Genomic DNA, 57094 nt, shown 5'->3' with positions numbered 1-57094 from the left:
TCGCCGTCCAGCGTTCCGCCGTCGCTGTCCGGGATCAACCGCACGTTGGGGCCGCCGTCGAGCTTGATGCCGATGATCGGCACCGAGGGCCGGGCGTCCTCGCGCAGCTGCCGGTGGCCGAAGCGGCCGTGGTTGGACTCGATGCGCCCGATGCCGGCCAGCGTGGTCCAGGAGACCCGGCAGCTCGGCTGGTGCTGGCGCATCACCAAGTCGGCGTTGACGTAGGAGACGACGGCGCGCGCCGGCAGGTCGACGACCGCGGAGACCTGGTTCGCCCACTCGCGCACCGGGTCCACCCCCGGCTGCGGCTGCGGCTGGACCTCCACCTGCGGGACTTCCACCGGCGGCGCGGCCGAGCCGGGCTCGACCTGCGCGGGCTTGGGGTCCTCGGGGCGCGGTGGCGCGGCCACTGGTGCCTTCGGCGGCGTTCCGAGGAGGTTGACCAGGGCGACGCCGACGACCATCGACGCCAGCAGGGAGACGGCCAGCGCGAGACGTCCGAGGGCCGCGAGCACCGTTGGCGAGGTCCTGATCACCCGCACAGGCTACTTGCAGGTAGCCCCGTGCTCCAGCACTTCAAGGCACCGACCACGGTGCGAGATCAGCCTTCGGCGGGCAGTGACCGGCTCGACCTGCCGTAGTGGTCGGCGTAGTCGAGGACCTCCTGGCCGTAGCTGCGGGACTGGTTGTAGTCCAGCAGCGCCGTCCAGAACCGGTCCCCGTCGCGCATGTCCTGGCCGACCGCGCACAGGTAGCGGGCCGCGGTCAGCGCTGCGTCGTCGAGGTCCTGCGGATCGGCGACACCATCACCGTCGGCGTCGGACTGGTACTCGCGCCACGTGGTCGGGATGAACTGGAGCGGCCCGACCGCCCGGTCCCACACCGGATCCCCGTCGAGCGCACCGCCGTCGGTGTCGTGGATCTGCTTGACGCCGGCGCTGCCGTCCAGCGGCAGACCGATGATCCGCGGGTGGGGTCGGGCGGTCTCGTCGAGCCGGGAACCGCCGTGCCTGCCGTGGCTGGACTCGACCGCACCGATGCCCGCCAGCACCGTCCAGCTCACCCCGCACCCAGCGGCGTCGGTGCCCACCGCCAGCTGCGCGTAGCCGTAGGCCTGCAGCGCCGCGCGCGGGATGTTGAGGCGGTCGGACATCCGCTCCGACCAGTCGGTCAGCTGCGCCTGCGGCCGCTGCGGCGCCCGGGCTCCTTCGGCGAGCAGCTGGACCGCGGGCGGATCGATGCCGGGGTCCGGCGGAGCCGACGCCGAGGGTGGTTCGAACGGCGTCGTGGGCTGCGGGGAGCAGGCGCCGAGGGCCAACAGCAGCGGCAGCGCCAGCAGCCGGCGGTCACGCATCGGACTGCGCGGGGTCGCTGAGCAGCTCGCGCCAGTCATCGGCGGTGAGCTCGGTGTTCCCGGCGTCGCGGGCGCGGCGTTCAGCGGCGCGGACGCGCGCGGCGAACTCCAGCGCCACGGTGCGCAGCGCGTCCTCCGGGTCGGTCCCGTGGAGCTTGCCCTGGGCCGCCAGCGCGAACAGCGCGGAGCCGGTGTCCGTGCCGGAAGGCATGGCCTCCAGCGGAATTCCGGCGCGAAGGGCCCGCTGCGTGAGCTTGGCCGCCAGCGCCACCGCCGGCTGCCCCAGCGCGACACCGTCCACGATGGACTCGCGCTGCTTCTCCTGCTGCTTCAGCTCTTCCCAGCGCACGTGCTGCGACTCGGTGTCGGTCACGGTGGTGTCGTCGGCGAAGACGTGCGGGTGCCTGCTGACGAGCTTGCTGACCAGACCTGCCGCGACGGTGTCGATGCCGAACGGGTCATCGGCGTCCTCGGCGGCGACCCTGGCGTGGAAGAGGACCTGCAGCAGCACGTCGCCGAGCTCCTCGCGCAGCGCTTCGCGGTCCTTCTCGGCGATCGCGTCGAGCAGTTCGTAGGTCTCCTCGACGAGGTACTGGCGCAGCGACTCGTGGTCCTGCTCGGCGTCCCAAGGGCAGCCGCCGGGAGAGCGGAGCCGGTCCATCACGGTGACCGCGTCCAGCAGCTCGACCCCGGCGGGCGCGGGCGCGGCGACCACGACGGCACCCGCGGCGCGCAGCGCTTCCACGGAGGCGTCCACCTCGCCGGCGATCAGCACGACGGGCGAGGTGGTCGCGCGCACGAGGAGGTCATCGGGGGCTTCCGGCGCCTCCAGCGCAGCCTTGGTCGCGGTCGACAACCCGGCGTGCGCGTAGACCTCGTCGGCCTTGCGGACCAGCGGCAACGCGGCGGCGGGCAGGGCCTCGCCGAGCCGGTCGTCGACCAGGACGATCGCAGTGCCTTCAGCCACCCGGAACTCGCTCATACCGCGATTGTCCCAACCGCGGCACGCCGGGGTTCAGCGACGTTCCCCACACCGCGGCGGTTCTCGTCAGGCGCCTGAGGAACCCTGCGGTTCGATGCGGAAACCGGTGGTCTCGTCCTCGTTGGGCACCGGCCGCAGTTCCAGGGGGTCCCACACGCCGTAGCGGGGGCTGAGCACGACCCCGACGCGGTCGGCGGTGGTGCCCAGCAAGAAGCTGCCGACGCCCTGCAGCGTCTGGTCGTCCACCCCACCGGCCGGGTTCGGCACGGGCGCCGCCTTCCGCTCCCGGACGAGCGCGACCAGCCACTGCCCGGAGTTCGGTTCGGGCTCGAAGGCCAGGACCGTGCCCGGCTCGGCGCTGAACAGCGGCGTCGAGGCGGCGAGCTTCGGGCTGTCAACGGCCCGCAGGTGCTGTCCCGCCGCGGCCGGCAGGCCCGCCCCGGCGTCGGCCGCGATCAGCTCGCGCACCGCCGCGTCGCCCTGCGCCATCTGGTGGGCCTTGCGCTCGGCCTCGGCGCGGGTGGTGGCCTGGGTGAAGTCGAAGGTGACCGCGAGCCCGTCGAAGTAGCGGCGGCCCAGCTCGGTCACCAGCGCCTCGGTCCGGGCCATCTCGTGCAGGTTGCCGGGCGTGAAGATCTTGCCCTCGGTGGCTTGCGGACCGCCCCACTGGTTGATCATGTCTGTGATCTGCTGCTCCGACACGGTGATCCCGTTCTCCCGCGCGGCCTGCTCGGCGAGCTCCTGGCGCACCAGCTGCCCGGCCAGCGTCCGCCCGAGCTCGTCGTACTGGCCCTGCTGCCGCAGCTGCGGCTTCAGCTCCGGCTCCTTGGCCAGCACCTCGGAGAACCAGGTCTGCACCTCGGCCACCGGGATCCGCTGGTCACCCACGATCGCGGCGGACCCCGCCTCGCCAGGCCCCGACCCACAACCCGACAACAGCACACCGGCAACGGCGAGAGAGGCGAACAAGCGGCCACGGCGCAGCGAGATCGTCACGCGGGCACCCTCTCACGAAGTCACCCTGAGATGAAGCCACAACACTGTCCGGAGTCGCCATTTCGCCACCGCGAAGGCCTGACACACCCTGCAGAACCGAGCCGTGCGCCTCGAGCTCACATCCCGCGCGACATCGCCCCGCTCGGACCCGACACGCACGAAACCGCCGCGACGCCCCGGCGAGTGCACCCTGGTCAACCGCCGAGCCGGACATGTCGTGCCCACACCCCGCGCGGACGCTCGTCACCGGGACGAACGACATTGCGCGCGACGTTGCCGCCCTTCCACCCGACACGCGCGGACCACCGCGGCACCCCGGCGAGTGGTCCCCGGTCAACGCCGAGCGTGCGCACCTCCCGCGCAGGAGGTGGTTGCCGGGAGTAACGACATTGCGCGCGAGATGTCGTTACCCGAGCGAAGGTTCGCCCGGGCCCGGCCCGCGCCCCGGCCGTGGGGGGTCAGGCGGGGGCCGGGGTGGTGGTGAGGGTTTCCAGGAAGTCGGTGCACCAGTCGAGGAGGGCGTCGTCGCGGAGCGGCGGGGCTCCCATCCGCCCACCGGCCGCGCCCTCGGTGGGGCGCGGGAGGGAGACGGTGCGCATGGCCGGCTTGTAGACCGCCTTCGGGTGCAGGCGCTTGAGCCGGACCTGCTTCGAGTCCGGGAGTTCCAGCGGGGCGAAGCGCAGCGACGAGCCCTGCAACGTCACCTCGCGGACCCCGTGCTCGCGGCAGATCTGGCGGAACCGGGCCACCTTGAGCAGCCGCTCGACCGGCTCGGGCAGCTGCCCGTAGCGGTCGGTGAGCTCGGCGCGCACCGCCTCCAGGTCGTCGGGATCCGCCGCGGCGGCCAGCTTCCGGTAGGCCTCCAGGCGCAGCCGCTCGCCGGGCACGTAGTCGTGCGGGATGTGCGCGTCGACGGGCAGGTCCACCCGCACGTCGGTCAGCTCCTCCTCGCCCTCGGCGGGCTCGGCACCGGCGTGCTTGCGGAACGCGTCGACGGCCTCCCCGACCAGCCGGACGTACAAGTCGAAGCCGACGCCGGCGATGTGCCCGGACTGCTCGGCGCCGAGGATGTTGCCCGCCCCGCGGATCTCCAGGTCCTTCATCGCCACCGCCATGCCGGCACCCAGCTCGGAGTTCTGCGCGATGGTCGCCAGTCGGTCGTGCGCGGTGTCGGTCAGCGGCTTCTCCGGCGGGTACAGGAAGTACGCGTAGCCGCGCTCCCGCGCCCGGCCGACGCGCCCGCGCAGCTGGTGCAGCTGGGCGAGACCCAGCATGTCGGAGCGGTCCACGATCAGCGTGTTGGCGTTGGAGATGTCCAGGCCGGTCTCGATGATCGTGGTGCACACCAGCACGTCGTGCTCGCGTTCCCAGAAGCCCTGGATGATCTTCTCCAGGCGGTCCTCGTTCATCTGCCCGTGGGCGGTGACGATCCGCGCCTCCGGCACGAGTTCGCGCAGCTGGCGAGCCGCCTTCTCGATGTCGCTGACGCGGTTGTGCACGAAGAAGACCTGGCCGTCGCGCAGCAGCTCGCGGCGGATCGCCGCGGCCACCTGCTTCGGGTCGTAGGCGCCGACGTAGGTCAGCACCGGGTGCCGCTCCTCCGGCGGGGTCAGGATGGTCGACATCTCGCGGATGCCCGCCATGCTCATCTCGAGCGTGCGCGGGATCGGCGTCGCCGACATGGTCAGCACGTCGACGTGGGTGCGCAGCGCCTTGATGTGCTCCTTGTGCTCGACGCCGAAGCGCTGCTCCTCGTCGACGATCACCAGACCCAGGTCCTTGTACCGGACCCCGGTCTGCAGCAGCCGGTGCGTGCCGATGACGATGTCGACCTCGCCGTCGGCCAGGCCCTTGATCGTCTGCTCGGACTCGAGCGGGTCGGTGAACCGGGACAGCCCCTTGACGTTGACCGGGAACGAGCGCATCCGGTCGGTGAAGGTGCTCAGGTGCTGCTGGGCGAGCAGCGTCGTCGGCACCAGCACGGCGACCTGCTTGCCGTCCTGCACGGCCTTGAACGCCGCGCGGACCGCGATCTCGGTCTTCCCGTAGCCGACGTCACCGCAGATCACCCGGTCCATCGGCACCGAGCGCTGCATGTCCCCCTTGACCTCGTCGATGGCGGCGAGCTGGTCGCCGGTCTCGGTGTAGGGGAACGCGTCCTCCAGCTCGCGCTGCCACGGCGAGTCCTCGCCGAAGGGGTGGCCGGGCGAGGACTGCCGGGCGGCGTAGAGCTGGACGAGCTCGGCGGCGATCTCCTTGACCGCCTTGCGCGCCTTGGCCTTGGTGTTCTTCCAGTCCGACCCGCCGAGCTTGTTCAGCGTCGGCACCTCGCCACCCACGTAGCGGGTGACCTCGTCGAGCTGGTCGGTCGGCACGAACAACCGGTCGCCGGGCTGGCCGCGCTTGCTGGAGGCGTACTCCAGCACCAGGTACTCGCGGGTCGCGCCGCCGACCGTGCGCTGCACCATCTCGACGTACTTGCCGATGCCGTGCTGCTCGTGGACCACGTAGTCGCCGGTCTTGAGCGCCAGCGGGTCCACGGCGTTGCGGCGGCGGGACGGCATCCGCCGCATGTCCTTGGTGGAGGTCCCGTGCCGACCGCCGGTCAAGTCCGCTTCGGTGAGCACGACCAGCGCGATCTCCGGCGCGACGAATCCGTCCTCGAGACCGCCGCGCACGACGGTCACCACACCGGGGGCGGGTTCCTCGGTGAGGCCGTGCTCGGCCAGCGAGGCGGGCAGCTCGGCCTCGCGCAGCTGCTGCACGGCGCGCTGCGCGGTGCCGCCACCGGCCACCACCAGCACCGCCGCGCCGCCCGAGGCGGTGTGCGCGCGCAGGTCGGTGTAGGCGCGCTCGATCTCGCCGCGGTAGGCCTCGGGCTGCTTGAGGGTCAACCGGACGACCTCGTCGTCTTCGCCCTCCTCGCTGGTCAGCTGGGTCAGCGGCCACCAGGGCAGGCCGAGGGCGCGGGTGTGCTCGGCGACCTCGGCGAGGCTGCGGTAGGCCGAGGCCCCCAGGTCGATGGGTGCCTTGCCGCCGTCGGCGGCGACCATCCAGGACGCCTCGAGGAACTCCTGCCCGGTGCGCACCAGGTCGGCCGCGCGGGCGTGGATCTTCTCCGGGTCGGCCGGGACCACGTGCGTGCCCGCCGGGACGAGGTCGCTGAGCAGCTGCATCTCGCCCTCGCACAGCGCGGGGATGAGCGCTTCCATGCCCTCGACCGGGGCGCCACCGGCGATCTTGCCCAGCATCTCCGACAGCTGCGAATCGGCCTGGTGCTGCTCGGCGAGCTTGGTGGCACGCTCGGCGACCTGCTCGGTGATCAGCAGCTCGCGGCACGCCGGGGCGGCCAGGTCGGTGTCGGTGGCCTCGGGCAGCGAGCGCTGGTCGGCGACCGAGAACGGGCGGATCTCGGTGACCTCGTCGCCCCAGAACTCCACCCGCAGCGGGTGCTCCTCGGTGGGCGGGAACACGTCGACGATGCCACCGCGCACGGCGAACTCACCGCGCTTCTCGACCATGTCGACCCGCTCGTAGGCCAGGCCCGCCAGGCGTTCGACGGTCTCCTGGAAGTCGACCTCGTCCCCCACCGACAGCCGCACCGGGCGGAGTTCGCCGAGGTCGGGCGCGATCGGCTGGATGAGGCTGCGGACCGTGGTGACCAGCACCCGGATCCGCCCGCACGGGTGTTCCTCGGGGTGGGCGAGCCGCCGCAGCACCGACAACCTGCGGCCCACGGTGTCGGCGCGCGGCGACAGGCGCTCGTGCGGCAGCGTCTCCCAGGACGGGAAGACCTCGACGCAGTCCGGTCCGAGCAGGTCGGCGGTCGCGGCCGCGGCCTCCTCGGCCTCCCGGCCGGTGGCGGTGACCAGCAGCACCGTGCGATCGGCGCCCGCGGACAGCGCGGCGGCGGTCAGCGGGCGCGCTGCGGCCGGGCCCTCCACGACGAGGCGAGGGCTGTCCGCGGCGTCGACCAGGCGCCGCAGAGCGGGATCGCGCAGCACGTTGTCGAGCAGTCCGCGCAGGGGACCGGCCTGGCTCATGGAGCAACCTCGCAGCGGAGAAGAGCGAATGCGGACACACCTCTGCCCAGGATCACGGGCCGGAGGCGGCTACCACTCAGCGGTGGGAACTCCAGACTACGACTCACCCACGACAGCGACACGCCACCCCGTTGCTGGGCAGCAGGTCACCGGGTCATCGGCTTGGGCTTGTGCTCCAGCCCGGACAAGCCGTTCCAGGCGAGGTTGACCAGGTGCGCGGCGACCTCTTCCTTCTTGGGCTTGCGCGCCTCCAGCCACCACTGCCCGGTCAGCGCGACCATGCCCACCAGGGCTTGGCTGTACAGCGGCGCGAGCTTCGCGTCGTAGCCGCGAGCGGTGAACTGCAGCCCGAGGATGTGCTCGACCTGGCTGGCGATGTCGTTGAGCAGGCTCGAGAAGGTGCCGCTGCTGCTGGCCACCGGCGAGTCCCGCACCAGCACGCGGAAGCCGTCGGTGTTCTCGTCGATGTAGTCGACCAGCGCGTGCGCGGCTTGTTCCAGCAGCACCTTGGGGTGCCCGGCGTCCAGGGCGGAGACGATCAGGTCGAGCAGGTCGCGCATCTCGCGGTCGACCACGACCGCGTACACGCCTTCCTTGCCGCCGAAGTGCTCGTAGACCACCGGCTTGGAGACCCCGGCGCGGTGGGCGATCTCCTCGATGGAGGTGCCGTCGAAGCCCTTCTCGGCGAACAGCGCGCGAGCCACGTCGAGCAGTTGCTGCCGTCGTTCCTTGCCCGTCATCCGGGCGCGCGGCGTCCGAGCCGGAGCCCGCGTCGGCGCCACCGGTTCGGGCGCGTTCCGCCCGCGTCTCCGTCCTGCCACTCGACCCACCCTAGGTGAAGGACCAGCACCGGAGGCGCAGGCCCGGAACGAACGAGGTGCCCGTGCGGTGATCACCGCACGGGCACCTGCGTGCGAAGCGGTCAGGCCTTGTAGTCGGTGACCGCGATGCGCGCCAGGCGCTTCTCGTTGGGCCAGCGGACCTTCCAGGCCCAGCCCAGCTTCTCGAAGAACCAGATCGTCCGCGCCGAGATGTCCAGCTGGCCGCGCAGCACGCCGTGCCGCGCGCAGGTCGGGTCGGCGTGGTGCGAGTTGTGCCAGGACTCACCGAAGGACAGGATCGCCAGCGGCCAGAAGTTGGCCGCCTTGTCCCGGCTCTTGAACGGGCGCTCGCCGATCATGTGGCAGATCGAGTTCACCGACCAGGTCACGTGGTGCAGCAGCGAGACGCGGACCAGACCCGCCCAGAAGAAGGCGGTCACACCGCCCCACACCGACCAGGTGATGAGGCCGCCGAGGATGCCCGGCAGCACCAGGCTCAGCGCGGTCCACAGCGGGAACAGCTTGTCGATGCGCACCAGTTCCGCGTCCTTGCGCAGGTCCGGTGCGAAGCGGTCGTGGTTGGTGAGGTCGCGCTCGAACAGCCAGCCCATGTGGGAGTACCAGAAGCCCTTGGCGAGGGCGGCGGGCGAGGATCCGAAGCGCCACGGGGAGTGCGGGTCGCCGTCGCGGTCGGAGTAGGCGTGGTGCCTGCGGTGGTCGGCGACCCAGGTGATCACCGGCCCCTGCACCGCCATCATCCCGGCGATGGCGAGCGCGATCTTGACGCCGCGGTTGGCCTTGAACGATCCGTGCGTGAAGTAGCGGTGGAACCCGACGGTCACGCCCAGTCCGGAGAAGACGTAGAAGACAGCGGCCAAGCCGATGTCGACCCAGCCCAAACCCCAGCCCCAGGCGGCGGGAACCGCCAGCAGTAGTGCCGCGAAGGGGACCAGGACGAACACGTACACCGACAGGTGCCCGATCATCGGGCGCTGCCCCTCGGTCAGCGGCTTGGGTCCGGACTCACGACTGGGTTGAGGCGGGGTCACCGACTCGGTTGCTGCAGTCATGCTCGATACCTCGAATGCTTGAGGAGGTGGGAAAACGTCGGTCCGAAGACCGATGTCACGGCCTCGCAACACCTCCACCCTACGGGACCGTAACCTACGCTAGCGTAAGTTGTTCGATGCGAAATCGTCACCCCTCACCGGAAAAAAGCGGCGTGTCGCCGCTTTCCGGGCGTGTCGTGATTTCTGCGTTCACCCGATCGTTGGCAGGTCACCGTGCAACCGGAGCCAGTTGATCTCCGTCTCCCCGGTGTGCCTGCCCAGAACCAGCCGTGCGGGATCCCGAGCCTCAGCCCCCGGCTTCCAGCGGCCCCGCGACCTCAACGGCGGCAACCCCTCGCTCCGCCCTGCCGCCCTCGTCCCGCGCAGGGACCCGGCCGCGCCGGCACGGCCGGCAGCGCGACGATCTCGGCCGGGTGCGACCGGCCGTTGTCACCGCCCGGTAAGCTCACCCTGCGGCGCCGGCGCGCAACGCCCGGTTCCGGGGGCCCGACGCGCCCGATCCGCCGTGGTGTAAAGGCAGCACCTCGGATTTTGGTTCCGATGGTCCAGGTTCGAATCCTGGCGGCGGAGCGAGCAGCCCTCCCGGGCCCGATGCGGTACGCGGCGACGCGCACCGCCCGGGCCACCCGGGGGCCAAGGTGAACAGGGGGTGTGCGCCGCTGCGCGACCACACTGCCGCCGTGCGCGAAGATCCGGTGACCACGCTGGGCGAGGTGTCCGACGCGTGGTTGGTCGGTCGTGCCCGCGAACTGAACGCGGTCGGCCAGCACAGCGACCCGGCCGGCCAGACCAACACGATCCGCGAGGCCGACAACCTGCTGGCCGAGGCCCAGCGCCGGGGTGAACCGCGCATCGTCGCCCAGCTCCTGCGCCACTGCGCCGCCATGCGGCTGACCACCTCCGAGCTGCTGGCCAGCGCCGACGAACTGCTGGACGAGCTGCTCAGCCACACCAAGCGCCACGGCCTCGAAGTGCTGCAGGCCGACGCGCACGCGCTGCGCGGCCGGCGCGCGCTGCTGGTCGGCGCCGAGGACAACGCGCTCACCGAGGTCGCCCACGGCCTGGCGATGCTCGACGAGGAGCTGGCCCCCGACCGCACGCTCGGCCGCCGCTCCTGGGAACGCCTGCTGGCCACGTCGCTGATCGACATCGGCCTGGTGCTCACCCAACTCGGCGTCTACGAGATGGCCGACGAGGTGATGGCCCGCGCCCACCAGCGGATCCGCGAGAGCGGCGGACCGCACGAGATCGCCGTGCACATGATCAACCGCTGCCGGATGCAGCTGGGCTGGGGCCTGCGGCTGGAGCGCGTCGGCCTGCAGGACGAGGCCGCCAGCCAGTTCTCCACCGCCTCCGCGCTGGCCGTGGCCGTGGAAGGGCCGTGGCGGGAGTCGCTGTTCCCGCGCGTGTCGAACCGGACCGCCGCCGAGCAGATGCCGGTGCTGGGTGCCGCGCACGCGCTGGCCTCGCCGTCGGCCGAGCACATCACGCGTCTCGAGGAGATGCGCCACCTCGACCGCTCGATGCACCCGCGCGAGCAGATCATCATGGCCATCGCGCTGTCCCGCTGCCTGGTGCGCGGGGACCACCTCGACGATGCGGTGCGGGTGCTCTCGGAGACCTTGACCAGCCTCAGCCACGACACCTCCGAGCCGACCCTGCGGATCTCGCTGGCCCGCGAGTTCGCGCTCATCACCGAACTCGCGCCGGACCGCCCCCGGGACGCGCTGCGCGACTACGCGCTGGAGCTGGAGACCGAGCTGTGGGCGATGCGCGAGGCGCGCGTGTCGACCCTCGCCACCCGCCTGGAGAACTCCCGGCTGAGCCACAAGCACGACGCCATCACCCGCCAGGCCCGCGAGGACCCGCTGACCGGGCTGTCCAACCGGCGCGCGCTCGACGACCGGCTGGAGACCCTGCTCGGCTCCCCCGAGGTGCAGCCCCTGGCGGTCGCGCTGGTCGACCTGGACGGCTTCAAGGGCGTCAACGACCGCTGTTCGCACGCCGAGGGCGACGACGTGCTGCGCACCGTGGCCCGCAACCTGCGCGACACGCTGCGCACCGACGACTTCGTGGCGCGCTACGGCGGTGACGAGTTCGTGGTGCTGCTGCCGGGCGCGACGCTGAGCGCGGCCGAGCAGGCGCTGAACCGGACGGTCGAGGCCGTCGACCACCTGCCGCCGGAGGTCTCGCGCGGGGTGACGCTGTCGATCGGCGTCGTCGCGATGCGGCCGCAGGAGTCGGCGGCGCAGGTCCTCGCCCGCGCGGACGCGGCGATGTACCAGGCGAAGCGCAACGGTGGGAACCGCGTCGCAGCACTCTCCGGAGTCGGCGACACCGCTGAGACTCCCCCGGTCGAGCAGCGCTCCGAGATCGATCAAGCTGTGTGGATCCCGCCGGACGCGCGCTGAGCGGACCTGCCCACGAACCGACGCATGATCACGTTCCCCCAGCTAGGGGCGGGTTTCCTCCGCCGCCGCCCGACCGAACGGCGGTACCATCGCAGCTGCCGCTCGAAGGGCAGGGGCACCGGAGGTAGGGGGCGGCCGGGCCGGTTACCCTTCACCCGCTTGGACGCACACAGGCACGTCGGTCGGCGCCGAGGCCACGGACCCTCGGCAGGCCGTCTTTCTAGAGATCAAGGGAGAGCGCTGATGCTCCAGGGCGACAACGCCCAGCCCTCCTCTCAGCGCGCTGCAGCGCACCCGGGACCGGTCAGCACGGTCGTGCTGGCGGCCGGGGAGGGCACCAGGATGCGATCGGCGACACCGAAGGTGCTGCACCGGCTCGCCGGGCGCCCCCTCGTGGAACACGCCGTCCGCGCCGCCGCCGGAGCCGATCCGGACCAGCTCGTCGTCGTCCTCGGACACGGCCGCGACGAGGTCGCGGAGCACCTGAGCTCGGTCTCCGAGGCGCTCGGCCGACCGATCACCACCGCGCTCCAGGAAGAGCAGCTGGGCACCGGCCACGCCGTGTCCTGCGGGCTCTCCGAGCTGCCCGACGGGCTCACCGGAACGGTGCTGGTCAGCTACGGCGACGTGCCGCTGCTCGACGCCGACACGCTGCGCGCGATGCTGGCCGAGCACACGGAGTCGGGCAACGCCGTCACCGTGCTCACCTCGGTCGTCGACGACCCGACCGGGTACGGGCGGATCACCCGCGACGCCGACGGCCGGGTCACCGGCATCGTCGAGCAGAAGGACGCCACGCCGGAGCAGGCGGCGATCACCGAGATCAACTCGGGTGTCTACGCCTTCGACGCCGAGGTCCTCACCGGCGCGCTCAAGCGCCTGTCCACCGACAACGCCCAGGGCGAGCTCTACCTGACCGACGTGCTGTCCATCGCCCGCGGCGACGGGCGTGACGTCGGCACGCTGATCTGCTCCGACCCGTGGTTGGTCGAGGGCGTCAACGACCGGGTGCAGCTGTCCCGGCTCGGCGCCGAGCTCAACCGCCGGCTGGTCACGCACTGGATGCGCGAGGGCGTCACCGTCCTCGACCCGTCCTCGGTCTGGCTGGACTGCGACGTGACCCTGGCCCGCGACGTGACGCTGGAGCCGGGCGTGCAGCTGCGCGCCGGCACCACCGTCGGCGAGGGCGCGACGGTCGGGCCGGACACCACCCTGACGGGCTGCACGGTCCACCCCGGCGCCTCGGTGGTGCGCACGCACGGCGAGGGCGCGGAGGTCGGCCCGAACGCCAGCGTCGGTCCCTTCGCCTTCCTGCGGCCCGGCACCTCGCTGGGCACGAAGGGCAAGATCGGCACCTTCGTCGAGACCAAGAACGCCACCATCGGCAACGGCACCAAGGTGCCGCACCTGAGCTACGTGGGTGACGCGACGATCGGGGAGCAGTCGAACATCGGCGCCGCGACCGTCTTCGTCAACTACGACGGTGTGAACAAGCACCACACCAAGATCGGATCACACTCCCGGACCGGTGCCGACAACATGTTCGTCGCACCGGTGGAGATCGGCGACGGTGCCTACACCGCCGCCGGTTCGGTGATCACCCAGGATGTCCCCCCGGGCGCGATGGCAGTCGCCCGCGGGAGGCAACGCAACATCGACGGCTGGGTGGCCAAGCGCCGCCCGGGCACCGCCGCCGACCAGGCCGCACAGCGGGCCAAGGGCAATGAACCGACCGATGACGCAGAGACGTCGAACGGGGAGGGACGATGACCGTGAGTGCCATGTCTGCGACCCCGAAGAAGAGCCTCAAGCTCTTCTCCGGCCGCAGCCACCCGGAACTTGCCGAGGAGGTGGCCAAGCAGCTCGACGTGACGGTCACGCCCCAGGCCGCGTACCAGTTCGCCAACGGCGAGATCTTCGTGCGCTACGACGAGTCCGTGCGTGGCTGCGACGCGTTCGTGATCCAGTCGCACTGCACTCCGCTCAATGACGCGATCATGGAGCAGCTGATCATGGTGGACGCGCTCAAGCGCGCCAGCGCCAAGCGCATCACCGTGGTCATCCCGTTCTACGGCTACGCCCGTCAGGACAAGAAGCACAAGGGTCGCGAGCCGATCTCGGCCCGCCTGATGGCGGACCTGTTCAAGACCGCCGGCGCGGACCGGATCATGGTCGTGGACCTGCACACCGACCAGATCCAGGGCTTCTTCGACGGCCCGGTCGACCACCTGATGGCGCAGAAGCTGCTCGCCAGCTACATCAGCGAGACCTACTCCGACCAGAACATCACCGTCGTCTCCCCGGACTCCGGTCGCGTTCGCGTCGCCGAGAAGTGGGCCGACGACCTGGGTGGCACGCCGCTGGCGTTCATCCACAAGACCCGCGACCCCAGCAAGCCGAACCAGGTCGTCGCCAACCGCGTGGTCGGTGACGTCGAGGGCCGGCTGTGCGTGCTGGTCGACGACATGATCGACACCGGCGGCACCATCACCAAGGCCACCGAGCAGCTGCTCGCGGCCGGTGCCAGCGACGTCATCATCGCCTCCACCCACGCCGTGCTCTCCGGCCCGGCCGTGGAACGGCTGTCGAGCTGCGGCGCCAAGGAGGTCGTGCTGACCAACACGCTCCCGATCCCGGAGGAGCGCCGGTTCGAGAACCTCACGGTCCTGTCGATCGCCCCGCTCGTCGCGGAAGCGATCCACCAGGTCTTCGAGGACGGCTCGGTCACCAGCCTCTTCGACGGCCGCGCCTGATCTCATCGCTCCCGGACTCGCGCTGCTCAGCGGAGCGGGTGGGCATCGGCCAGTGCCGATCGCAGATCAGAAGACGAAGGCCCCGGTCCAGCGGACCGGGGCCTTCGTCGTGTCCCAGCACGCCCTCGTCGCTTCATCCGTTCGGGGGTGGGGGGCAACATGTCGCCCCCCTCCCCCGTCCGAGTGGTCGTGTGGGGGCGCGGGGTCCAGGCGGCGTGTCAGGTTCCGTCATCGCCACGGTGGACGAGCACGTCAGAGCGTCGTCACCACTTCGTCGAAGTCGAGCCGGGGGAGGCGCTCCGACCAGGCGTTCTCGCCCGGCTTGCCGATGTTGGCGACGACCAGGGTCTGGTGCGTGCCGTCGGGGAAGAACTCGGCGTTGATCCCCGCGGCGTCGAGGCCGGTCATCGGGCCGACCGCGAGACCGGCCGCGCGGACGCCGAGGAAGAAGTAGCCGGCCTGCAGCGTCGCGTTCAGCTTCGCGTTCTGCTCCCGGAAGCCGAGGTCGGCGAAGATGTCCTTCGCTTCGGGCTTGTGCGGGAAGACCCGCGGCAGGTTCTCGTGGAACTCGGTGTCGGCCGCCAAGACCGCGACCAGCGGCGCCTGCTCGGTCTTGGCCCGGTTGCCCTCCATCAGGTGCGGCAGCAGGCGCGCCTTGGCCTCGGGCGAACGCAGCAGCAGGACCCGCAACGGCTGCTGGTTCATCGAGGTCGGCGCCCACTTGACCAGGTCGTAGATCGCCTGCACCTGTTCGTCGGTGACCGGCTCGTCGCTGAAGGTGTTGGCGGTGCGGGCCTCGCGGAACAGCAAGTCCTGGGCGTCGGCGGAGAGCGCGAGCTCGGACTGGGTCGCGGTCATGGAGTCACTCCTGGGCGATCGGGGCTGTTGCGTCACCCAGCTGAACATCCGGGAACGTTCATGGATTTCCCGTCCCTCGCGCTCGTGAGCGGGGTCACCGGCCGAGGTGGGTCCACCCGCGCGAAAACCGCCATCCGCGCACCGTTTAGACTGTTCGGGTTGCCTCGGCGAGGTCGGGACGTTCGCCCGGCGTGATCGGCGCGGTGGCACGGTGAAGGTCGGTCGACATGCTCCTCCGGCGCACTGATGTCGCGCACTCCCTGGTGCCGCTCTCCCACCGGCTCCCGTCGATCTCTCCAGTAGCGCGCCCCACCGCCGCAGGCCACCGAACAACTCACGTTCCGCCCGACGTCATCAAGGAGTGCACCACCGTGTCCGAGGTACGAATCGCAGTCGAGCAGCGCAACGAGTTCGGCAAGGGAGCGGCCCGCCGCACCCGCCGCGCCGGCAAGATCCCCGCGGTCCTCTACGGCCACGGCTCCGACCCGCAGCACCTGTCGCTGCCCAGCGTCGAGTTCGCCCGCGCCGTCCGTGAGAACGGGCACAACGCGGTGCTGACGCTGGACGTCGAGGGTTCCGGCCAGGAGCTCGCGCTGACCAAGACCATCACCTCCCACCCGATCAAGGGCTACATCGAGCACGTCGACCTGCTGCTGGTCAAGCGCGGCGAGAAGGTCACCGTCAACGTCCCCGTCGTGGTCACCGGTGACGCCGCTTCCGGCGCCCTGGTCAGCCAGGAGCTGACCGAGGTCGAGGTCGAGGCCGAGGCCCTGCACATCCCGGAGCAGATCGAGTTGTCGGTCGAGGGCGCCGAGATCGGCACCCAGCTGCACGTCTCCGACCTGAAGCTGCCGAAGGGCACCAGCCTGGTGTCCGACCCGGAGACCATGGTCGTCAACATCTCCGAGGCCGCGGCCGAGATGGAGGAAGAGCCCGCTGCCGAGGAAGAAGAGGGTGGCGAGGAAGAGGCCTCCGAAGAGGCCTGAGCCTGACGACGTCGGGCGCACCCGCGCCGCCCCCGTTGCGGGGCGGCGCGGGGCGTGCCTCCGCTTGAGGGAGACTTACTTCCGTGACCACTGCGGACGCGGTTTCGGTGATCGCCGGGCTCGGCAACCCCGGCCCGCGATACGAGGGGAACCGGCACAACATCGGTTTCCTCGTCGCCGACGAGCTCGCTGCGCGCATCGGCGGCAAGTTCAAGTCGCACAAGTCCGGTGCCGACGCCGTCGAAGGACGGTTGGGCGGCGCCCGTGCCGTGCTGATCAAGCCGCGTTCGTTCATGAACCTCTCCGGCGGCCCGGTCGCCGGGGCGGTCAAGTTCTTCAAGACCGCGCCCGAGTCGCTCATCGTCATCCACGACGAGCTGGACCTGCCCTACGGCACGATCCGGCTCAAGCGGGGTGGTGGCGAGAACGGCCACAACGGGCTGCGGTCGATCTCCAAGTCCCTGGGCACCCGCGACTACCTGCGCGTCCGCTTCGGCGTGGGACGCCCACCCGGCCGGATGGACCCCGCCGACTACGTGCTCAAGGACTTCTCCAGCACCGAGCGCAAGGAGCTCGCGTACTTCATCGACCAGTGCGCCGACGCGGTCGAAACGCTGGTCACCAAGGGCCTCGAAGCAGCCCAGAACGAGTTCCACTAACACCGCCCGCAGGGCGCTCCGCACCACGGGCGCAGGTGAGCACACCGACGCGACGGCAGGGGTACTGGCGACGAAGCCGTTGGCCTGCAGCAGCCCGGGCCGAGGCCCCGATCGAACTTCGCGCGAAGTTCGACGTGGAATTCGGGCGCCGAACTCGCGCGAACTTCGAGGGGCGGCCCTGCGACGCCGTGCCCTGGAAGCAAGGCCTGGAGCCAAGCGGCTGGAGCAGGCGGGTGCGCCACGTTCGCGACCAGGGGCCACCCGGCCCCGGCCGCCGTCCGACCGCCCCGGCGGGCCGCTGCGGCCGCTGCTCTAGCGGGGTGGGACGAGGTCGGCCGTGGCAGCTCGCCGGAGCTTGCCCGACGGGGTCTTCGGGAGAGTGCCCGGCGGGAGGACGACGACTTCGGCAGGGCGGACTCCCACGGCGTCGACGATGCGAGAGACGACGGCCTTGCGCAGCGCCTTCTCCTCGTCCTCCGAACCGGCCAGCTTCGACTCCAGCACGACCGCGAAGCGCTCACGGCGACTGCCCGCTTCCAGCCTCACCGCGGCCGCGTTGCCCGGCCGCACGCCCTGCACCTCGCAGGCCGCCCGCTCGATGTCGACCGGGTAGATGTTGCGGCCGCCCATGATGATCACGTCCTTGCGGCGTCCGCAGATCACCACCTGCCCGTCGGTCAGGTACCCCTCGTCACCCGTGTCGAGCCAGCCGTCGGCGTCCTGCACCTCCAGCGGACCGTCGACCGTGAGGTAGCCGGGGGTGACGGCTTCGCCCCGGATGCGCAGCCGACCGACCTGCCGGTCCGCGAGCACCGTGCCCTCGTCGTCGACGACGTCGACCTCCAGGCCCGGCAGCGGGTGTCCCAGCAGCGCGAACCGACGCGCCTGCGCCGTGTCGGGATCGACCGGTTCCGCGACGTGCCGGCGTTCGAGACCCTCGGCGTCGACCGAGTCGGTCTCCACTCCCCTGCCCAGCGGCGCGAACGACACCGCGAGCGTCGCCTCGGCCATGCCGAAGGCGCACACCATGCAGTTCGGGTCCATGCCGAAGCGCGCCCCGGCGTCGGTGAACGCCTGCGCCGCCGCCGGGTCGATCGGCTCGGCACCGTTGAGCGTGAACCGCAGGCTCGACAGGTCGAAGTCCTCGTCGGCGCGCGCCAGACGGCGGCCCACCACGGCGTAGGCGAAGTTCGGCGCCGCGGTGACCGTGGCGCGGTACTTGCTGATCAGCTTCGGCCACAGCAGCGGCGAGGCCAGGAAGTCCGACGGCGTGACCTTGACCGTGGACATCCCGATGGCCATCGGCACGGTCAGGCAGCCGACCATCCCCATGTCGTGGAACAGCGGCAGCCAGGACATCGCCAGGTCGCGCTCGGGGTCGAGCTCGGCCGCGGTGACCATGGCCTGCAGGTTCGCGTTCAGGTTCCGGTGGGTGATCCGCACCGCCTTCGGCTCCGCGGTGGACCCGCTGGTCAGCTGCAGCAGTGCGGTCTCGTCCTCGCCGACCTCGACCGGGCCGGGCAGCGGTTCGGCGTCGCTGACGGCGAGTCCCGCGAGGTCCCGGTAGGCGATGCCGTTCTCCTCGAGCACCCCGCCCAACTGCTCGAACGGCGGGCCGAGCAGCACCAGCCGCGCGCCGATCATCTTGAGCACCTTGAGGGTGTCCTCGGCCCAGTGGTCCAGGTCCGTGCGCGGTGTCGGCTGGTGCAGCATCGTCACGCTGCCACCGCCGAGCCAGACCGCCTGCACGGCGGGGCCGATCAGGCCCGGGTCGGCCGCGAGGACCGCGACGGCGGCACCGGGCCGCAGCTGATCGCCGAGCCCGCCGGCCATCTGCAGCGCGTCCTCGTGCACCTGCGCCCACGTCCGGAACCGCGGCTCCTCCGGTTCTCCGGTGGTGAGGCCGCGAGCGCCCTCCCCGGAATTCCGCCGAGCCGACGCCACCAAGGTCTCCACGAACCGACTCATGGAGCGCAGCTTACGAGCCGGGATGCGCCGAGGCACGCCTCGCCGCTCGTCCGGGCCTACCCGAGCTGGTCGGCCAGCTCCATCCACCGGGTTTCGAGGTCGTCCTTCTCCTGGTGCAAGGACTGCAGTTCGGCGTTGAGCTCGGCCAGCCGTTCCGGTTCCGTGGCGGCTTCGGCGAGCTTCTCGTGCAGGTCCGTCTCGCGCTTGGCGAGCTTGTCGAGCTGCCGCTCGTAGCGCGCGAGCTCCTTGCGGGCCGCGTGCTCCTCGGCACCGGACATGCCGCGCGACGCCGAGGCGTCGGTGGCCTGCTTGCCGACGCTGCTCTCCGCGGCCAGCAGCGAGTGCCGCCGCGACAGGTACTCGTCGATCCCGCCGGGCAGGTGGGTGATCCCGCCATCGCCGAACAGGGCGTGGACGCTGTCGCAGACGCGCTCGACCAGGTACCGGTCGTGCGAGACCACGATCATCGTGCCCGGCCAGGTGTCGAGCAGGTCTTCCAGCTGCTGCAGGGTGTCGATGTCCAGGTCGTTCGTCGGCTCGTCGAGGATCAGCACGTTCGGCTCGGCCATCAGCAGCCGCGCCAGCTGCAGCCGGCGCCGCTCGCCGCCGGAGAGGTCACCGACCGGTGTCCACTGCCTGCCCTTGCCGAAGCCGAACCGCTCCCCCAACTGCGAGGCCGACAGCTCGTACTTGCCGAGGGTGACGGTCTTGGCGACGTCTTCGATCGCCTCCAGCACCCGCCACTGACCCGGCAGGTCGTGCAGCTCCTGGGTCAGGTGCGCCATCCGCACCGTCTTGCCCTCGACGCGCTTGCCCGCGTCCGGCTCGCGCTCACCCGCCAGCAGCTTGAGCAGCGTCGTCTTCCCGGAGCCGTTGACGCCGACCAGACCGATCCGGTCGCCGGGACCGATCCGCCAGGTCACGTTCTCGAGCAGCTTGCGGTCGCCGATCTCCAGGTCGACGTCCTCCAGCTCCAGCACGGTCTTGCCCAGTCGGCGCTTGGCGAAGGCCAGCAGCTCGACGGAGTCGCGCGGCTCGGGAACGTCGGAGATCAGCGCCTCGGCGGCCTCCACCCGGTAGCGCGGCTTGGACGTGCGGGCCTTGGCGCCGCGCTGCAGCCAGGCGAGCTCCTTGCGCGCCAGGTTCTGCCGCTTCTCCTCGGTGGCCTGGGCGATGCGAGCGCGCTCGGCGCGGGCGTAGACCCAGTCCGCGTAGCCACCCTCGTACTGCTCGACCTTGCCGTCGACGACCTCCCAGGTGCGGTTGCAGACGGTGTCGAGGAACCAGCGGTCGTGCGTGACGATCACCAGGGCGCACTTGCGCTCCAGCAGGTGGTCGGCGAGCCAGCGCACGCCTTCGACGTCGAGGTGGTTGGTGGGCTCGTCGAGCACCAGCAGGTCGAGGTCGCGCACCAGCGCGGCGGCCAGCGCCACGCGGCGGCGCTCCCCGCCGGAGAAGTCTTCGACCGGGGTGTCGAGGCCGAGCCGGGTCATGCCCAGACCGCCGAGGACGGACCGCACCCGCGGGTCGGCGGCCCACTCGTGCTCGGCGGTGTAGCCGTGCGGGTCGAGGACGGCGTTGCGCACGGTGGCCTTCTCGGGCAGCTCGGTGCGCTGGGTGACCACGGCCATCCGCAGATCGCGGGAGTGCGAGACGCGGCCGGCGCCGGGTTCGGCGTTCCCGGCGAGGACCTCCAGCAGCGTGGTCTTGCCGCCGCCGTTGAGGCCGACGACGCCGATCCGCTCGCCTTCCGACACGCCCAGCGACACACCGTCGAGCAGGGGGCGCACGCCGTAGGACTTGCTGACCGTTTCCAGGTTGACCAGGTTGACCATCGAGGGTTCGACTACTCCGTCAGGCGTGGACTTGGGGCGGGGTCGGACGGTCGGCCGGCTCCTCGGAGACGACCTTCGCCCCCGGTACAGGACCGTGCGCGACGCGGACGGTGCGGCAGACGCCCGCACCGGAGAGCTCCGCAGCGACCCGGACGGCTTCGTCGGCGTCGGTGCAGAGGAAGGCGCAGGTCGGACCGGAGCCCGAGACGATGCCGGCCAGCGCGCCTGCCTGGACGCCCGCGCGCAGCGTGCGGCGCAGGCCCGGGCGCAGCGACACCGCCGCCGATTGCAGGTCGTTGCCCAGCAGCAGCGCGAGCTGCCGGGGATCACCGGAGGCCAGGGCCTCCAGCAGGGGTTCCACCTCACCGATCCGGCCGTTGCCGTTCTCCGCGCGGAGCCGGTCCAGCTCGCCGTAGACGCCGGGGGTGCTCAGCCCCTCCTTGTCCAGCGCGATGACCCAGTGGAAGGTGTGCCGGGCCAGCACCGGGACGAGCCGCTCCCCGCGTCCGGTGCCCAGCGCGGTGCCGCCCTGCAGCGAGAACGGGACGTCGCTGCCGAGCTTGCCTGCCAGGTCGCCGAGCTCGTCGCGGCCCAGCTCCAGCCGCCACAGCTGGTTGACGGCCTGCAGCGTGGCGGCCGCGTCAGCACTGCCGCCGGCCATGCCACCGGCGACCGGGATGCCCTTGTTGATCGAGATCCGCAGGCCCGGGTCCTCAGGGTCGCGGCCGGAGTGCTCGGCCAGCAGCCGCACGGCCTTCCAGGCGAGGTTCTCCGGGCCGGTGGGGACGGAGTCCGCACCCTCGCCCTTGACCTCGAGGCCCGGCTCGTCGGACGCCAGCACGGTGACGTCGTCGGTCAGCGACAGGGCCTGGAAGACGGTGACCAGCTCGTGGTAGCCGTCCGGACGAGCGTCACCCACCGAGAGGTGGAGGTTCACCTTCGCCGGGACTCGGACGGTGATCGGTGTAGGAACCACGGAGAGCACACCAAGAGCCTACGTGGCCGACGAACCTGGTGGCCCACTTCCCTGCGCACAGCCGTCCGCGGGGTGCGCCCCGTCCCGGCGACGCGGGCGAGAACCGCAGATCCGGGGTGGTGGAACCGCGGTCCTCGCCCTGTGGGGAGCCGGTCAGGAAGCGGGGACGACCGCGACCCCGCCCCACTTCTGGTTGATGAAGTCGGTGACCTGCGGGCTGCGCAGCAGCTCGGCCAGCTTGAGCACCCGCGGGTCCTTCGCCAGGGACGGGCTGGTAACCAGGCCGTTGGCGTAGGGGTTGCTCTGCGGGCTCTCCACCAGCAGCGGGTCCGACAGCTTCGCCTTGATCGCGTAGTTGCCGTTGACCACCGCGGCGGCCGCGTCGTCGATCGAGCGCGGCAACTGGTCCGGGGACAGGTCCTTCAGCTGGAGGTTCTTCGGGTTCTCGGCGATGGCCGCGTCCAGCCGCGTGCCCACGGCCGCCTCCGGCTTGAGCTTGACCAGCCCGCCCTGCTCCAGCAGCTTCAGGCCGCGGAACTGGTTCGCCGGGTCGTTGGACAGGGTCACGGTGGCTCCGGCCGGCAGCTCCTCCAGCGACTTCGCCTGCTTGGAGTAGACGGCGAGCGGCTCCAGGTGCACCGGCTCGACCCAGGCGAACTCGCCGCCGCGCTCCTTCCGGTACTCCTCCAGGTACGGCACGTGCTGGAAGTAGTTCGCGTCCAGCTCGCCGTTGGCGACGGCCTCGTTGGGCCGGTTGTAGTCGTCGAACTTCTCGATCTCGATGTCGATGCCGGCCTGCTCGGCCAGGTTCTCGTCGACGAACTCGAGGATCTCACCGTGCGGGGTCGGGCTGACCCCGATCGTCAACGGCGCGTTGGGGTCTTCGGCGGCGGAACCACCACCGCAGGCGGCCAGCAGCACTCCGGCCGAGGCGACCAGAGCGGCGAAGCGCAGGCGCATGTCGTGCGTCCTTTCGTAGCAAGCCCGGGTTCCGGGCAGGCAGCGGTCGCGCACCGTCCTCGTGGGACGTGCGCGTGGGGGGAGGTCCTCCGGAACGGAGGGGAGGTCAGCCGACGGCGGTGCGCCGGCGATCGACGAGCTTCGCGGTGCGATCGGTGATCAACTGGATCAGGAAGGCAAGCAGGCCCAGCACCACGACCGATCCGTAGAGGATCCGGTCGTCGTAGCCCTGGTAGCCGTCCTGGATCGCGGTCGTGCCCAGGCCGCCACCGCCGATGGCGCCGGCCATCGCGGCGTAGCCGATCAGCGCCACGGCGGTGACGCCGACAGCGCCGACGAGCGCTGCCCGGGCCTCCCCGAGCAGCACCGTCCACACGATCCGCAGCCTGCTCGACCCGGTCGTGATCGCGGCTTCGACGACGGTGAACCCGACTTCGCGCAACGCGTTCTGCGTCAGCCGCGCGAAGAAGGGGACCGCGCCGATGGTGAGCGGCACGATCACCGCGCTGCTGCCGATCGAGGTGCCGATCAGCAGCCTGGTGAACGACGCCAGCACCACCAGCAGCACCACGAAGGGCACCGAGCGCACCACGTCCACAACCACGCCGAGCACCTTGTTCAGCACCGGCTTGGGGTTCAGCCCGACCGGTGAGGTCAGGTGCAGCAGCACACCCAGCGGCAACCCGCCGACCACGGCCAGCACGGTCGCCACCAGCACCATGTAAAGCGTTTCGAGCGTTGCCTCGCCCAGCAGTTCGCCGACCTCCGACCAGGGGGTCACATCAGTCACGCAGCAGCAACTCCGTCAACGCTCACCGGGGCGCGCCGGACGTGCGCGTCCCGCTCGATCATCCACTTCAGCGCCGCCTCGGAACGCTCACCGGTGAGGCCGATCTTGAACTTGGCGACCGGGGTGTCGCCGAGGCGGGTCAGGCCACCGCCCAGGATCGCCAGGTCGACGGCGAACCGGTTGGAGGCCTCGGGGAGCAGCGCTCCCACGGCGGCGAAGCCGACCAGGACGACCTCGGCGACCACGTCGTGGCGTCCCGAGGTCGGCCGGAGCTGGTCGGCCTGGTCCGTTTCGGGCAGCAAGGTGCCGCTGATCTTGCTGCCGGGTTCGGCGACGAGGTCCAGGACCTTGCCGTGCTCGACGACCTGGCCGTCCTCGAGCACCGCGACGTCGTCGGCGATCTTGCGCACCACCGCCATGTCGTGGGTGACCACGAGGACGGTGACGCCGAGTTCGGCCCGCGCGCGGTCCAGGACCGTCAGCACCGAGTCGGTGGTGGCCGGGTCCAGCGCGGAGGTCGGCTCGTCGGCCAGCAGCACCGAGGGCTTGGCCGCCAGGGCGCGGGCGACCGCGATCCGCTGGCGCTGACCACCGGAGAGCTGGTCCGGGTAGGCCGACGCCTTGTCGGTCAGCCCCACCAGGTCGAGCAGCTCACCCACGCGGTTGCGGCGCTGCGGGCCACCGATGCCGGCGGCCTCGAGCGGCAGCGCCACGTTGCCCGCGGCGGTGCGCTGCCGCAACAGCGAATCGCCCTGCGGGACCACGCCGATCTGCCGGCGCGCGGCGCGCAACGCCTTGCCGTCCAGCGACACCAGGTCGGTGCCGTCCACCCGGATCGCACCGGCGTCGGGCTTCTCCAGCAGCGCGATGCACCGGGCCAGCGTCGACTTCCCCGCTCCGCTCGGGCCGACCACACCGCACACCGAACCGGCGTGGACCTCCATCGACACGCCGTCGAGGGCGCGGACGGCACTCCCGTTGTGCTGGAAGGACTTGGTCAGGTTCTCTACAGAGATCACGATCTGCTCCACATCAGCTCGCGACGGCCGGCCCGCGCGCGGGCAGCAGCCATGGGGAACTTCTAGGCGAAAGGAAGAAGGGGAATGCCGGGTCACATCTCGCGACGACAGGCGCAGGTGGTGCGCCGTCCGTGGTCGATGACCCGCCGCTGCGTGAGCAGCTCCCTGATGTGGAGCACCTCGTACCGGGCGTCGCCGGTGGCAGGCAGGTTCGCTAACCGCGCGTTGGAATCCACAGCTACTCCATCGGTCCTGGCGTTAGCACCTGCCCGCGACGGGTGGTTGCTGCGGCGTCAACAAGCCAGGTCTCTCGGCCGCTCGGGATGGATTTCCCGAATAGTAGACCCCATCGACGCGTCTTGGCGCAAGCTGATAGCGGTCACCGACCGAAATCGTTTGACAGATCACATACCCGGTGGAGCGGGAATCTTTCCTCAGGCCGTGGCGTTTCGCTCACTCACAGTGATGTCGCGGTGCGTGTTCGCAAGCTCCGGACGGGTGGTTCAGCTGGTCGACCCGGATGACGCGGCCTCCGCGATCCGGGCGAAGTCGGTGATGCGCAACTGCTCCCCGCGCGTCGTCGGGTCCACTCCGGCCACGCGCAGCAACTCCTCCGCCCGCGCCGCGGATCCGGCCCAACCGGACAACGCGCCCCGCAGCGTCTTCCGCCGCTGCGCGAAGGCCGCGTCCACGACCCGGAAGACGTCCTCCCGGGGTGCGTCCGACGGCGGGGCGACGCGCTCGAAGGCGACCAGCCCGGAGTCCACGTTGGGCACCGGCCAGAACACCTTGCGCGGCACCGGACCCGCGCGGCGCACGTCGGCGAACCACGCCGCCTTCGCGCTCGGCACGCCGTAGACCCGGCTTCCCGGTTCGGCGGCCATCCGGTCGGCGACCTCGGACTGCACCATGACCAGGCCGTGCCGCAGGCTCGGCAACTCCGCGAGCAGGTGCAGCACGACGGGCACGGCGACGTTGTAGGGCAGGTTGGCCACCAAGGCGGTCGGCGGCTTCGCGAAGTCCTCGGCCCGCACCCGCAGCGCATCGGCGGACAGCACGCTCAACCGGTCGGCCAGCTGCGGCGCGAACTCCTGCGCGGTCCGCGGCAGCCGCTCCGCCAGCACCGGGTCGATCTCCACCGCGGTGACGGCCCCGGCGACGGGCAGCAGCGCGAGCGTCAGCGACCCCAGGCCCGGACCGACCTCGAGCACGACGTCATCGGCCTCGAGGTTCGCGGCCGACACGATCCGGCGGACCGTGTTCGGGTCGTGCACGAAGTTCTGCCCGAGCTTCTTGGTCGGTTTGATGCCCAGCTCGTCGGCCAGCCGACGCACGTCGGCCGGTCCCAGCAGCGCAGCCCCCTGCTCATCCACGCGGACGAACCTACCCGCGCTCGAGGACGACGAACTCACCAGGTCAACCGGCGAGGAACCGGCGCGCACTCGTCAGCCGAGCGCCGAAGGACGCTCGGCGCACGAAGACTCAGCGGCTCTCCGGTCGTGCCGGAGAGCCGCTGAGGGTGTCCTACCCGCACCGCCCCGCGAGGAGCGGTGCGGTGGGGGATCAGTCGAGGCCGAGCTTGGACGAGCAGGACGGCCAAGCGCCGTAGCTGCCGCCGCGGGCGTCGCGCACCTTCTCGGCGACCGCGATCTGCTGCTCGCGGGTGGCCTGGTGCGGGTACGGGGCGTACTGGTCGCCGCCGTAGGCGTCCCACGTGGACTTGTCGAACTGCAGCCCGCCGTAGTAGCCGTTGCCGCTGTTCATGGCCCAGTTGCCGGTCGCCTCGCACTGGACGAGCTTGTCCCAGACGGCGCTGTTCGGCGCCGGCTTGCCACCGACGCGGACGACCTTCTCGACCGGCGCCTTGGTGACCTTCTCGTCGACGACCTCGCGGCCGGACTCGTCGCCGTTGACCTTGGTGATCCGGGTGAACTGGATCTTCTCGCCGGAGCGGCCGGGCGACTCGACCTTCTCCTCGCCCTTGAACATCGTGTTGTCGACGATCTCGCGGACCGGCGGCGGCACCGGCACGGTCACGCTGACCACCGAGCTCTGCGTGCGGTCGATGCGCACCTCGGCGCCGGTGACCAGCTTCGCAGCGTTGCCGGGGGTGACCTTGTCGTCCGGGCCGAGCTGGAGCTTCTGCTCCTTGACCAGCTCGTCGATGTTCGCGGCGGTGGTGGTCAGCTGCTTGGCCCCGCTGCCCCCGTCGATGAGGGTGATGTCCTTCTTGGTGCGGACCGACAGCTCCATGCCCTGCTCGGGCACCGGCATGGTGCGGTCGGCGTTGAGGACGGCGCCGTCGGCGTTGACGCCGAGCTGGCGCAGGGCCTGCTCGACGGTCACCGAGCGGACCCACTCCTCGCGGACCTCACCGTCGACGTTGAGCTTGAGCAGCCGACCGCGGTCGAGCGTGATGGTCTCGCCATGGCCCACCTCGGCCTGCGGGGACGGGCTCAACGCGTCGTGCGGACCGACGCGGATGCCCTGCTCCTCGAGGACCTCGCCGACGGTGTCGTCGTAGGTGTTGACGGTCCGCTCCTGGCCGTCCACCTCGACGGTGACCGACTTGTCCATCGCGGCGGCGGCGCCACCGCTGCCGGTCAGGGTCAGCAGCACGCCGGCCACGGCGCCCTTGAGGAAGCGGCGCTTCCAGGCGGTCATGGCCTCGGTGACCTGCTGCGGCGGGAGAGCGCCCGCCTCGCCCTCGGGCGCAGCCTCGAGGAAGTCCATCGGCGGCAGGACGGTCGTCTCGGCGTTGATCAGCCGGATGACCTCGTCGACGTCGATCTCGGCGGTCGCGAGGACGTCCTCGGCGTCCGGGCCGAGCACGTCGTAGACGTCCTGCGGGGTGATCTCGAAGCCCGTCGGCGGGAAGCTCGGGTGCTCGTCGGACCACTGCTGGTCCGGGCGGTCGAGCAGTCCTACCGCGGTGTGCTGCTCGGTCGGCTGGACCGGGGTGAACCAGTCAGTCGCCGCGTTGAAGGAATCGGCCCAGTAGCCGTCGTTCCGCGGGTTCGCGGAACCGGCATGGCTGGGCTCGCCACGTCCGTTCACAGGGTCGTTACCTCCCGAAGGCGCAAAGTCGCACCCGCGAGGAAAGGACGCGAAAAACGTTGGGCGAGTTCATGTTCCTCGCACAACCCCTCTCACTTCCCCGCGTGCGCACAACCTTCGTGCTTCGTGTCTGTATCCGACTCCCGCAAGCCAATTGCCGCCTAGCCGACAGCGAGCTCGTCGCTCACCGCCAACTTCCCCGACGTACACCGGCGAGACTAACGGGCGTTCCCCATGACTGGTTGTCATCGGTTACGGGGCCGAGACTCTACCGTGATCACCATGGGCCGCCAAGGACCCGATTCGGACATGTGAGTCCACTTACGCCGGAATGCCATGCAACCAAACACGAACGGTAATCATGAACGGCGAAGATTAGGCCATTCGGGGGGCACTCCCAGGATTCGTTAGCCGCTTCCCGAATCGCATCCGTGACATATCACACGGCGGACGAACCGCCTCCACGACCGCTTCCCGCGGGGTGCGGGCCAGCGGAAACACCCCCGGCGCAGTGGTCCGGCCCGGGCGCTGCGCGCACCCGGGCCGGACCTCCCCTCCCCTCGCGCGAGGGAACTGCGTTCCCTCGCGACGATCATTCGCGGAAACGCGGCGAGTTCACGTCAGCGCGACAGACCGAGCTTCCGGGAACACGCCGGCCAAGCGCCGTACCCACCTCGGTCGGCGCGCACCTGCTCGGCGATCTCGATCTGCTGCTCCCGCGACGCGCGGTGCGGGTAGCGGCCGAACCGCTCGCCTCCGTAGGCGGCCCAGGTGCTGCGGTTGAACTGAAGGCCGCCGTAGTAACCGTTGCCCGTGTTGGCGGACCAGTCACCACCGGATTCACACCGCGCGAGCCGGTCCCACACGGCGGCTCGATCGTCGGTCGGGGTTGCCGCGGCGTTCGGGGCCACCGCGACCATGGTGCTACCGCTCACGGCGATAGCAGCCGCCACAGTCCACTTCGTGAATCTATGGAACTCCACTGTGCATCCTCACAACCGATGGTTCCGGTCTGGAGGACCTCCGACGGGATTCCCGGCGGAGTTCGGGGTGCCCCCCGTCCCGGCTTCCACATTGGACGGTAGAAGTCGGCGGGCGGACCGCAAGCGGGCAGCGTGGGGCGAGACCTAGCAGAACTCGCAGCGTGAGGAACTACAGGGGTGTGACTACCCCTGTTCGAGGCCGAAAACTCGCTCAGCGGTGGCGGCGGTGGCTACAGCGAGTTCATCCACGTTCATGCCACGGAGTTCGGCCAGGTCACGAAGGGTGTAATTGACGCAGTAGGGCTGGTTGGGGCGTCCCCGGAACGGGTGCGGCGTCAGGAACGGCGCGTCCGTCTCGACCAGCATCTGCTCCAGCGGGACGGTTTCCGCCGCCGCACGAAGGCTCTTCGCGTTGCGGAAGGTGGCCGTACCGGCGAACGAGAGCACGTGTCCCTTGGCGGTGCAGGCTTTCGCGAATTCGGCGTCACCGGAGAAGCAGTGGAAGACCACCGTCTCCGGAGCGCCTTCCTCGTCGAGGATGCGCAGGATGTCGTCGTGCGCCTCGCGGTCGTGGATCATCAGCGGCTTGCCGGTCCGCTTGGCGAGGTCGATGTGCCAGCGGAACGCCTCCTGCTGCGGCTCCGGCGGCGAGTAGTCCCAGTAGTAGTCCAGACCGGTCTCGCCGACGGCCACCACGCGCGGGTGCGTGACCAGCTCCTCCAGCGCCGCCTTGTCGTCCGGGCCGAAGTCCTTGGTGCGGGTCGGGTGCAGCGCCACCGCGGCGAAGACCCGCTCGTCCCAGGTCGCGGCCTGCACGGCCCAGCGCGCGGAGTCCAGGTCGTCGGCCACGGTGACCACGCGGCCGACCCCGGCGCTCTGCGCCCGGTCGAGGAGCTCCCGGACGTCCTCGGCGGTCTTGGCGCCGCAGGCGTCGAGGTGGGTGTGGGCGTCGACGGCCGAGGCCGCCAGTGCCTCGGGCACCGGCGGCAGCTCGCGCCTGGAATCCTTCTTGCTCATCAGTCCGACTGGATCGGGGCCCACTCCGGCCCGGTCTCGCCGAGTTCGGCGTCGAGCTTCGCGAACAACGGCTTCGGCTTGTTCAGCGGACGACCCACCTCGATGTCGACGGACTCCCACCTGGCCTGCTCGGCGTCGTAGTCGCCCATCAGCACGGGGTAGGACAGCGACGGCTCGTCGAGGTCGTCGACCTCGCGGACAGACGGCTGCGCCGCCCACACGCCGGTGCCGCCCAGCAGCTCGTGCACCTTCTGCGCGGAGTGCGGCAGGAACGGCGTGAGCAGCGTGTTGGCGTCGGAGACGACCTGCAGCGCGGTGTGCAGCACCGCGTCGCGGCGGTCCGGGTCCTCCTTGAGCTTCCACGGCTCCTGGTCGGACAGGTACTTGTTGGCCGCCGAGACCACCCGCATCGCCTCCTGCGACGCGGCCTTGAACCGGGAGCGCTTCAGGTGGTCCCCGACCGTGCCGAACGCGGCCCGGGCCTGCGCCTTGAGCTCCTCGTCGGCGGGTGCCGGGGAGGTCGGCGCCGGGACGCCACCGTTGTTCTTCGCCGCCATCGAGATGGAGCGGTTGACCAGGTTGCCCCACTCGTTGGCCAGCTCGAAGTTCGTGCGGCGGACGAACTCGTCCCAGGTGAAGTCGGTGTCCTGGTTCTCGGGGCCCGCCACCGAGATGAAGTAGCGCAGGGTGTCCGGGCCGAACTCGCGCAGGAAGTCGCGGACGTAGATCACGGTGCCGCGCGAGGTGGAGAACTTCGAGCCGCTCATGGTGAGGAACTCGCTGGAGACGACCTCGTCCGGCAGGTTCAGCTCGCCGAACGGACCCGGATCGCCACCCTTGTCGCCCTGACCGTTGTGGCCCATCAGCAAGGTCGGCCAGATCTGGGCGTGGAAGGTGATGTTGTCCTTGCCCATGAAGTAGTAGCCCTGGGCCGACGGGTCGGTCCACCACTTCTTCCAGGCGTCGGGGTCGCCGGTGCGGCGCGCCCACTCGACGCTGGCCGACAGGTAGCCGATGACCGCGTCGAACCAGACGTAGAACCGCTTCATGGGCTGGTCGCGCCAGCCGTCGAGCGGGATCGGCACGCCCCAGTCCAGGTCGCGGCTGATCGCGCGCGGCCGCATGTCCTCGACGAGGTTCTGGGCGAAGCGGAGCACGTTGGGCCGCCAGCCGTCCCGGGTGGACAGCCACTTGCCCAGCGACTCGGTGAACGACGGCAGGTCCAGGAACAGGTGCTCGGTCTCGACGAACTCCGGCTTCTCCCCGTTGATCCGGGAGACCGGGTTCTTCAGCTCAGCCGGGTCGAGCTGGTTGCCGCAGTTGTCGCACTGGTCACCGCGCGCGCCGTCGTAGCCGCAGATCGGGCAGGTGCCCTCGATGTAGCGGTCGGGCAGCGTCCGGCCGGTGGACGGGCTGATCGCTCCGGTCGTGGTCTTGGGCACCACGTAGCCGTTGCGGTGCAGCGCGAGGAAGAGGTCCTGCACCACCTTGTAGTGGTTGCCGGTGGTGGTGCGGGTGAACAGGTCGTAGGACAGGCCGAGGCCCTGCAGGTCCTCGGTGATCACCCGGTTGTACTTGTCGGCGAGCTGCCTGGTGGTCAGCCCCTCCTTCTCGGCCTGGACCGAGATCGGCGTCCCGTGCTCGTCCGTCCCGGAGACCATGAGCACCTGGTTGCCGGCCATTCGCTGGTAGCGGGAGAAGACGTCCGAGGGCACACCGAAGCCGGAGACATGACCGATGTGCCGCGGACCGTTGGCATAAGGCCAGGCCACAGCGGTCAACACAGAGGCGCTCATGCCCGCTAGCGTAATCGCCCGCTCGTCCTGCTCGGCGGTGCGGGTGGGGCGGCGCGGCGCGCTCGACGCGGCACCGCTCGCCCAGGTCGGGCGCAGCGGCGCTCACCCGGTGGTCAGGCCTGCTTCCGCGCGGTGAGCACCGCGTCGTAGAGCTCCTTCTTCCGGACGCCCGCCAGCTCGGCGACCTCGGCCACCGCGTCCTTGAGCCGAACTCCCTCCGCGGCGCGTTGCTCGACCCGGCCGACCAGCTCGGCGGGGTCGGCCGGGGCCTCCTGCTCGGCTCCGGCGAGCACCACCGTGATCTCCCCCCGCACTCCCTCGTCGGCCCATTCGACCAGCTCAGCGAGGGTGCCGCGCTTGATCTCCTCGTAGGTCTTGGTCAGCTCCCGGCACACGGCGGCGCGCCGCTCCCCGCCCAGCACCGCGACCGCGTCGGCCAGGGTGTCGGCGAGCCGGTGCGGGGCCTCGAAGAACACGCTGGTGCGCTCCTCGGCGACCAGCCGGCCGAAGAACCTGCGCCGGTCGCCGCTCTTGCGCGGCGGGAAGCCCTCGAAGCAGAAGCGGTCCGAGGGCAGGCCCGACACCGCGAGCGCCGTGGTCACCGCCGACGGCCCGGGCAGGCAGGTCACCGGCAGGCCCTCGGCCACGCAGGCCGAGACCAGCCGGTAACCGGGGTCGGAGACGCTGGGCATCCCCGCGTCGGTCACCAGCAGCACGTCCTTGCCCTCGCGCAGCGCGTCGAGCAGCGCGGGAGCGCGCGCGGCCTCCACGGCCTCGTAGTAGCTGACGACCTTGCCCGCCGGGGTCACCTCCAGCGCGGAGGCGAGGTTGCGGACCCGGCGGGTGTCCTCGGCGGCCACCACCTCGGCCGAGCGGAGCGCTTCGACCAGGCGGGCGGACGCGTCGCGGGCGTCGCCCAGCGGCGTGGCGGCGAGCAGCAAGGTGCCGGAGTCCATGACCGCACAGGGTAAGCCGAGCGACGAGGTCGTCCCCCGGCGGTGCGGCGTGGACCGACGCGCCTGACCCTTACGATCGACGGTGTGAGCGTCCCAGTCCGCAGGTTCGGCGGTGCCGACGAACTCGTCCAGGTAGGCCGCGCACCGGCGGCTCGCCGACCGGGGGAGTCCGACCCGCTGCCCCTGCTGGACACCTCGATGCCCGACGACCGCAGGCGCAGCTGGGTCGTGACGCTGGTGATCACGCTGGTCGCCGGGCTGGTCCGGTTCTGGGACCTGGGCCGGGCGACCGATGAGGGCACGCCGGTCTTCGACGAGAAGCACTACGTCCCGCAGGCGTGGCAGATGCTGCGCAACGGCGGTTACGAGGACAACCCCGGCTACGAGCTGGTGGCGCACCCGCCCGTGGGCAAGCAGGTCATCGCGATCGGCGAGTGGCTGCTGGGCTACACGCCGTGGGGCTGGCGGATCATGGCGGCCCTGTTCGGCACCCTCATGGTGCTGCTGATCATCCGCATCGCCCGCCGGATGACCCGCTCGACGCTCCTCGGCGCGCTGGCCGGGGTCCTGCTGATCTGCGACGGCCTCAGCCACGTGCAGGCCCGCGTCGGGATGCTCGACATCTTCCAGGCGCTGTTCCTGCTCGCCGCGTTCGCCTGTCTGCTGGTCGACCGCGACCAGGTGCGCGAGCGGCTCTGGCAGGTCTGCTCGGACGGCAGGCTCGACCCGGCGGCCTGGGGACCGCGCCTGGGCTTCCGCTGGTGGCGCCTCGGCGCGGGCCTGATGCTCGGCCTGGCCTGCGGGGTCAAGTGGAACGGCATCTACTACATCATGGCGTTCGGCCTGCTCAGCGTGATCTGGGACGCGCTGGCCCGGCGCGCCGCCGGGGTGCGGCGGCCGTGGCGGGCGGCACTGGTGCGCGACACCGCCCCGGCGCTGTGGGCCCTGGTCGGCATCCCGCTGCTGGTGTACTTCGCGACCTGGGCGGGCTGGTTCGCCAGCGAGACGGCCACCGATCGGCACGCGGTGCTGCTCAACGACGACGTGGGCATGAACGGCCTGCCCGACGTGCTGCGATCGCTGCTGTACTACCAGCTCAACGTGCTGGACTTCCACACCCACCTGACCACGCCGGCGACCCCGCACCCGTGGGAGTCGAAGCCGTGGGCGTGGCCGATGGGCATGCGCCCGATGCTCTACTACTACGAGTCCGGGATGCCCGGTTGCGGCCGGAACAGCTGCGTGCAGGCCACGATGCTGATCGGCACCCCGGCGCTGTGGTGGCTGGCGCTGCCGGTCGCCGCGTGGTCGGTGTGGCGGGCGGTGTTCCGGCTGGACTGGCGCTACGCGGCGGTGCTGGTCGGCTACGGCGCCGGGTACCTGCCCTGGTTCACGAACCTGTCGCGGCAGATGTACTACTTCTACGCCACTCCGCTGGTCCCGTTCCTCGTGCTGGGGATCGTGCTGGTGCTCGGCCACGTGCTCGGGTCGGTGGAGGACCACTACGAGCGCCGCAAGACCGGGCTGATGGCCGTCTCGCTCTACATCGGACTGGTCGTGGCCAACTTCGCGTGGCTGTGGCCGATCCTCAACGGCGACCCGATCACCCACGAGCACTGGCAGGCCGAGCTGTGGCTGCCGTCCTGGCGCTGACTCACCGCGGTTCCCACCGGAACCAGGCCTTGGCCAGCAGGGCGAACAGCACGGTCCAGGCCAGCAGCGATCCCGCGGCCGGCAGCACGTCACCCTCGCCGGTCACCGCGTGGTGGACCAGGCCGCCGATCCCTCCGCCGGGCAGCAGCAGCCACCGCGGACCGGCGATGACGGCCATGACACCGCCCAGCAGGGCGAGGAACATCGGCAACGTCGTGATCTGGGCCTGCTCGGAGGACGAGGTGCGCGCGCTCGTCGCGACACCGGCCCCGACGCAGAGCCCGGTGCCCAGCACCAGGGCGAGCAGGACTGGCAGCGGACTCGGCACCGGCGCGCCCATGCCGATCGAGATGGCCAGCAGCAGCACCGCTTGCAGCACGCCGAGCAGCACCCCCGGGGTCAGCAGCCCGGCGAGGACCACCGCGTCGGAGGCCTCACCGCTGCGGAGCCGCTTGAGGTAGCGGTCCTCGCGGCGCGCGGCCAGCCCGGCTGTGACCGCGAAGTACACGGTGAAGCCGAGGACCACCAGCAGCTGCACGGACAGCGTGATCGCCCAGGTCGCGGGCGGCGCGCCGTCGGGCAGGTTGTAGCCGGCCCAGAGGCCGACCAGGACCGGCATCAGCAGCGAGCTGACGGCCACGGTCTTGTTGCGCAGCAGGAGCTTCAGCTCGGCTCGGGCGAGAGCCAGGACCACCTTCACGCGGGCACCTCCTCGCGAACGGACTGGAAGACCTCCTCGAGGGAGGCCGGGTGCGCCCGCAGACCGGAGAGGTCCACGTGCCCGTCGGCCCAGGCCAGCACGGCCAGCAGGTCCTGCTGCAGGTGCGGGGTGCGGATCTCGACGCGCGGACCGCGCCGGGTCGCGGTGCCGGCCAACGGCGGCAGCGGAACCTCCGGTGCGGTGAAGGTGATGCGCGCGGGGTGGTCGGCGAGGACGTCGACGAGCCGCCCTTCGACGGCGATCCGGCCCTGGTGCATGATCGCCAGTCGGTGCGCGAGGCGTTCGGCCTCCTCGAGGTAGTGCGTGGTGAGCAGCACCGTGGTGCCCCGCGCGAGCAGACCGCGGACGATCTCCCACGTGGTGCGGCGGGATTCCGGGTCCATGCCGACCGTCGGTTCGTCGAGGAACAGCAGTTCCGGCTCGCCCAGCAGCGCGAGGGCAAGGTCCAGGCGCCGCTTCTCGCCGCCGGAGAGCTGCCGCACCCGGACGTCGCGCCGCGGGTCGAGGCCGAGCGCCGCCAAGGCTCCGTCCACATCGGAGGGTTCGGTGCGCATCCGGCGGGCCAGTTCCGCGGTTTCGCGCACCGTGAGGTCACCGGCGAAACCGCTGTCCTGCAGCATGATCCCGGTCCGCCGGCGGATGCGGCGGTCGCGCGACGGGTCGACGCCGAACACGCGGACACGCCCTCCGGCGGGCTCGCGGTGGCCTTCGACCGTCTCCAGCACGGTCGTCTTGCCCGCGCCGTTGGTGCCGAGCAGCGCGAAGAGCTCACCGCGGCGGACCGCGAAGCCGACCCCCTGCACGGCTTCGAAGTCCCCGTAGCGGCATCGCAGGCCGTCGACCTCGATCACTGTCGTCATGCGTCCAGCCTGCTCGTCGCCGTTCTCCGCGGGTAGAGCGCTTCGTCAGCGACGCAGGGGCGCGGTGTCAGCGGATCCGATGACGGATGTCATCACCTCGGTCCGGCGGTGCCTGCGGAGCAGGACGATGCACGATGCTGGGGACGTGAGCGACGACCCGACCGAATTCGACCCTCGGCGGCTGGCCCGGCTGCGCCGCTACACGTGGTGGTCGATCGTCCCGATGATGCCGGTCTACGGGCTGCTGCCGGCGATCAACCTCGGCACGGTCGACTACAGCGCCGCCGAGGTCGTGGTGCTGGCGTTGGTGGTGCTGCTGGTCGTGGTGGACGGCACGCTGCTGTCGACGCAGCTGATGCTCGGCTTCGGCCACTGGCCGCGGCACCCGGTCGTCCGGGCCTCGGTGTGCGCCGCCGCGCTGGCAGCGACCGGGTACGCCTTGGCGGCCGACCCCCGCGGGATCCTCTGGGTGGTGCTGGTCGGCGGGCTCGCCGGTGTCCACGTGGCACTGGCACCGACGCGGCTGCGCTGGCCGCTCGAGATCGGGTCGTTGGTCGTGGTCGCCGGTGTGGCGTGGCTGGGCAGCGCGCTCGGCGGACCGCACCCGATGATCGGGATGTTCGTGGCCACCTACGCCGCGATCATCGTCGCGATGATCTCCGCGCTGACGGTGGGCGTCGTGTGGTTCTGGGACGTGGTGCTGCAGCTGGACCGCGCCCGCTCGGTCTCCGGCGAACTGGCCATCGCCCGCGAACGGCTGCGCTTCGCCGCCGACCTGCACGACGTCCAGGGCCACCACCTGCAGGCGATCGCGCTCAAGGCCGAGCTCGCGGAGCGGCTCGTCGGGCACGACGACGACGCGGCCCGCGCCCAGGCCTCCGAGGTCGCCGAGCTGGCCCGCACCGCGCTGCGCGACACGCGCGCGGTCGTGCAGGGGTACCGTCACAGCACCCTGACCGGCGAACTCGCCAACGCTCGGGAGATCTTGGAGGCCGCAGGCGTGAAGACCGAGGTGCGCGGTGACGCGGACCGGGTGCCCCCTCCGCTGCAGCCGCTCTTCGGCGCCCTGGTGCGCGAGGGCACGACGAACGTCCTGCGGCACTCGCGAGCTCGCACCTGCACGCTGGACATCACCGTCTACGGGCCGCGCACCCGCGTCGTCCTGCACAACGACGGCGCGAACCCGCCTGGTGCGGTGGGAGGTTCGGGCATCGAGGGGCTCCGGCAGCGGTTCGCCACGCTGGCTGGGCAGGTCGACGTCCGCCACGACGGCGATCGCTTCGAACTCACCGGCACGGCGGAGGAACCGGGGGCGGTGTCGTGATCCGGGTGGTGCTGGCCGATGACGAGGACCTGATCCGGGGTGCGCTGGCGGCGCTGCTCGCGCTGGAACCGGACCTGGACGTCGTGGCCCAGTGCAGCCACGGCGCCGAGGCGCTGGAGGCGGTGCGCCTGCACCGGCCGGACATCGCGGTGTTCGACCTGGAGATGCCCGAGCTCGACGGGGTCGAGGCGGCGCGGGCCCTCGCCGGAGAACCGCCGATCGTGCTGGTCACCCGGCACGCGCGGCCCGGGGTGCTGAAACGCGCGCTGGCGGCGGGGATCCGCGGGTTCGTGCCGAAGACGACGCCGGCGACCAAGCTCGCGGAGATCCTCCGCGACGTCCACTCCGGCGGCCGCTACATCGACCCGGAGATCGCAGCGGCCGCGTTGACGGGCGACACCTGCCCGCTGACGGACCGCGAGCTCGAACTGCTCCGCCACGCCTTCCGGGGCGGCACGATCGCCGACATCGCCGCCGAGGTCCACCTCGCCCAGGGCACGGTCCGCAACTACCTCTCCGCCGCCATGACCAAGCTCGGCGTCACCACACGCCACGAGGCGGCCCGGAAGGCCTGGCAGGAGGGCTGGATCTGAGGCGTAGCCCGAGATGCCCTCGGCGGAGGGCATCTCGCGCGGGAGGCTGGGTCAGGCGAGCGAGGCGAGGGTCTTCCGCAGTGCGGCGACGGCGTCGAGGACCTCCTCCGGCCGCGCGGAGAGCGGAGGACGCGCCCGCAGCGAGTCCGGGCCCGACGGGAGGAAGAGGGTCCGGTGCTGCGACCGGGCGACCTCCCAGGCGCGGCCGCGCAACTGCGGGTCGCGGAAGCTGATGGCGCACATCAGCCCTCGACCGCGCGGCGAGTGGACCACGCCCGGGAACTCCGCTGCGAGGTCACGCAGCTCACCCACCAGGAGTTCACCCATCGCGCGGCTGTGCGCGAAGAGGTCCTCGGACTCGATGATCTCCAGGATCCGGGTCGCGCGGACCATGTCGGTCAGCGAGCCACCCCAGGTGGAGCTGATCCGGCTGGGCTCGCGGAAGGCGTTGTCGGCCACCTCGAGCACCCGGCGCCCACCCATCACGCCGCAGACCTGCATCCGCTTGCCGAACGCGACGAGGTCGGGCTCGAGGCCCAACGCCTGGTGGGCCCAGGCCTGGCCGGTCAGCGCGCCCGTCTGCACCTCGTCGGCCACGGTGAGCACGTCGTGCTCGACGCACAACCGCTGCACGGCCTGCAGGAACTGCGGACGCAAGTGCCGGTCGCCGCCCTCGCCCTGGACCGGTTCGTAGACGAAGCAGGCGATCTCCGCGCCGTACCGGCGCAGCGCGGCCTCGGCGACCTCCAGCGCGTGAACCTCCTCGGGCAGCAGCTCAGCACTCGCCCAGCGCTCGCCGGGTTCCACAGCCGGACTGGGGATCCGGGGCCAGTCGAACATCGGGTAGTCGCGGATCTTGGCCGGATCGGTGTTGGTCAGCGACAGCGTGTACCCGCTGCGCCCGTGGAAGGCCTTCTCGAGGTGCATCACCCGGCTGCCGCGCACCGCGATCCCGCGCCGCCCGTTGACCTTGGTCTTCCAGTCGAAGGCGACCTTGAGCGCGTTCTCCACGGCGAGCGCGCCGCCGTCGATGAAGAACAGCAGCGGCAGTTCGGCGATGCCGACCACGCGCTGGAAGGTCTCCGCGAACCGGGCCTGCTCCTCGGTGGCGAAGTCGGGGTTGGACGGTTTGACGCGGGAGGCGCGCAGCAGCGCGGCCTCGAACTCCGGCGTGCGCAGGCCGGGATGCCCGTGCCCGAGCGGTGCGGAGCTGAAGAACATCGTCATGTCGAGGTACTCGGTGCCGTCGCGCGCGTCGCGCAGCCGGCAGCCCTCGCCGGCGTCGAGGTCCACGACGATGTCCATCAGGTCACCGGTGACCTGCGCCTTGAGGGCGGCTACCGGGTCGGTGCCCTCGCGTGGGGCAGGGACTGCGGTCGAAGCGGTCTCGTGCTGAACGGTCATGGTCCGGCCTCCCTGCTGCGTGTGCGCGGATCTCGCGCTCACAACAAGAATTGCACAGACGGCCACCATCTGAGCAAGATACTCCCGCACATCATCGCTGTTGGCGAAAGATGTTCTTCTGCTCGAGGCGCACTCCTCCTCCGATCGGAAGCAGCTCCCGCGTCAGCCGATGCGGCCGACGCCGCCGAAGAGGTAGACGGGCTCCGGTGTCTCGCCGGTGACGTCCGGTCGCCACTGCGAGCAGCTGACCACGCCCGGCTCCAGCAGCGTCGCCCCGGCGAACAAGCCTTCGATCTCGACCGCGGTGCGCGCCCGGATCGGGGTGCCGCCGCGCTCGGTGGTCTCGCGCATCGCGCGCAGCATCCGCTCGCCGTGCACCTCGGCGGTCGAGTGGGTCAGCACCAGGAAGCTGCCGGGCGGCATCGCGTCGACCAGCTCGCGCACCACCGGGTAAGCCTCGTCGTCGTCCATCACGTGGTTGACCACGCCCAGCAGCATCAGCCCGATGGGCTTGCTGAAGTCCAGCGAGCGCTGGGCGGCCTCCAGGATCTCTTGCGGCTGCCGCAGGTCCGCGTGGAGGTAGTCGGTCCTGCCCTCCGCGGTGCTGGTCAGCAGCGCGCGGGCGTGCGCGAGCACGATCGGGTCGTTGTCGACGTACACGATGCGGCTCTCCGGGGCCAGCCGCTGCGCCACCTCGTGCGTGTTGTTGGCGGTCGGCAGCCCGGTGCCGATGTCGAGGAACTGCCGGGCCCCCTCCACCTCGACCAGGTGGCGCACCACCCGCACCAGGAACGCGCGCTCGGCGCGGGCACCCTCCGGGATGTCCGGGATGTGCGCGAGCACGGCGTCCCCGGCTTCGCGGTCGACCGCGTAGTTGTCCTTGCCACCGAGCCAGTAGTTCCAGATCCGCGCCGACTGCGGCGTGTTGACGTCGATCTCCACCGCTCCCCCTGTCCTCGGAGGTCCCCGTGCGTCGATGCTACGGGGACGGAGGCCGTTCGCGGATATCCTTCAGCGCATGGCCAGGAGGTCCGGTTCCCAGACGCGCGAGGCGATCCGCGGCGCCGCGACCCGGCTGTTCACCGAGCGCGGCTACGCCCACACCTCGGTGCGCGACATCGCTTCCCTGGCCGAGACCGACCCGGCGCTGGTGATCCGGCACTTCGGCAGCAAGGAACTGCTGTTCCTGGACACCATGCACCTGAGCATCGACGACGAGCCGCTGCTGGACGTGCCGCTGGCGGAGCTGGGCACGCGGTTCGTCGAGGTGCTGCTCGACTCCGACTCCCGCAGTCGCGCGATCTACCTGGCGATGGTGCAGGGCAGCGGCAACCCGCAGATCGCCGCGCGCCTGCGCGACACCCACGAGAACTCGTTCGTGCGACCGCTGCGGGCGCGGATGAGCGGCGCCGACGCCGAGGAGCGGGCCCGCTCGGCCGCCGCGCTGGTCGGCGGCCTGCTCTACGCGCTGTGGGTCGTCGGGGACCAGAGCTTGGCCGAGGACCGGTCGGGGCTGGTCGAGCGCTACGGCGCGCTGCTGCAGCAGCTGCTCACACCGTGATCACTGCACCGACCAGCCGCCGTCGGAGGGCAGGACGGCGCCGTTGAGGTTCACGCCGTCGCCGCTGAGCAGGAAGGTGATCGAGGCCGCCAGCTGCGGGGCGGTCGCCACCGGCGGCATGAGCCCGAGGAACCCGCCGGTCCGCTCGCGGCCGAACTCCGACATCGAGTCGACCGACGAGCTGATGCCGGTGGCCACCCCGCCCGGGGCGACCGCGTTGACCCGGATCCCCGACGGCCCGTACATGAAGGCGGTGTTGCGGGTGAGGCCGATGACCGCGTGCTTGGAGGCGGTGTAGGCGACGCCGGCGGCGTTGCCGCGCAGCGCGGCTTCCGAGGCCACGTTGACGATGGAGCCGCTGCCCGCCGCCAACATCGACGGCAGCGCGGCGCGGGTCAACCGCATCAGCCCGTCGACGTTGACCCGGAAGGTGCGTTCCCACGTCGCGTCGTCGAGCTCGTGCAGCGGGCTGAAGTCGTCCATCACACCAGCGACGTTGGCTAGCCCGTCGATGTGCTGCCCGGCCGCGGCGATGATCCGCTCGACGTCGGCCGCCTGCGCGATGTCACCGGCCACGGTGAGCACGTCGGGCAGTTCGGAGGCGAGCTCCTCGAGCGGGCCGGCGTTGACGTCGGCGGCGACGACGAAGCCGCCTTCCCGCGCGACCCGCGAGGCGGTCGCGCGCCCGATGCCGGACGCGGCACCGGTGACGATCACGGTCTTGCCCTCGAACCGGCCGGGCACCACGCGCTCCTCCCAGCCGGGCGCGGCGGGGTCGACCTCGGGCAGGACACCGCCGTTGACCTGCCGAACCAGGTCGTCGACGGCCTTCTGGCTCAGCGCGCCCCGGCTGAGCTCGACCAGCTGAGCCAGCGGCATGCCGCTCACCGGTGCCAACTCCTCGGGGGTGTGCCCGGAGGAGGCCAGCAGCTCCTCGATCAACGGACGGCCCTCGGGGTGGCGCAGCCACTCGCCGATCGTGCTCCTGCCGGTCAGCACCTCCGCCACCACGCACCTCCAGGCCGATGTCAACGCTGTTGACTTCCACCCTACCCGCGGCCGCTGCCCGCCCGAGGCTCAGATGATGCCGCCGTTGGCGCGCAGCACCTGGCCGTTGACCCAGCGGCCGTCGGGACCTGCCAGGAACGCGGTCGCCGCAGCGATGTCGGACGGGGTGCCGAGGCGTTCCAGCGGCGGTTGGGCGGCGAGCCGGTCGACCGTCGCCTGGTCCTTGCCCTCGAAGAACAGGTCGGTGGCCGTGGGCCCGGGGGCGACGGTGTTGACGGTGATGTCGCGGCCGCGCAGCTCGCGGGCGAGCACCATCGTCAACGCTTCGACGGCTCCCTTGCTCGCCGTGTAGGGCGCGTAGGTCGGGAACGCCAGCCCCACGACCGAGCTGGAGAAGGTGATGAGTGCTCCGCCGTCGCGCATCCGGCGCGCCGCCTGCTGGGCCACCGCGAAGGTGCCCCGGACGTTGGTGCGGTAGACCGCGTCGAGCACCGAGAGGTCCAGGTCGGCGACGGTGGACAGCGCCATCTTCCCGGCCGCGTGCGCGACCACGTCGACCCCGCCGAACGCGGACTCCGCGGCGTCGAACATCGCCGCAACGGCCTGCTCCTCGGCGACGTCGGCCTGCACGGCGATCGCCCGCCCGCCGGATTCCTCGGCCTCCCGGACGGCTGCCGCGGCGAGCTCCTCGTTGCCCGCGTAGCCCACGACGACGGCGAACCCGTCGGCGGCGAGGCGGGTGACGATCTCGCGGCCGATGCCGCGCGAACCGCCGGTGACGATGGCTGTGCGTGTCATGGGGCTCCTCTCCTCGGTGGCGTGCACCCAGCCTGCGGCGGACCACCGGTCGCGACCAGTCGCCGCTGCCAGGGCTGCTCCACCCGGGCCGTCGGCACGGACCTCCGGGCCGCCTGGCGACCCGGCCTTTTGGCCAGGAGCAGCGGTTGGTCAAAACCGTGACCTGCGGCGATGCCGTCGAATGGCTCGGAGCGGGAAGCCGTCCATTGATCCGTGGACCTCGGGCACCCGGCGGCTTAGCGTGGGTGCCGACCCGAGCGGGAACTCCTCGGCCGACAGGGGGTGCCGGGGAGTCCCGCGGGTCAGGGGAGGACCTGGATGTCGAAGAAGACGGGCCGCAGGTCTTCGGGGAAGTACTGCCGACCGTCCTCGTCGACCATCTTCCACCCGATCTTGCACCGACCGGTCTCCTCGCCGGTGAACACCGGGACGGCGAGCACGACGGTGCTGCCGGGCTCGACGTCGCCGACGGAGACCCGCTGCGGAGCGGCGCAGGCCGCGTCGCCCTCGCGGAACACCTGGGCGAGGTAGCGACCCTCCCACGGCTCCCGGCCGACGTTGCGGACCTCCCAGGTCTTGACGAAGTTCTGCCGCGTCGCGAACTCGGTGCCGTCCGGGACGGTTTCGCTGAGCATCAACGACGCGTCCCCGGGGATCGGCCGCTCCTCCGGCCACGCCCACCAGACCGCGCCGGCCACGACGAGCACCACGACGACCGCGGCGACCAACCACTTCGGCCGGCGCGCCTGCGGTGCCGCCGGTGACGGCTCCTGCGGCGGGTCCGGTTCGGGGTCCTTCGCGGTGCGCGCGGCCTCCCAGCGCAGCGACCACTCCCGGCGCACGGCGTCCTCGTCCTGACCGAGCACGCCGACGGCGAGGCAGCGCGCGAACTCCCACGCCGTCTCCCAGGACGGCAGGTCCTTGCCGCGCGCTGCGGCCGACAGCGCCGACTTCGACGCCATCGCGCCGAACTCGGTGCGCATCCGGTCGTAGGACGGATCGCCCGCGGCTTCCTTCAACTCGCACAGGCGCCAGGCGAACTCCGCGACCGGACTCTCCTGCGGGTCCGGGCGCTGCTGCTTGCGGCCGCGCTTGCGAGCCACGTCATCCCCGATCACAGAACCGTCCACGCCGGTCATTCTTGCGCAACGCCACCAGGGCCTCGGACCTGAGCCGACGAAAACGGCGGCCGACCCACACCGTGGATCGGCCGCCGTCGCGGCAGGAAGGCGTCCGCGGTCCGGTCAGCGGAGGGCGTTCAGCGTCAGCGTGAACACCTCGGGGTCGCCTGCGTTGACCTTGCCGCTGTGGTCCTCGCCGGCGTTGGAGCTCACGTCGTCGTAGGCGAACGCGTACCCCTTGCCGTCGGGCAGGTTCTCGTGCACCACGCGCGCGTAGTGGTTGGTGATGTCGTTCTGGTAGAAGGTCGCGGGGTCTTCCTCGTGCGGCTGGTTCGGGTTGATCAGCAGCGTCGTGCGGTTGAACGCCGCCGCCAGCCGCGGCACGATCGCCAGCCGCTCCTGCGAGTCGCTCTCCGGGTTGTTGGCGAACGGACCGCTGTTGCAGCCCCAGATGTCCACCGAGGACGGCTTGGCGAAGCGCTCGGCGCCGAACACGAGCTCGTCGCCTTCGACCTTGCCCTCGAGGATGCCGATGTCCTCGCGCTGGGTGTCGATGAACAGCGACTCGCCGGCGTACTTGGCGTAGACCTCGTCGACGTAGGGCTCCAGGTAGCCCTCGAAGTCGCCGGCGCGGTGGTTCGGGTTGAGCACCCGCACGACCCGGCCGTCGGCCTCCTGCACGAGCGAGCTCCAGTTGCCGCCCATGTCCTTGAGGCTCTGGGCGACCTTGTCCATGCCGCCGGTGGGCATGCCGGGGACGCTCTGCTCACCGCTGCCGGTGGTGGTCAGGTGCAGGCCGATCGGGGCGGCGACGAAGTCGACGTAGCTGATGTTGGCGTAGAGCTGCTCGGCGTTGAGGGTGAACTCCGCGAACGTCCAGTCCTTGCCGAAGTTCGGGTCGGCGTCGGAGACGAAGTTGGGGTGCACGACCGAGGTGGTGCCGTCAGCGCCCTGCACGACCTGGAACTCCAGGGTGTCGTTGAGCGAGTAGTAGACCCTCGCGCCGTACATGCGCGGCACGGTCACCTCGACGGTGCCGTCGACCGGGATGGCGACGTCCTCACCGATCGGCGTCGGCTCGGGGCCGCCCGCCTCGGGGAAGTACGGCGTCCCGTCCGCCTTGATGAACACGGCCTTCTTCTCGGCGTCCGAGAACCCGGCGATGTAGGCGTTGGCCGGCCCACCGGAGTTGTTCTGCAGCACGAATTTCAAGCTCTCCGGCGCCGCCGAAGCGAACGGAGCGCTGATCGCCTGGGCCCAGAACGGCGCCGTCAGGGCCGCAGCGGAATAACCGAGAAACCGCCGACGAGAAACCATGCGAATACCTCCAGGATCTACCCGACCACCGCGATGGGCAGCCGATCCTCCAACGTGATCGATCCCGAAGTGTGCCGGTCCACACCAATCCGCCATACCCCCAAAAGGAGCGAATCAATCACAGATGCTCACCATTCCGCGAAATGGCACACAAGATGCCGAAAACGCAACGAAGAGGCCACAACCCGACAGATGACCGGGAACGCCCTCGCACCCGGAAGCAGAAATCGGTGAATTTCTCGAGTGAACCGAACCCTACTGATTTGCGTAACGGAACAACAGACCCGAACCACTCCCGCGGAGCGGACCAAGCCACCACGACCAGACCCCACAACGATCAGGAAACCCACGCCCCCAGCAGCACCCGCACCAGCCACCGCACCGCATTCCCTGGCTCCGGCTCCCACCGACGAGAAGACGCACACCCGAGGCCAAGACCGGGAAACGATCCCCCACAGCGAGCAGCCGCCCCGAAGCTCCCCCAGTCCAGGCAGCGAACTCGGCGCCCACAGGGCCTACGAGCACGGAACGACGAAGCGAGGAGAGAAACCGCCCTGACCCGAGCGCAACGAGCAACCACCGCACCGCGGGAAGCCGCGTCGGAGCGGTCTTGCGGTTGCTCATCGCGAACGCGCTGCTCAGCGCTGGGCGGTTTCCCGTCCTCGCTCCGTGGTGACCTCGAGAAGGCAGCATCACTGGTCAACACCCAGACCGGGAACACACCCATGCCGACAAGCCATGCCCAGGACAACCACCGAACCGCAGGGGCTTCGGGGAGTCGCGCCCATCACGGCGAAGCGATGAAGCGCCCTGCGCTGAGCTGGGCCTCCGCGCAGAAGAGGCAGCGCAGCCCCGTGACAAGGCGGAACCGCTGGTCAACCACGCAGAACGGAAACGCGCGGCAAGACGAGAAACCCTCCCAGAGCAACCACCGCACCGCAGGGGGCCTGGGGGAGTCGCTCCCCCACCATGATGACGGAGCGAAAAAAGCGAAAACGCCCTGCGTAGAGCAGGGCGTTCCCAATGCGACGTGGAGCTGAGGGGAATCGAACCCCTGACCTTCTCGATGCGAACGAGACGCGCTACCAACTGCGCTACAGCCCCTCACCGGAGAGCCGACCCTCCGGCTTTGTTGTGAGGGAAGCTTAGCAAGACCCTTCTGCGGGCTGTGCAGCACCCCCCTCGTCGGGGAGGCTACTCCCCCGCTGCCCTGCGGTAGGGCTCCCAGGTGCGCTCGTCGAGCTCGTCGAAGACGGGGTCCTCGTCGTCGATCTCCACGGGGACGCCGGGGACGGCGGGTCGGATGTCGGCGGCGCGGTCCTCGGCGGAGACGGGCTGCGGCCTGAGGTCGGCCTCGACCTCGTCCTCGTAGTCCTCGACGAACTCGTCGAGCTCGTCGAACTCCGGGTCGCCGACGTAGTCGTAGTCGTCGACCGGGTCGTCGCGGTAGTCCTCGGGGTAGTCGTCGCGCTCGTCGTCATCGACCTCGTCCTCGTCGTACTGGAGGTCGTCGTCGCGCTCCCCGTTGATGCGGGCGAGGCGGCGGGCGCGGATGTCCTCCTCGATGCGCACCTGGCGACGCAGGTACGTGAGGTAACCCACCAGCGACAGGTCGACAGCACCGTGCGCCCACCACACGACCGGCCACAGCAGGCCGGCCAGGAGACCGGTGGTCAGGGCGAGCAGCAGCATGGTGAGGACGATGCGCTGCCTGCGGGCGTACTTGGCGCGGGCAACCAGGGCGGCGGCCTCGGGGTCGTACCCGCCCCGGCCTGGCCGGTAGCGGCGCCCGGCACGGACGTCCTCGCTGTCGACGGACCGCCAGTCCTCGTCGTGCTCTTCCTCGACCGTCTCGTCCACGTCCAGCCCGGGTTCAGGCATCCCGACCTCCACCCTGTCGGTTGTCGCGGCGCCCGATCTCACCGGTCGCCGATCACTACCGCGCCGCACCACTCGAGCGGCGAGCGCGGAATCGGTGGTCTTGGACACTTCTTGGCGGCGGCGGGCGAACATCGGCACCAGGACGACCAACCAGGCCGCCGCCAGTGCAGCGAAGATCAATGAGCTCGGCATTGCTCGCCACCTCCCCCTGGCCACCGGCAGTGCACAGTTCTGCGATCGCCACGCTAGTCACATCCGTCACTCGTGTCCCGCAGCCACGCCGCGCGGCCGTTGTGCGCCTGGCTACAGAACCGCACGAACAGAGCATTCGTCGGGCACATCGACACCGGCGTGTCGCCCTCCGCACCGCCGATTGCCCTCGTCCGGGCGAACGAACGGAGCAACTTCGGCTGCGACTACCCCGATCAGCGGTCACCGCGCGCGGTCGAGGGCCGGGATCAGCAGCGCTCGGCGCCGCCGGAACGGATGAGGCGGGTGACCGCGCCGCTGGGGACCTCCTCGGCGGTCAGCGCGTAGACGTAGTGATCGCGCCAGGCTCCGGCGACGTCGAGGTAGCGCTGGAAGAGACCTTCCCGGCGGAAGCCGCACTTCTCCAGCACGCGGATGCTGCGCTCGTTCTCCGGGCGGACGGTGGCCTCCAACCGGTGCAGCCCGACGGGGCCGAAGCAGTGGTCGACGGCCAGCGAAACCGCGGCCGGGGCCACTCCGCCGCCGGCGAGGCGGCTGGCCACCCAGTAGCCGACCCAGGCCGAGCGCAGCGCGCCGCGCACGACGTTGCCGATGGTCAGCTGCCCGGCGAGCTCGCCGTCCACGAGGATCGCGAACGGCAGAGCTTGGCCCTTGCGGGCCATGCTGCGCAGCGTCGCCCACTGGGCGGGCCAGGCTGAGGGAGAGTTGCGCTCCCGCCAGCCACCGAGCGAGGTCGGTTCCCACTTCTGCAGGTATTCGCGGTCCTGCAGGCGCGTCCGGCTCCAGAGCCCGGCGTCGCGCAAGCGCGGCGGGCGCAGCGCGACCGTGCCGCGAGCGGTCCTCAGCGGACCGAGCCGCGCCGGCCACCCGGGATGGCGGCCGATCGGGAACCCATCAGCGTCGGTGGGCTGCATCCGGGATCACGAACGCTGCGAGAGGAACCGGACCTGCACGTCCTCCCCCGCCGCGACCTCCGTGACGTCCTCCTCCACGACGATCAGGCAGTTCGCCTCGGCCAGCGACGCCAGCAGGTGCGAGCCCGAGGTGCCCAGCGGCTGCACCAGGTAAGAACCGTTCTTCGGGTCGCGCAGCAGCTGTCCGCGCAGGAACCCGCGCCGGCCCTTGGTCGCGGTGATCGGCGAGAGCAGTTCGGCGGAGACGCTGCGGCGGTGCGGGTTCTCCTTGCCCAGCGCCGACCGGATCAGCGGCCGGACCAGGACCTCGAAGACCACGAGCGCGCTGACCGGGTTGCCGGGCAGCACGAAGGTCGGGATCTCGTCCGGGCCGAGACGCCCGAAGCTCTGCACCGAGCCGGGCTGCATCGCGACCCGGTCGTCGTCGAGCGAGCCGAGGTCGGCCAGTGCCGAGCGGACGTCGCCGCCGGCGGCGCCGCCGACTCCGCCGGCGATGACCACGACCTCCGACAGCAGCAGCCGTCCCTCGACGACTTCGCGCAGCCTGCGCGGGTCGTTGCTGGCGATGCCGACGCGGGTGACCTCGGCGCCGGCGTCGCGGGCGGCCGCGGCCAGCGCGTAGGAGTTGACGTCGTAGACCTGGCCCTGACCGGGCGTGCGGTCGACGTCGACGAGCTCGTCGCCCAGGGAGATGATCGAGATGCGCGGGCGCGGGTGGACCAGCACCTTGTCGCGGCCGACCGCGGCCAGGAGTCCCACCTGCGCGGAGCCGATGGGCGCGCCGCGGCGGACCGCGACGTCGCCGGTCTGCACGTCCTCACCGGTGCGGCGGACGAACGCCGCCGAGGGGACGGGCTGCTGCACGGTGATCTTGGCCGGGTGCTCGTCGGTGTAGCCCAGGGGCACGACGGCGTCGGCCAGGGTCGGCAGCGGAGCACCGGTGGCGACCCGCACCGCCTGGCCGGGCTGCAGCCTGCGCGGCTGCCGCGAACCGGCCGGGATCTCCCCGACCACCGGCAGCACGACGGTCTCCTCGGCTGCCGACTGCACGTCGACGCTGCGCACGGCGTAACCGTCGACCGCGGCCTGGTCGAATCCGGGCAGCGCCCGTTCGGCCACGACCTCCTCGGCGCACAGCAGTCCCTGCGCCTCGGAGATCGCCACCCGAACCGGGGCGGGCCGGACGGCGGCTGTGAGCACGCGCGCCAGCTGCTCGTCCACTGACCTCATGGCGTCGCCTCTTCCCCGCTCCTCACCGGCGCCGGCGTCGGCCTGACCGGCGCTCGGCGTCAGCTCCTGTTGACCCGGTCGGCGAGCCAGTCCCGCAGGTCCGGCCCGTACTCGGGATCCGCTAGCGCGAAGTCCACCGCAGCTTTGAGGAATCCGCCAGGATTTCCCAAGTCGTGTCGCCCACCGTGGTGGACCACGACGTGAACCGGGTGCCCCTCGGAGATCAGCAACGCTACGGCATCGGTCAGCTGGAGTTCGCCACCGGCACCGGGCTCGATGCGGCGCAGCGCGTCGAAGACGGCCCGGTCCAGCAGGTACCGGCCAGCCGCGGCCAGCGTCGACGGCGCGTCGCGCGGAGCGGGTTTCTCCACCATGCCGTTGACGACCTTGACGTCGTCCGCGTCGGTGTCGGACACGTCGAACACGCCGTAGGCGGAGATGTGCTCGCGGGGAACGTCGAAGGCGCACAGCACGCTGCCGCCGTAGCGGGCGCGGACCTCGGCCATCCGGCGCAGCACGCCGGTCGGCAGCACGAGGTCGTCCGGCAACAGGACGGCGACGGCGTCATCGTCGTCGGTGAGGGAGTCCTCGGCGCAGCCCACCGCGTGCCCGAGGCCGAGGGCCTTCTCCTGCAACGCGGTCTCGGCCTCGATGAGCTCGGAGGCCCGTTTCACCTTGGCCAGCAGGTCGTCCTTGCCGCGGGCCTTGAGGGTCTGCTCCAGCTCCGGGCTCGGTTTGAAGTAGTCGGCGACCGCGCCCTTGTCGGGCGAAGTCACGATGATCATCCGCTGCGCTCCGGCCTCTGCCGCCTCGGCCGCGACCAGCTCGATCCCGGGGGTGGAGACGACCGGGAGCAACTCCTTCGGCACCGCCTTCGTCGTGGGCAGGAACCTCGTTCCCAGTCCTGCTGCCGGCACGATGGCGGTCCGGAACGCGGTGGGCGTGCTCGTCGGGCTGCTCATGACGCCGCAGCTTATCGGTCATACCTACAGTGGACCCGTGAGCTCACCGGATGAATTTCGTACGTCGAAGGCGGACTGGCGGGACCGACTGCTGCGCGGGCGCGAAGACCTGGACGAACCGACCCGCAAGGCCGACGACCAGGCACTCATGACGAGCTTGCTGGGCTGGTTGGCGCAGCGGGAGCTGGGCGTGGTGGCGGCGTACGTGCCCGTCGGCCCGGAGCCCGGCGCGGACCTGCCGGCGGTGCTGCACGAGGCGGGTCTGCGGGTGCTGCTGCCGATCGTGGCCGGCAAGGGGCCGCTCGACTGGGCCGAGTACACCGGCCCCGGTTCGCTGGAACCGGCGACGTTCGGTCTGCTGGAACCCGCGGGCGACCGGTTGGGGGCGGAGGCGATCTCCCAGGCAGAGGTGGTCCTGGTCCCGGCGCTGGGCATCGACCACCAGGGTGTGCGGCTGGGTCGCGGCGCCGGCTACTACGACCGGTCGCTGACGTTGCGCGGTCCGGAGGCCGAGCTGCTGGGCATCGTGCGCGATGCGGAGTTCGTCCCGTCGCTGCCCGGCGAGGACCACGACGTGCGGATGACCAGCGTCGTCACGCCCGCCCGTGGTGTCGTGCGGCTACCCGTGTGACGTAGAGCTGTTTGCGCTGGACACCAGTCGTCTAGCATCATCGGGTTAGCACTCCTGTAGTTCGAGTGCCAAGCCCAGACTTCGGAGGTTCGCGGCCGTGCCCACATACCAGTACGCCTGCACCGAATGTGACCATCGATTCGAGCAGGTGCAGTCGTTCAGCGAGGATTCGCTCACGGAGTGCCCGCAGTGCACCGGCCGACTCCGCAAGCTGTTCAACGCCGTCGGCATCGTGTTCAAGGGCAGCGGCTTCTACCGCACTGACAACCGGTCCTCGTCCTCCTCCTCGTCGTCGAGCTCGTCCTCGTCGAGCTCCTCGGACTCCGGTTCGTCGTCGAGTCCCTCGGACTCCAGCTCGTCGTCGAGCTCCTCGTCCTCGTCGTCGAGCAGCAGCACCACCGCCGCGGCTTCCTGATCCCGCACCCTTCGCCGCCGACCACCCGAAGGTGGTCGGCGGCTTCGTCGTTCGCGGGGGGGACCGACGCTGCGTGATCGGCGAGCGCACGGGCCGGACCCGGTGGTGTGAGCCGGTGTTGTCCACAGCGAACGGGTTGCTCCACAGATCCGCGCTGCGCCCTTCCACCGCGCCCGGCGCCTCCTTAGCTTCGATCGCGTCCGAACGCCGAACGCTGAGGGAGCACGCCATGCCCGCGAACTCCGGTCTCGACCCCACGCCGCTGGACCGGCTGCGCGACCTGCTGCTGAGCAGGCGAAGCGCGCTGTGGCTACGCCGGGCAGCGGCCGCGCTCCTCCTCCTGCTGGCACTGCTCCTCGCCGTCAGCCAGGGGACCCCGGCTGTGGAGATCACCACAGCCCTGGGCCGAACGGGTTAACGCCTCGCGTTGCGGACTGCTGCGCGGTGTGCATGGGCCGTTACCCTGCCCTCCGCGCCCGGACCGCGCCGCTCGGCGAGGGAACCCGTGGCGCGATCACCGCTCCGGACGGTTCCGGACACACCAGCCTCTGAAAGGGGAATCTCAGCGTGCTCAAGGGTTTCAAGGACTTCCTGATGCGCGGCAACATCATCGACCTCGCCGTCGCGGTGGTCGTCGGTAGCGCGTTCACGGCCCTGGTCACGGCCTTCACCACCAACATCATCAAGCCGCTCATCGCGGCCACCGGTGGTGGCAACGTCTCCGGCCTGAGCATCCAGGTCGTCCCGGGCAACCAGGCCTCGACCATCGACTTCGCCGCGGTGATCAACGCGGTGATCACGTTCCTCATCACCGCCGCGGTCGTCTACTTCCTGTTCGTCGTGCCGATGCAGAAGATCTCCGAGCGGCGCAAGAAGGGCGAGGAAGAGGGTCAGGCCGAAACCACCGACGTGGAGCTGCTGCAGGAGATCCGCGACCTGCTGCGCGCCGAGCAGGGCCTGCCGCACATCGAGGGCCTCGCCGCTACCGAGGACGACGGGGAGAAGACCACCACGACCACGACCACGAGCAACGGCAACGGGGCTTCGCGCAACTGACGCCCAAGCCCCTGCCCACACGTGCGGCGGTAGCCGTCGTTCCCGGTGTGGGACTCAGCCGGCCCAGGTTCTGAGCGGCTTCGTGGCGAGCACGCCGTGACGCCGCGTTCGCAAGCTCGAGTACTCGGAGCCGCTAACCGCACCCGGAACGCAGAACGATCCGAGAGACAGCCTCAGGAGGCGTCGTGGTGAGGTGGCCGGTTCTCGCGGTACCAGCTCTCGGGGGTGCTCGCCGAGGACGGTTCGGGGCGGTCGTCGGAGGTGGTCTCCGGCAGCACGTCGCCGAAGATCTCGGCGATCCTGCGGCGCTTGTCGCGCTCGGCCTTCGTCTCGGGCGGTTCACTGGTCACCCGTCCATCCTGCCTCCGTCGCGGCGCTCCACGCACGGACCGGCCTCACGGAGTGTGAGTTCCGTTACAGTGAGTGCACCTCCCGCGACCACGGGAGGCAGCTACGCAGGGAGGCCGCGATGAGTTTCCTGGACAAGGCCAAGCACGTGGCCGACCAGGCCAAGGTCAAGGCGGAGGAGCTCGCCGAGAAGGCAGGTCCGAGCGCGGCCAAGGGTCTCGACGCCGCCAAGTCGAGCCTGGACAAGGCCACCGGCGGCAAGTACCACGACAAGATCGAGTCGGTGAGCGGCAAGGTCGAAGGCGTGCTCAAGCGAGGTTCCGCAGGTCCCGCCGAGGGCGGTCCGCGGAGCACGGGCCCGGACGACACGAGCGGCCCGAAGCCCGGCTGATCCGCCACGAGCGGAGGTGGCGGCCCCGATCGAGGCCGCCACCTCCGTCGTCATCAGGCCGTTTCGAGTCCGGAGAGCTGCTCGATCACGTGCGCCACCAGCGGCGTGAGCGTCGCCATGCCGTCGCGGACCGCGGCCCGGGAGCCGGACAGGTTGACCACCAGCGTGCTGCCGGAGACCCCGACGAGTCCGCGCGAAACCCCGGCGTCGATCGCGCCCGCGGCCAGACCGGACGCCCGCAGCGCCTCGGCGATGCCCGGGATCGGCCGGTCCAGGACACCCGCGGTGGCGTCCGGGGTGACGTCCCGGGGCGACACACCGGTGCCGCCGACGGTGATCACGACGTCGACGCCCCCGATCACCGCCGTGTTCAGCGCGTTGCGGATGTCCACCGTCTCACCGGCCACCGCGACGGTCCCATCGACGATGAACCCGGCCTCTTCCAGCAACTCGGTCACCAACGGACCGATGTTGTCCTCCTGCTCGCCCTGGGCCACACGGTCGTCCACCACGACCACCAGGGCTCGCCCCAACCGCTGCGCGCTGCGTTCCATGCCGGTCACCGTAGTCCCAAGGTCGGGTTCGGTCAGTGCAAAGGTGTCGCTGAGACCCACCAACCTCGGCGTGCTCCCGGACAAAGTGCCCGTCTTGTCGGACATGGTCCTCCCCAGTTCTCGTTGTGAGCGCGACGTGACGTGGACACGTCGGCCGGTCCCGCGACGCGGCAGGTCGCGGAACTCCGGCCGACGCGATCAGGGGTTCAGCCCTTCTGGCCGGTGAGCGTCACGTCGACCGTGCGCTCGCCACCGGGGCCACCGATCGTGATCTTGACCCGATCACCGGGGTTGTGCGATCGCACCGCCGCGACCAAGGCGTCCGCGTCGAGGATGGCCCGGTCGTCCACCTTGGTGATCACCTCGCCCGGCTTCAGACCGGCCTGCTCCGCCGGCCCGCCTGGCGTCACCTCGCGGACCAGCGCGCCGACCTGCGGACCATTGGTGATCATCACCCCGAGCGTGGTCTGGTTCGCCGAGCCGGTCTCCTTGAGCTCGTCAGCGATGCGGCGCGCCTGGTCGATCGGGATCGCGAAGCCCAGGCCCACCGAGCCGGCCTGCTGCTGACCGGAACCGGGGCTGTAGATCGCGGAGTTGATGCCGACCACGCGGCCGTCCATGTCCACCAGCGGGCCACCGGAGTTGCCGGGGTTGATCGCAGCGTCGGTCTGCAGGGCGTTGAGCACGGTGTCCTGGCTGCCGGACTCCCCGCCCGCACGCACCGGGCGGTCCTTGGCGCTGATGATGCCGCTGGTCACCGTGCCGGACAGGCCGAAGGGCGAGCCGATGGCCACCACCGGCGTACCCACGTTCAGGTCGTCGCTGCGGCCGAGCTCGGCCGGCGTCAGGCCGGTGATGTCGGCCTTGACCACCGCGAGGTCCGAATTGGGGTCGGTGCCCACCACGCGCAGCGGTGCGGTCCGGTTGTCGTGGAACAGCGCCGTCAGCCGACCGCTCCGGGCGCCCTCGGCGACGTGGCTGTTGGTGAGGATGAGGCCGTCCCCGCTGAGCACGATGCCCGAGCCCTCGCCGGAGCCCTGCGAGCTGGCGATCTGGATCTGCACCACGCTCGGCAAGACCTTCTCGGCGACCTTCTGCACGGACCCCTGCGGCGCCGTGCTGGCGCTGCGTGCGGGCTTGGACTCGTCGAGCGCGCTCACGCCGCTGCCGCTGTCACCGCCGAGCTGGTACCCGACGAAACCGCCGACACCGCCGCCGACCAGGCCGCACACCAGCGCGAGGACGGCCGCGCCGGTGGCCAGGCTCCGGCCGGGCTTGTGCTGCGCAGGCTGGCCCGAGGGGTAGCCGGCCCAGGGTTGCTGCGCGAACTGCGGCTGCTGGTGCACGCCGTACGGCTGCTGCCCGTACGCACCCTGGGCGCCGGCCTGCGGCTGGCCGGGCTGGGTCGGCTGGCTGGACGGGCCTGGCTGCTGCGGCGGCACCCCGGATCGAGGGGTGTCGCCCGCTCCGACGCCTTCGCCGCTGGGCTTCGGCTCTTCCGGCTTGTCACCGAATTCCGGGGTGTGTTCGGTCATGGCTCCACTGTGCTCCGGGGTTCTGAGAAGTGCCTGAGATCTGGCTGTGGCCACGCATGATAAGTCCCAAGATCGTTCCCACCCACCCCGCTGAACGGGAAAACCCCCACGCAGCAGAGGGCGGGGAGAACGTGCACGAGGTGCACGCGCTCTAGCGGAGTCGTTCCGCGATCTGTTCGGGGGTGGCGTCGTTGATCCAGACCGCCATGCCGGACTCGGAACCGGCGAGGTACTTGAGCTTGTCGGCGCTGCGCAGCACCGAGAACAGCTCCAGGTGCAGCCAGGACAGGTCGCGCCCGGTGCGGACCGGCGCCTGGTGCCAGGCGGCGATGTAGGGCAGCGGCTTGTCGTAGAGGCGGTCGAGGCGGCCGAGCACGTCCAGGTAGGTGGGGGCGAAGTCGTCCCGCTCGTCGTCGGTGAGCGCGGCGATGTCGGGCACCTGGCGGTGCGGCACGATCTGGACCTCCACCGGCCAGCGCGCGGCGGCCGGCACGAACGCCGTCCAGTGCTCGGAGTCGACCAGCACCCGCGAGCCGCTGGCGCGCTCGGCGGCCAGCACGTCGCCCATGACGTGCCGCCCGTGCTCGGCGCGGTAGGCCTCGGCCACGCGCAGCATGGTCTGGGTCTTGGGCGTGACGAACGGGTAGCCGTAGATCTGCCCGTGCGGGTGGTGCAGCGTCACGCCGATCTCCTCGCCGCGGTTCTCGAAGCAGAAGACCTGCTCGACCCCGGGGATCGCGCTGAGCGCGGTGGTGCGATCGGCCCAGACGTCGACGACGCCGCGGACCCGCTCGGGGCCCAGCGCCGCGAACGACGAGTCGTGGTCGGAGGTGAAGCAGACGACCTCGCAGCGGCCCCGGGCGGGCGCGGCGGGCACCATCGGCATCCCGTCCACAGTGGACGATTCGCCCGGAATCCCTTCGGCGAACGACGGGAACTGGTTCTCGAAGACCACGATGTCGTAGTCGGGTTCCGGGATCTCGGTGGGCCGCCCCGGCGAAGTCGGGCACAGCGGGCACATCTCGGCCGGGGGCTTGTAGGTGCGGGACTGCCGGTGCGCGGCGATGGCGACCCACTCGTCGGTCAGCGGATCGAGCCGCATCTCCGACGCCGGAGCCTGAGGCGGCAGCTCGCGGGTGTCCTCCGCGGCGCGCTCCCGGCCCGGTTCGTCGTCGAAGTAGATGATCTCCCGGCCGTCGGCCAGGCGACGCGCGGTGCGCTTCACTCGTCCTCCTCCGTAGGCCGCCGATCGGCCAGCAGCAGCTCGACGTGCTCGCCCAGCAGCTCGCGCGCGTCCGGCGGCAGACCCTGGTCGCTGATGAGCAGGTCGACCTCGTCGAAGTCGACGATCGTGGAGATCCCCACGGTCGACCACTTGGAGCTGTCGGCGACCACCACCAACCGGCCCGCGGCCTCGGCGAAGGCCCGGTTGGTCTCGCACTCGTTGAGGTTCGGCGTGGTGAAACCCGCGCGCGGCGCCATGCCGTGCACGCCGAGGAACACCAGGTCCAGGTGCAGCGAGCGCAGCGACTGCACCGCGACGGGTCCGACGAGCGCGTCGGAGGGCGTGCGGACGCCGCCGGTGAGCACCACGGTCCGGTCGACCCGGCCGCGCTGCTGCAGCGCGTCGGCGACGCGGACCGAGTTGGTGACGATGGTGAGGTCGGGGACCTCGTCGAGCTCGCGTGCCAGCGTCCAGGTCGTGGTCCCCGCGGACAGGCCGATCGCGGAGCCGGGCTGGACCTGCTCGACCGCGAGCTTCGCGATGGCCTCCTTCTCGGCGAGCTGCCGCACGGACTTGGCCTCGAAGCCCGGCTCGTCGGTGCTCGCGCCGATCGTGGAGGTCGCGCCGCCGTAGACCTTCTCGACCAGGCCGCGGCGCGCGAGCGCGTCGAGGTCGCGGCGGATCGTCATGTCCGACACGCCGAGCCGTTGCACCAGCTCACCGACCTGCACGGCGCCGGTGCGCCGCACCTCGTCGAGGATCACTTCCTGGCGTTGTCGCGCGAGCACGTCCACCCCCTGGCCGGGCGCTGGCTTTCGGTCGTCAAGTCAACAAGAACCAACAATACCTGACGGAATACCCGGCGGACATCGGGGCATCTGGCGACGAGATCGCTATTCGGTGTTCATTGCTGTTCGGTTTGCTGCGGGTTGCCGGGCAGCGCCATGCGCAGCAGCGCGCCGCCCTCCGGCGCCTGCGCGGCGAGCACCGACCCGCCGTGGCGCTCAGCGACCTGCTTGACGATCGACAACCCGAGCCCCGAGCCGGGCAGCGTGCGCGCGTCCGAGGAGCGGTAGAAGCGCTCGAAGACGT

General features: G+C 71.0%; 52 protein-coding genes, 2 tRNA genes, 1 pseudogene and 1 riboswitch (2 of these 56 running past the window's edge). Of the genes and pseudogenes, 15 read left to right on the top strand and 40 right to left on the bottom strand.

Annotated elements, in window-relative coordinates; all coding sequences use genetic code 11:
• The 7 genes from EIL87_RS15685 to EIL87_RS15655 form a co-directional block, all read right to left on the bottom strand.
• Positions 1-536: the 5' portion of a lytic transglycosylase domain-containing protein gene (locus EIL87_RS15685; protein WP_233576281.1), read on the bottom strand. The gene continues 277 nt to the left of window position 1, outside the view; the window shows 536 of its 813 coding nt (coding positions 1-536); its start codon is at positions 534-536; the stop codon falls past the left edge of the window.
• A 65-nt stretch (positions 537-601) separates the two neighbouring features.
• Positions 602-1354, bottom strand: a complete 753-nt coding sequence (locus tag EIL87_RS15680; RefSeq protein ID WP_125091289.1) for a lytic transglycosylase domain-containing protein — start codon at positions 1352-1354, stop codon at positions 602-604.
• Positions 1347-2336 (bottom strand): MazG family protein, encoded by a 990-nt coding sequence (locus EIL87_RS15675; protein ID WP_125091288.1) that lies wholly within the window; start codon positions 2334-2336, stop codon positions 1347-1349. Before EIL87_RS15675 ends, EIL87_RS15680 begins: the two co-directional genes overlap by 8 nt.
• Before the next feature lie 66 nt (positions 2337-2402).
• Entirely contained in the window at positions 2403-3332 is a 930-nt protein-coding gene (locus EIL87_RS15670; protein WP_233576280.1) for a SurA N-terminal domain-containing protein, read from the bottom strand.
• Between the two features lie 458 nt (positions 3333-3790).
• Positions 3791-7375 (bottom strand): transcription-repair coupling factor, encoded by a 3585-nt coding sequence (mfd, locus tag EIL87_RS15665; RefSeq protein WP_125091287.1) that lies wholly within the window; start codon positions 7373-7375, stop codon positions 3791-3793.
• Positions 7376-7521: 146 nt separating this feature from the next.
• Positions 7522-8115, bottom strand: coding sequence for a TetR/AcrR family transcriptional regulator (locus EIL87_RS15660; protein ID WP_125091575.1), 594 nt, complete (start codon positions 8113-8115; stop codon positions 7522-7524).
• Between the two features lie 182 nt (positions 8116-8297).
• The gene (locus tag EIL87_RS15655; protein WP_125091286.1) at positions 8298-9266 is read right to left on the bottom strand and encodes an acyl-CoA desaturase; all 969 of its coding nucleotides are present in this window, start codon (positions 9264-9266) and stop codon (positions 8298-8300) included.
• 499 nt (positions 9267-9765) lie between these two features.
• On the opposite strand from EIL87_RS15655, the gene EIL87_RS15650 reads away from it, so the two are divergent.
• The 4 genes from EIL87_RS15650 (at position 9766) to EIL87_RS15635 (ending at position 14430) form a co-directional block, all read left to right on the top strand.
• Positions 9766-9836, top strand: a tRNA-Gln gene (locus EIL87_RS15650).
• Between the two features lie 110 nt (positions 9837-9946).
• Positions 9947-11677 (top strand): GGDEF domain-containing protein, encoded by a 1731-nt coding sequence (locus tag EIL87_RS15645; protein ID WP_125091285.1) that lies wholly within the window; start codon positions 9947-9949, stop codon positions 11675-11677.
• A gap of 243 nt (positions 11678-11920) precedes the next feature.
• Positions 11921-13447, top strand: coding sequence for a bifunctional UDP-N-acetylglucosamine diphosphorylase/glucosamine-1-phosphate N-acetyltransferase GlmU (gene glmU, locus EIL87_RS15640; RefSeq protein WP_125091284.1), 1527 nt, complete (start codon positions 11921-11923; stop codon positions 13445-13447).
• Between the two features lie 11 nt (positions 13448-13458).
• Positions 13459-14430: a ribose-phosphate diphosphokinase gene (locus tag EIL87_RS15635; protein WP_233576279.1), complete on the top strand. Its 972-nt coding sequence runs from the start codon at positions 13459-13461 to the stop codon at positions 14428-14430.
• A 252-nt stretch (positions 14431-14682) separates the two neighbouring features.
• Here EIL87_RS15635 and EIL87_RS15630 read toward each other — a convergent pair whose 3' ends face one another.
• Positions 14683-15288 (bottom strand): malonic semialdehyde reductase, encoded by a 606-nt coding sequence (locus EIL87_RS15630; protein WP_125091282.1) that lies wholly within the window; start codon positions 15286-15288, stop codon positions 14683-14685.
• A 371-nt stretch (positions 15289-15659) separates the two neighbouring features.
• On the opposite strand from EIL87_RS15630, the gene EIL87_RS15625 reads away from it, so the two are divergent.
• Together EIL87_RS15625 and pth are read left to right on the top strand one after the other, a co-directional pair.
• Positions 15660-16274 carry a 50S ribosomal protein L25/general stress protein Ctc gene (locus EIL87_RS15625; RefSeq protein WP_125091281.1) on the top strand — a complete coding sequence of 205 codons (615 nt, stop codon included), beginning with the start codon at positions 15660-15662 and terminating at the stop codon, positions 16272-16274.
• Positions 16275-16357: 83 nt separating this feature from the next.
• Positions 16358-16933, top strand: a complete 576-nt coding sequence (pth, locus tag EIL87_RS15620) for an aminoacyl-tRNA hydrolase (RefSeq protein ID WP_125091280.1) — start codon at positions 16358-16360, stop codon at positions 16931-16933.
• A 312-nt stretch (positions 16934-17245) separates the two neighbouring features.
• Here the strand turns inward: pth and EIL87_RS15615 are convergent, their stop codons facing one another.
• The 13 genes and pseudogenes from EIL87_RS15615 to rsmI form a co-directional block, all read right to left on the bottom strand.
• Positions 17246-18901: a fatty acyl-AMP ligase gene (locus tag EIL87_RS15615; protein WP_125091279.1), complete on the bottom strand. Its 1656-nt coding sequence runs from the start codon at positions 18899-18901 to the stop codon at positions 17246-17248.
• A 56-nt stretch (positions 18902-18957) separates the two neighbouring features.
• A complete protein-coding gene (locus EIL87_RS15610) occupies positions 18958-20736 on the bottom strand; it encodes an ABC-F family ATP-binding cassette domain-containing protein (protein ID WP_125091278.1) in 1779 nt (592 codons plus the stop codon).
• Positions 20737-20755: 19 nt separating this feature from the next.
• The gene (locus tag EIL87_RS15605; protein ID WP_199740456.1) at positions 20756-21712 is read right to left on the bottom strand and encodes a 4-(cytidine 5'-diphospho)-2-C-methyl-D-erythritol kinase; all 957 of its coding nucleotides are present in this window, start codon (positions 21710-21712) and stop codon (positions 20756-20758) included.
• 153 nt (positions 21713-21865) lie between these two features.
• Positions 21866-22672: a MetQ/NlpA family ABC transporter substrate-binding protein gene (locus tag EIL87_RS15600; protein ID WP_125091276.1), complete on the bottom strand. Its 807-nt coding sequence runs from the start codon at positions 22670-22672 to the stop codon at positions 21866-21868.
• Positions 22673-22778: 106 nt separating this feature from the next.
• Positions 22779-23462 (bottom strand): methionine ABC transporter permease, encoded by a 684-nt coding sequence (locus tag EIL87_RS15595; protein WP_233576278.1) that lies wholly within the window; start codon positions 23460-23462, stop codon positions 22779-22781.
• Entirely contained in the window at positions 23459-24481 is a 1023-nt protein-coding gene (locus EIL87_RS15590; protein ID WP_125091275.1) for a methionine ABC transporter ATP-binding protein, read from the bottom strand. The genes EIL87_RS15595 and EIL87_RS15590 overlap by 4 nt, the downstream gene beginning before the upstream one ends.
• Before the next feature lie 92 nt (positions 24482-24573).
• A complete protein-coding gene (locus EIL87_RS26850) occupies positions 24574-24717 on the bottom strand; it encodes a hypothetical protein (RefSeq protein WP_158628651.1) in 144 nt (47 codons plus the stop codon).
• A gap of 4 nt (positions 24718-24721) precedes the next feature.
• Positions 24722-24811: riboswitch (SAM riboswitch) on the bottom strand.
• A gap of 173 nt (positions 24812-24984) precedes the next feature.
• Positions 24985-25854 (bottom strand): 16S rRNA (adenine(1518)-N(6)/adenine(1519)-N(6))-dimethyltransferase RsmA, encoded by an 870-nt coding sequence (rsmA, locus tag EIL87_RS15585; RefSeq protein ID WP_233576277.1) that lies wholly within the window; start codon positions 25852-25854, stop codon positions 24985-24987.
• A gap of 190 nt (positions 25855-26044) precedes the next feature.
• Entirely contained in the window at positions 26045-27538 is a 1494-nt protein-coding gene (locus tag EIL87_RS15580) for a resuscitation-promoting factor (protein ID WP_125091274.1), read from the bottom strand.
• 620 nt (positions 27539-28158) lie between these two features.
• A pseudogene (locus EIL87_RS15575) lies at positions 28159-28410 on the bottom strand (transglycosylase family protein); the annotation flags it as partial.
• A gap of 294 nt (positions 28411-28704) precedes the next feature.
• Complete coding sequence (locus EIL87_RS15570) at positions 28705-29538, bottom strand: TatD family hydrolase (protein WP_125091273.1); 834 nt, start codon at positions 29536-29538, stop codon at positions 28705-28707.
• The gene (gene metG / locus EIL87_RS15565) at positions 29538-31334 is read right to left on the bottom strand and encodes a methionine--tRNA ligase (RefSeq protein WP_125091272.1); all 1797 of its coding nucleotides are present in this window, start codon (positions 31332-31334) and stop codon (positions 29538-29540) included. The genes EIL87_RS15570 and metG overlap by 1 nt, the downstream gene beginning before the upstream one ends.
• A gap of 113 nt (positions 31335-31447) precedes the next feature.
• Positions 31448-32290: a 16S rRNA (cytidine(1402)-2'-O)-methyltransferase gene (gene rsmI / locus EIL87_RS15560; protein ID WP_125091271.1), complete on the bottom strand. Its 843-nt coding sequence runs from the start codon at positions 32288-32290 to the stop codon at positions 31448-31450.
• Positions 32291-32488: 198 nt separating this feature from the next.
• On the opposite strand from rsmI, the gene EIL87_RS15555 reads away from it, so the two are divergent.
• Positions 32489-33943 (top strand): dolichyl-phosphate-mannose--protein mannosyltransferase, encoded by a 1455-nt coding sequence (locus tag EIL87_RS15555; RefSeq protein ID WP_125091571.1) that lies wholly within the window; start codon positions 32489-32491, stop codon positions 33941-33943.
• A gap of 1 nt (position 33944) precedes the next feature.
• On the opposite strand, the gene EIL87_RS26845 is transcribed toward EIL87_RS15555, so the two are convergent.
• The gene (locus tag EIL87_RS26845; protein ID WP_158628650.1) at positions 33945-34643 is read right to left on the bottom strand and encodes an ABC transporter permease; all 699 of its coding nucleotides are present in this window, start codon (positions 34641-34643) and stop codon (positions 33945-33947) included.
• Positions 34640-35524, bottom strand: coding sequence for an ABC transporter ATP-binding protein (locus EIL87_RS15545; protein WP_125091269.1), 885 nt, complete (start codon positions 35522-35524; stop codon positions 34640-34642). Before EIL87_RS15545 ends, EIL87_RS26845 begins: the two co-directional genes overlap by 4 nt.
• A gap of 145 nt (positions 35525-35669) precedes the next feature.
• Here EIL87_RS15545 and EIL87_RS15540 point away from each other — a divergent pair, with 145 nt between their 5' ends.
• Both EIL87_RS15540 and EIL87_RS15535 read left to right on the top strand, forming a co-directional pair.
• On the top strand, positions 35670-36848 hold the full coding sequence (locus EIL87_RS15540) for a sensor histidine kinase (RefSeq protein WP_158628649.1): 1179 nt from the start codon (positions 35670-35672) through the stop codon (positions 36846-36848).
• Entirely contained in the window at positions 36845-37441 is a 597-nt protein-coding gene (locus tag EIL87_RS15535; protein ID WP_125091267.1) for a response regulator transcription factor, read from the top strand. The genes EIL87_RS15540 and EIL87_RS15535 overlap by 4 nt, the downstream gene beginning before the upstream one ends.
• A 51-nt stretch (positions 37442-37492) precedes the next feature.
• Here EIL87_RS15535 and lat read toward each other — a convergent pair whose 3' ends face one another.
• Positions 37493-38845 carry an L-lysine 6-transaminase gene (gene lat / locus EIL87_RS15530; RefSeq protein ID WP_125091266.1) on the bottom strand — a complete coding sequence of 451 codons (1353 nt, stop codon included), beginning with the start codon at positions 38843-38845 and terminating at the stop codon, positions 37493-37495.
• 162 nt (positions 38846-39007) lie between these two features.
• Positions 39008-39787: an SAM-dependent methyltransferase gene (locus EIL87_RS15525; RefSeq protein ID WP_125091265.1), complete on the bottom strand. Its 780-nt coding sequence runs from the start codon at positions 39785-39787 to the stop codon at positions 39008-39010.
• A 76-nt stretch (positions 39788-39863) separates the two neighbouring features.
• Here EIL87_RS15525 and EIL87_RS15520 point away from each other — a divergent pair, with 76 nt between their 5' ends.
• Positions 39864-40406 (top strand): TetR/AcrR family transcriptional regulator, encoded by a 543-nt coding sequence (locus EIL87_RS15520; RefSeq protein ID WP_125091264.1) that lies wholly within the window; start codon positions 39864-39866, stop codon positions 40404-40406.
• Here EIL87_RS15520 and EIL87_RS15515 read toward each other — a convergent pair whose 3' ends face one another.
• The 9 genes from EIL87_RS15515 to EIL87_RS15475 form a co-directional block, all read right to left on the bottom strand.
• The gene (locus EIL87_RS15515; RefSeq protein ID WP_233576276.1) at positions 40407-41414 is read right to left on the bottom strand and encodes an SDR family NAD(P)-dependent oxidoreductase; all 1008 of its coding nucleotides are present in this window, start codon (positions 41412-41414) and stop codon (positions 40407-40409) included.
• Positions 41415-41483: 69 nt separating this feature from the next.
• The gene (locus EIL87_RS15510; protein ID WP_125091262.1) at positions 41484-42212 is read right to left on the bottom strand and encodes an SDR family oxidoreductase; all 729 of its coding nucleotides are present in this window, start codon (positions 42210-42212) and stop codon (positions 41484-41486) included.
• 302 nt (positions 42213-42514) lie between these two features.
• On the bottom strand, positions 42515-43342 hold the full coding sequence (locus EIL87_RS15505) for an NBR1-Ig-like domain-containing protein (RefSeq protein WP_233576275.1): 828 nt from the start codon (positions 43340-43342) through the stop codon (positions 42515-42517).
• A gap of 114 nt (positions 43343-43456) precedes the next feature.
• On the bottom strand, positions 43457-44650 hold the full coding sequence (locus EIL87_RS15500) for a glycoside hydrolase family 64 protein (RefSeq protein WP_125091260.1): 1194 nt from the start codon (positions 44648-44650) through the stop codon (positions 43457-43459).
• 1031 nt (positions 44651-45681) lie between these two features.
• A tRNA-Ala gene (locus EIL87_RS15495) sits at positions 45682-45754 on the bottom strand.
• A gap of 90 nt (positions 45755-45844) precedes the next feature.
• A complete protein-coding gene (locus EIL87_RS15490; RefSeq protein ID WP_125091259.1) occupies positions 45845-46723 on the bottom strand; it encodes a gephyrin-like molybdotransferase receptor GlpR in 879 nt (292 codons plus the stop codon).
• 266 nt (positions 46724-46989) lie between these two features.
• On the bottom strand, positions 46990-47655 hold the full coding sequence (locus EIL87_RS15485) for a GNAT family N-acetyltransferase (protein ID WP_125091258.1): 666 nt from the start codon (positions 47653-47655) through the stop codon (positions 46990-46992).
• A gap of 6 nt (positions 47656-47661) precedes the next feature.
• A complete protein-coding gene (glp, locus tag EIL87_RS15480; protein WP_125091257.1) occupies positions 47662-48885 on the bottom strand; it encodes a molybdotransferase-like divisome protein Glp in 1224 nt (407 codons plus the stop codon).
• Between the two features lie 59 nt (positions 48886-48944).
• Positions 48945-49847 (bottom strand): UTP--glucose-1-phosphate uridylyltransferase, encoded by a 903-nt coding sequence (locus EIL87_RS15475; RefSeq protein ID WP_125091256.1) that lies wholly within the window; start codon positions 49845-49847, stop codon positions 48945-48947.
• Positions 49848-49884: 37 nt separating this feature from the next.
• On the opposite strand from EIL87_RS15475, the gene EIL87_RS15470 reads away from it, so the two are divergent.
• The 4 genes from EIL87_RS15470 (at position 49885) to mscL (ending at position 51949) form a co-directional block, all read left to right on the top strand.
• Positions 49885-50478, top strand: a complete 594-nt coding sequence (locus tag EIL87_RS15470) for a 5-formyltetrahydrofolate cyclo-ligase (RefSeq protein WP_233576274.1) — start codon at positions 49885-49887, stop codon at positions 50476-50478.
• Positions 50479-50575: 97 nt separating this feature from the next.
• Entirely contained in the window at positions 50576-50893 is a 318-nt protein-coding gene (locus tag EIL87_RS15465) for an FmdB family zinc ribbon protein (RefSeq protein WP_125091254.1), read from the top strand.
• Positions 50894-51122: 229 nt separating this feature from the next.
• On the top strand, positions 51123-51311 hold the full coding sequence (locus EIL87_RS15460; protein WP_125091253.1) for a hypothetical protein: 189 nt from the start codon (positions 51123-51125) through the stop codon (positions 51309-51311).
• A gap of 149 nt (positions 51312-51460) precedes the next feature.
• Complete coding sequence (gene mscL / locus EIL87_RS15455; RefSeq protein ID WP_125091252.1) at positions 51461-51949, top strand: large-conductance mechanosensitive channel protein MscL; 489 nt, start codon at positions 51461-51463, stop codon at positions 51947-51949.
• 173 nt (positions 51950-52122) lie between these two features.
• Here the strand turns inward: mscL and EIL87_RS27085 are convergent, their stop codons facing one another.
• The gene (locus EIL87_RS27085) at positions 52123-52299 is read right to left on the bottom strand and encodes a hypothetical protein (RefSeq protein ID WP_199740431.1); all 177 of its coding nucleotides are present in this window, start codon (positions 52297-52299) and stop codon (positions 52123-52125) included.
• A 119-nt stretch (positions 52300-52418) separates the two neighbouring features.
• On the opposite strand from EIL87_RS27085, the gene EIL87_RS15450 reads away from it, so the two are divergent.
• Positions 52419-52688, top strand: a complete 270-nt coding sequence (locus tag EIL87_RS15450; RefSeq protein WP_125091251.1) for an antitoxin — start codon at positions 52419-52421, stop codon at positions 52686-52688.
• 53 nt (positions 52689-52741) lie between these two features.
• On the opposite strand, the gene EIL87_RS15445 is transcribed toward EIL87_RS15450, so the two are convergent.
• The 5 genes from EIL87_RS15445 to EIL87_RS15425 form a co-directional block, all read right to left on the bottom strand.
• Complete coding sequence (locus EIL87_RS15445) at positions 52742-53242, bottom strand: MogA/MoaB family molybdenum cofactor biosynthesis protein (protein WP_125091250.1); 501 nt, start codon at positions 53240-53242, stop codon at positions 52742-52744.
• 206 nt (positions 53243-53448) lie between these two features.
• Positions 53449-54777, bottom strand: coding sequence for a trypsin-like peptidase domain-containing protein (locus tag EIL87_RS15440; RefSeq protein WP_199740430.1), 1329 nt, complete (start codon positions 54775-54777; stop codon positions 53449-53451).
• 151 nt (positions 54778-54928) lie between these two features.
• Positions 54929-56002 carry a galactose-1-phosphate uridylyltransferase gene (gene galT, locus EIL87_RS15435; protein ID WP_125091249.1) on the bottom strand — a complete coding sequence of 358 codons (1074 nt, stop codon included), beginning with the start codon at positions 56000-56002 and terminating at the stop codon, positions 54929-54931.
• On the bottom strand, positions 55999-56790 hold the full coding sequence (locus EIL87_RS15430; protein ID WP_125091248.1) for a DeoR/GlpR family DNA-binding transcription regulator: 792 nt from the start codon (positions 56788-56790) through the stop codon (positions 55999-56001). The genes galT and EIL87_RS15430 overlap by 4 nt, the downstream gene beginning before the upstream one ends.
• Before the next feature lie 116 nt (positions 56791-56906).
• On the bottom strand, positions 56907-57094 hold the 3' end of the coding sequence (locus EIL87_RS15425) for a sensor histidine kinase (RefSeq protein ID WP_125091247.1). It continues 1240 nt past the right edge of the window; only the last 188 of its 1428 coding nucleotides appear in the window; the start codon falls outside the window, past its right edge; its stop codon occupies positions 56907-56909.

Origin of the sequence: Saccharopolyspora rhizosphaerae, assembly GCF_003931915.1 — a bacterium.
Classification (GTDB): domain Bacteria; phylum Actinomycetota; class Actinomycetes; order Mycobacteriales; family Pseudonocardiaceae; genus Saccharopolyspora; species Saccharopolyspora rhizosphaerae.
This window is presented reverse-complemented; position numbering and strand designations above follow the sequence as displayed.

What these genes read in the sequence shown, in the direction of transcription:
- EIL87_RS15680 (WP_125091289.1), bottom strand. Translation starts at nt 1,354, where the DNA reads ATGCGTGACCGCCGGCTGCTGGCGCTGCCGCTGCTGTTGGCCCTCGGC.
- EIL87_RS15675 (WP_125091288.1), bottom strand. Translation starts at nt 2,336, where the DNA reads ATGAGCGAGTTCCGGGTGGCTGAAGGCACTGCGATCGTCCTGGTCGAC.
- mfd (WP_125091287.1), bottom strand. Translation starts at nt 7,375, where the DNA reads ATGAGCCAGGCCGGTCCCCTGCGCGGACTGCTCGACAACGTGCTGCGC.
- EIL87_RS15660 (WP_125091575.1), bottom strand. Translation starts at nt 8,115, where the DNA reads ATGACGGGCAAGGAACGACGGCAGCAACTGCTCGACGTGGCTCGCGCG.
- EIL87_RS15655 (WP_125091286.1), bottom strand. Translation starts at nt 9,266, where the DNA reads ATGACTGCAGCAACCGAGTCGGTGACCCCGCCTCAACCCAGTCGTGAG.
- glmU (WP_125091284.1), top strand. Translation starts at nt 11,921, where the DNA reads ATGCTCCAGGGCGACAACGCCCAGCCCTCCTCTCAGCGCGCTGCAGCG.
- EIL87_RS15635 (WP_233576279.1), top strand. Translation starts at nt 13,459, where the DNA reads ATGTCTGCGACCCCGAAGAAGAGCCTCAAGCTCTTCTCCGGCCGCAGC.
- EIL87_RS15630 (WP_125091282.1), bottom strand. Translation starts at nt 15,288, where the DNA reads ATGACCGCGACCCAGTCCGAGCTCGCGCTCTCCGCCGACGCCCAGGAC.
- EIL87_RS15615 (WP_125091279.1), bottom strand. Translation starts at nt 18,901, where the DNA reads ATGAGTCGGTTCGTGGAGACCTTGGTGGCGTCGGCTCGGCGGAATTCC.
- EIL87_RS15610 (WP_125091278.1), bottom strand. Translation starts at nt 20,736, where the DNA reads ATGGTCAACCTGGTCAACCTGGAAACGGTCAGCAAGTCCTACGGCGTG.
- EIL87_RS15600 (WP_125091276.1), bottom strand. Translation starts at nt 22,672, where the DNA reads ATGCGCCTGCGCTTCGCCGCTCTGGTCGCCTCGGCCGGAGTGCTGCTG.
- EIL87_RS15570 (WP_125091273.1), bottom strand. Translation starts at nt 29,538, where the DNA reads ATGAGCAAGAAGGATTCCAGGCGCGAGCTGCCGCCGGTGCCCGAGGCA.
- metG (WP_125091272.1), bottom strand. Translation starts at nt 31,334, where the DNA reads ATGAGCGCCTCTGTGTTGACCGCTGTGGCCTGGCCTTATGCCAACGGT.
- rsmI (WP_125091271.1), bottom strand. Translation starts at nt 32,290, where the DNA reads ATGGACTCCGGCACCTTGCTGCTCGCCGCCACGCCGCTGGGCGACGCC.
- EIL87_RS15555 (WP_125091571.1), top strand. Translation starts at nt 32,489, where the DNA reads ATGCCCGACGACCGCAGGCGCAGCTGGGTCGTGACGCTGGTGATCACG.
- EIL87_RS15545 (WP_125091269.1), bottom strand. Translation starts at nt 35,524, where the DNA reads ATGACGACAGTGATCGAGGTCGACGGCCTGCGATGCCGCTACGGGGAC.
- lat (WP_125091266.1), bottom strand. Translation starts at nt 38,845, where the DNA reads ATGACCGTTCAGCACGAGACCGCTTCGACCGCAGTCCCTGCCCCACGC.
- EIL87_RS15520 (WP_125091264.1), top strand. Translation starts at nt 39,864, where the DNA reads ATGGCCAGGAGGTCCGGTTCCCAGACGCGCGAGGCGATCCGCGGCGCC.
- EIL87_RS15510 (WP_125091262.1), bottom strand. Translation starts at nt 42,212, where the DNA reads ATGACACGCACAGCCATCGTCACCGGCGGTTCGCGCGGCATCGGCCGC.
- EIL87_RS15500 (WP_125091260.1), bottom strand. Translation starts at nt 44,650, where the DNA reads ATGGTTTCTCGTCGGCGGTTTCTCGGTTATTCCGCTGCGGCCCTGACG.
- EIL87_RS15490 (WP_125091259.1), bottom strand. Translation starts at nt 46,723, where the DNA reads ATGCCGAGCTCATTGATCTTCGCTGCACTGGCGGCGGCCTGGTTGGTC.
- EIL87_RS15485 (WP_125091258.1), bottom strand. Translation starts at nt 47,655, where the DNA reads ATGCAGCCCACCGACGCTGATGGGTTCCCGATCGGCCGCCATCCCGGG.
- glp (WP_125091257.1), bottom strand. Translation starts at nt 48,885, where the DNA reads ATGAGGTCAGTGGACGAGCAGCTGGCGCGCGTGCTCACAGCCGCCGTC.
- EIL87_RS15475 (WP_125091256.1), bottom strand. Translation starts at nt 49,847, where the DNA reads ATGAGCAGCCCGACGAGCACGCCCACCGCGTTCCGGACCGCCATCGTG.
- EIL87_RS15460 (WP_125091253.1), top strand. Translation starts at nt 51,123, where the DNA reads ATGCCCGCGAACTCCGGTCTCGACCCCACGCCGCTGGACCGGCTGCGC.
- EIL87_RS15450 (WP_125091251.1), top strand. Translation starts at nt 52,419, where the DNA reads ATGAGTTTCCTGGACAAGGCCAAGCACGTGGCCGACCAGGCCAAGGTC.
- EIL87_RS15445 (WP_125091250.1), bottom strand. Translation starts at nt 53,242, where the DNA reads ATGGAACGCAGCGCGCAGCGGTTGGGGCGAGCCCTGGTGGTCGTGGTG.
- EIL87_RS15440 (WP_199740430.1), bottom strand. Translation starts at nt 54,777, where the DNA reads ATGACCGAACACACCCCGGAATTCGGTGACAAGCCGGAAGAGCCGAAG.